Annotated in this window: 52 protein-coding genes and 2 tRNA genes; 35 read left to right on the forward strand and 19 right to left on the reverse strand. The window is 66.2% G+C overall.

The window, feature by feature from the left end:
* A partial coding sequence (locus DMB80_RS28850; protein WP_111511854.1) for a TPM domain-containing protein occupies window positions 1–1,951 on the reverse strand: 1,951 nt, incomplete at its 3' end.
* A gap of 42 nt (window positions 1,952–1,993) precedes the next feature.
* Between DMB80_RS28850 and DMB80_RS22265 the strand changes: the two genes are divergently transcribed.
* Genes DMB80_RS22265 through DMB80_RS22275 form a run of 3 tightly spaced genes read left to right on the forward strand, consistent with a single transcriptional unit; the run spans window position 1,994 to window position 5,579 of the window.
* On the forward strand, window positions 1,994–3,262 hold the full coding sequence (locus DMB80_RS22265) for a deoxyguanosinetriphosphate triphosphohydrolase (protein WP_111511855.1): 1,269 nt from the start codon (window positions 1,994–1,996) through the stop codon (window positions 3,260–3,262).
* Window positions 3,263–3,266: 4 nt separating this feature from the next.
* Complete coding sequence (gene dnaG / locus DMB80_RS22270; RefSeq protein ID WP_111511856.1) at window positions 3,267–5,231, forward strand: DNA primase; 1,965 nt, start codon at window positions 3,267–3,269, stop codon at window positions 5,229–5,231.
* Between the two features lie 60 nt (window positions 5,232–5,291).
* Window positions 5,292–5,579 (forward strand): DUF7155 family protein, encoded by a 288-nt coding sequence (locus DMB80_RS22275; RefSeq protein ID WP_111511857.1) that lies wholly within the window; start codon window positions 5,292–5,294, stop codon window positions 5,577–5,579.
* On the opposite strand, the gene DMB80_RS22280 is transcribed toward DMB80_RS22275, so the two are convergent.
* Entirely contained in the window at window positions 5,576–5,839 is a 264-nt protein-coding gene (locus DMB80_RS22280) for a hypothetical protein (protein ID WP_111511858.1), read from the reverse strand. The two genes, DMB80_RS22275 and DMB80_RS22280, sit on opposite strands and share 4 nt — an antisense overlap.
* 179 nt (window positions 5,840–6,018) lie before the next feature.
* Here DMB80_RS22280 and DMB80_RS22285 point away from each other — a divergent pair.
* The 3 genes from DMB80_RS22285 (at window position 6,019) to DMB80_RS22295 (ending at window position 7,199) form a co-directional block, all read left to right on the forward strand.
* Window positions 6,019–6,091, forward strand: a tRNA-Asn gene (locus DMB80_RS22285).
* Between the two features lie 58 nt (window positions 6,092–6,149).
* Window positions 6,150–6,710 carry a dihydrofolate reductase family protein gene (locus tag DMB80_RS22290; protein WP_111511859.1) on the forward strand — a complete coding sequence of 187 codons (561 nt, stop codon included), beginning with the start codon at window positions 6,150–6,152 and terminating at the stop codon, window positions 6,708–6,710.
* A 24-nt stretch (window positions 6,711–6,734) separates the two neighbouring features.
* Window positions 6,735–7,199, forward strand: a complete 465-nt coding sequence (locus DMB80_RS22295; protein ID WP_111511860.1) for an LppP/LprE family lipoprotein — start codon at window positions 6,735–6,737, stop codon at window positions 7,197–7,199.
* 1 nt (window position 7,200) lies between these two features.
* On the opposite strand, the gene DMB80_RS22300 is transcribed toward DMB80_RS22295, so the two are convergent.
* Complete coding sequence (locus DMB80_RS22300; RefSeq protein WP_111511861.1) at window positions 7,201–9,162, reverse strand: acyl-CoA dehydrogenase family protein; 1,962 nt, start codon at window positions 9,160–9,162, stop codon at window positions 7,201–7,203.
* A 114-nt stretch (window positions 9,163–9,276) separates the two neighbouring features.
* Here DMB80_RS22300 and DMB80_RS22305 point away from each other — a divergent pair, with 114 nt between their 5' ends.
* On the forward strand, window positions 9,277–9,999 hold the full coding sequence (locus DMB80_RS22305; protein WP_240431339.1) for a VIT1/CCC1 transporter family protein: 723 nt from the start codon (window positions 9,277–9,279) through the stop codon (window positions 9,997–9,999).
* Window positions 10,000–10,003: 4 nt separating this feature from the next.
* Here DMB80_RS22305 and DMB80_RS22310 read toward each other — a convergent pair whose 3' ends face one another.
* Entirely contained in the window at window positions 10,004–11,215 is a 1,212-nt protein-coding gene (locus DMB80_RS22310; RefSeq protein ID WP_111511863.1) for an MFS transporter, read from the reverse strand.
* 61 nt (window positions 11,216–11,276) lie between these two features.
* Window positions 11,277–11,714 carry a MarR family winged helix-turn-helix transcriptional regulator gene (locus tag DMB80_RS22315; RefSeq protein ID WP_111511864.1) on the reverse strand — a complete coding sequence of 146 codons (438 nt, stop codon included), beginning with the start codon at window positions 11,712–11,714 and terminating at the stop codon, window positions 11,277–11,279.
* Window positions 11,715–11,779: 65 nt separating this feature from the next.
* On the opposite strand from DMB80_RS22315, the gene DMB80_RS22320 reads away from it, so the two are divergent.
* The 8 genes from DMB80_RS22320 (at window position 11,780) to DMB80_RS28225 (ending at window position 19,854) form a co-directional block, all read left to right on the forward strand.
* Window positions 11,780–13,849, forward strand: a complete 2,070-nt coding sequence (locus tag DMB80_RS22320; protein WP_111511865.1) for an ATP-binding cassette domain-containing protein — start codon at window positions 11,780–11,782, stop codon at window positions 13,847–13,849.
* Window positions 13,846–14,682, forward strand: coding sequence for a CbiQ family ECF transporter T component (locus DMB80_RS22325; RefSeq protein WP_111511866.1), 837 nt, complete (start codon window positions 13,846–13,848; stop codon window positions 14,680–14,682). The genes DMB80_RS22320 and DMB80_RS22325 overlap by 4 nt, the downstream gene beginning before the upstream one ends.
* Before the next feature lie 18 nt (window positions 14,683–14,700).
* The gene (locus DMB80_RS22330) at window positions 14,701–16,218 is read left to right on the forward strand and encodes a TldD/PmbA family protein (protein WP_111511867.1); all 1,518 of its coding nucleotides are present in this window, start codon (window positions 14,701–14,703) and stop codon (window positions 16,216–16,218) included.
* A gap of 32 nt (window positions 16,219–16,250) precedes the next feature.
* On the forward strand, window positions 16,251–17,624 hold the full coding sequence (locus DMB80_RS22335) for a metallopeptidase TldD-related protein (protein WP_111511898.1): 1,374 nt from the start codon (window positions 16,251–16,253) through the stop codon (window positions 17,622–17,624).
* A 10-nt stretch (window positions 17,625–17,634) separates the two neighbouring features.
* Window positions 17,635–18,477 carry a carboxymuconolactone decarboxylase family protein gene (locus DMB80_RS22340; RefSeq protein WP_111511868.1) on the forward strand — a complete coding sequence of 281 codons (843 nt, stop codon included), beginning with the start codon at window positions 17,635–17,637 and terminating at the stop codon, window positions 18,475–18,477.
* A gap of 30 nt (window positions 18,478–18,507) precedes the next feature.
* Window positions 18,508–18,581 (forward strand) — tRNA-Ile (locus tag DMB80_RS22345).
* A 10-nt stretch (window positions 18,582–18,591) separates the two neighbouring features.
* Window positions 18,592–19,455 carry a hypothetical protein gene (locus DMB80_RS28220; RefSeq protein ID WP_162938663.1) on the forward strand — a complete coding sequence of 288 codons (864 nt, stop codon included), beginning with the start codon at window positions 18,592–18,594 and terminating at the stop codon, window positions 19,453–19,455.
* Window positions 19,456–19,491: 36 nt separating this feature from the next.
* On the forward strand, window positions 19,492–19,854 hold the full coding sequence (locus tag DMB80_RS28225; protein ID WP_162938664.1) for a hypothetical protein: 363 nt from the start codon (window positions 19,492–19,494) through the stop codon (window positions 19,852–19,854).
* Between the two features lie 10 nt (window positions 19,855–19,864).
* On the opposite strand, the gene DMB80_RS22360 is transcribed toward DMB80_RS28225, so the two are convergent.
* Window positions 19,865–20,155: a hypothetical protein gene (locus DMB80_RS22360; RefSeq protein ID WP_111511871.1), complete on the reverse strand. Its 291-nt coding sequence runs from the start codon at window positions 20,153–20,155 to the stop codon at window positions 19,865–19,867.
* A 565-nt stretch (window positions 20,156–20,720) separates the two neighbouring features.
* Window positions 20,721–21,914: a hypothetical protein gene (locus DMB80_RS22365; RefSeq protein ID WP_240431340.1), complete on the reverse strand. Its 1,194-nt coding sequence runs from the start codon at window positions 21,912–21,914 to the stop codon at window positions 20,721–20,723.
* A gap of 343 nt (window positions 21,915–22,257) precedes the next feature.
* Between DMB80_RS22365 and DMB80_RS28230 the strand changes: the two genes are divergently transcribed.
* The 8 genes from DMB80_RS28230 (at window position 22,258) to DMB80_RS22395 (ending at window position 30,271) form a co-directional block, all read left to right on the forward strand.
* Window positions 22,258–22,536, forward strand: coding sequence for a hypothetical protein (locus DMB80_RS28230; protein WP_162938665.1), 279 nt, complete (start codon window positions 22,258–22,260; stop codon window positions 22,534–22,536).
* Window positions 22,533–23,339: a hypothetical protein gene (locus tag DMB80_RS22370; RefSeq protein WP_111511873.1), complete on the forward strand. Its 807-nt coding sequence runs from the start codon at window positions 22,533–22,535 to the stop codon at window positions 23,337–23,339. Before DMB80_RS28230 ends, DMB80_RS22370 begins: the two co-directional genes overlap by 4 nt.
* Before the next feature lie 389 nt (window positions 23,340–23,728).
* On the forward strand, window positions 23,729–25,837 hold the full coding sequence (locus DMB80_RS22375) for an AAA family ATPase (RefSeq protein WP_162938666.1): 2,109 nt from the start codon (window positions 23,729–23,731) through the stop codon (window positions 25,835–25,837).
* A 286-nt stretch (window positions 25,838–26,123) separates the two neighbouring features.
* On the forward strand, window positions 26,124–26,576 hold the full coding sequence (locus tag DMB80_RS28235) for a hypothetical protein (protein ID WP_162938667.1): 453 nt from the start codon (window positions 26,124–26,126) through the stop codon (window positions 26,574–26,576).
* The gene (locus tag DMB80_RS22380; RefSeq protein WP_162938668.1) at window positions 26,569–27,447 is read left to right on the forward strand and encodes a hypothetical protein; all 879 of its coding nucleotides are present in this window, start codon (window positions 26,569–26,571) and stop codon (window positions 27,445–27,447) included. The genes DMB80_RS28235 and DMB80_RS22380 overlap by 8 nt, the downstream gene beginning before the upstream one ends.
* 145 nt (window positions 27,448–27,592) lie before the next feature.
* Complete coding sequence (locus DMB80_RS22385; RefSeq protein ID WP_111511876.1) at window positions 27,593–28,183, forward strand: recombinase family protein; 591 nt, start codon at window positions 27,593–27,595, stop codon at window positions 28,181–28,183.
* Between the two features lie 6 nt (window positions 28,184–28,189).
* Window positions 28,190–28,855 carry a uracil-DNA glycosylase family protein gene (locus DMB80_RS22390; RefSeq protein ID WP_111511877.1) on the forward strand — a complete coding sequence of 222 codons (666 nt, stop codon included), beginning with the start codon at window positions 28,190–28,192 and terminating at the stop codon, window positions 28,853–28,855.
* A 3-nt stretch (window positions 28,856–28,858) separates the two neighbouring features.
* Complete coding sequence (locus tag DMB80_RS22395; RefSeq protein ID WP_111511878.1) at window positions 28,859–30,271, forward strand: tyrosine-type recombinase/integrase; 1,413 nt, start codon at window positions 28,859–28,861, stop codon at window positions 30,269–30,271.
* Here the strand turns inward: DMB80_RS22395 and DMB80_RS28240 are convergent.
* The 3 genes from DMB80_RS28240 to DMB80_RS22405 all read right to left on the reverse strand — a co-directional run bounded on the left by DMB80_RS28240 (window position 30,222) and on the right by DMB80_RS22405 (window position 32,825).
* Window positions 30,222–31,139: a hypothetical protein gene (locus tag DMB80_RS28240; RefSeq protein WP_162938669.1), complete on the reverse strand. Its 918-nt coding sequence runs from the start codon at window positions 31,137–31,139 to the stop codon at window positions 30,222–30,224. The genes DMB80_RS22395 and DMB80_RS28240 overlap by 50 nt on opposite strands.
* Window positions 31,140–31,435: 296 nt before the next feature.
* The gene (locus tag DMB80_RS22400; protein ID WP_111511879.1) at window positions 31,436–32,182 is read right to left on the reverse strand and encodes a nucleotidyl transferase AbiEii/AbiGii toxin family protein; all 747 of its coding nucleotides are present in this window, start codon (window positions 32,180–32,182) and stop codon (window positions 31,436–31,438) included.
* Complete coding sequence (locus DMB80_RS22405; protein ID WP_111511880.1) at window positions 32,172–32,825, reverse strand: type IV toxin-antitoxin system AbiEi family antitoxin domain-containing protein; 654 nt, start codon at window positions 32,823–32,825, stop codon at window positions 32,172–32,174. The genes DMB80_RS22400 and DMB80_RS22405 overlap by 11 nt, the downstream gene beginning before the upstream one ends.
* Window positions 32,826–33,137: 312 nt before the next feature.
* Between DMB80_RS22405 and DMB80_RS22410 the strand changes: the two genes are divergently transcribed.
* Window positions 33,138–33,647: a nitroreductase/quinone reductase family protein gene (locus DMB80_RS22410; RefSeq protein ID WP_111511881.1), complete on the forward strand. Its 510-nt coding sequence runs from the start codon at window positions 33,138–33,140 to the stop codon at window positions 33,645–33,647.
* Between the two features lie 28 nt (window positions 33,648–33,675).
* Window positions 33,676–34,452 carry an SDR family NAD(P)-dependent oxidoreductase gene (locus DMB80_RS22415; protein WP_046363573.1) on the forward strand — a complete coding sequence of 259 codons (777 nt, stop codon included), beginning with the start codon at window positions 33,676–33,678 and terminating at the stop codon, window positions 34,450–34,452.
* Here the strand turns inward: DMB80_RS22415 and DMB80_RS22420 are convergent.
* From DMB80_RS22420 to DMB80_RS22445, 6 genes are all read right to left on the reverse strand, one after another.
* Window positions 34,433–35,620, reverse strand: a complete 1,188-nt coding sequence (locus tag DMB80_RS22420; protein WP_111511882.1) for an MFS transporter — start codon at window positions 35,618–35,620, stop codon at window positions 34,433–34,435. The genes DMB80_RS22415 and DMB80_RS22420 overlap by 20 nt on opposite strands.
* Window positions 35,617–36,225 (reverse strand): phosphatase PAP2 family protein, encoded by a 609-nt coding sequence (locus tag DMB80_RS22425; protein WP_111511883.1) that lies wholly within the window; start codon window positions 36,223–36,225, stop codon window positions 35,617–35,619. Before DMB80_RS22425 ends, DMB80_RS22420 begins: the two co-directional genes overlap by 4 nt.
* Window positions 36,226–36,254: 29 nt before the next feature.
* Window positions 36,255–36,800 (reverse strand): Chromate resistance protein ChrB, encoded by a 546-nt coding sequence (locus DMB80_RS22430; protein WP_111511884.1) that lies wholly within the window; start codon window positions 36,798–36,800, stop codon window positions 36,255–36,257.
* A 39-nt stretch (window positions 36,801–36,839) separates the two neighbouring features.
* Window positions 36,840–37,493: a DedA family protein gene (locus DMB80_RS22435; protein WP_111511885.1), complete on the reverse strand. Its 654-nt coding sequence runs from the start codon at window positions 37,491–37,493 to the stop codon at window positions 36,840–36,842.
* Between the two features lie 7 nt (window positions 37,494–37,500).
* Window positions 37,501–38,298, reverse strand: coding sequence for a L,D-transpeptidase (locus DMB80_RS22440; RefSeq protein WP_240431342.1), 798 nt, complete (start codon window positions 38,296–38,298; stop codon window positions 37,501–37,503).
* 112 nt (window positions 38,299–38,410) lie between these two features.
* Window positions 38,411–39,238 carry an adenylate/guanylate cyclase domain-containing protein gene (locus DMB80_RS22445; RefSeq protein WP_111511887.1) on the reverse strand — a complete coding sequence of 276 codons (828 nt, stop codon included), beginning with the start codon at window positions 39,236–39,238 and terminating at the stop codon, window positions 38,411–38,413.
* Window positions 39,239–39,463: 225 nt separating this feature from the next.
* Between DMB80_RS22445 and DMB80_RS22450 the strand changes: the two genes are divergently transcribed.
* The 6 genes from DMB80_RS22450 (at window position 39,464) to DMB80_RS22470 (ending at window position 43,888) form a co-directional block, all read left to right on the forward strand.
* Window positions 39,464–39,760: a hypothetical protein gene (locus DMB80_RS22450; protein WP_162938670.1), complete on the forward strand. Its 297-nt coding sequence runs from the start codon at window positions 39,464–39,466 to the stop codon at window positions 39,758–39,760.
* A gap of 108 nt (window positions 39,761–39,868) precedes the next feature.
* Window positions 39,869–41,404 carry a S53 family peptidase gene (locus DMB80_RS22455; protein WP_111511899.1) on the forward strand — a complete coding sequence of 512 codons (1,536 nt, stop codon included), beginning with the start codon at window positions 39,869–39,871 and terminating at the stop codon, window positions 41,402–41,404.
* Entirely contained in the window at window positions 41,401–42,594 is a 1,194-nt protein-coding gene (locus tag DMB80_RS22460) for a zinc ribbon domain-containing protein (RefSeq protein ID WP_111511888.1), read from the forward strand. The genes DMB80_RS22455 and DMB80_RS22460 overlap by 4 nt, the downstream gene beginning before the upstream one ends.
* Window positions 42,591–43,310, forward strand: coding sequence for a hypothetical protein (locus DMB80_RS22465; protein ID WP_111511889.1), 720 nt, complete (start codon window positions 42,591–42,593; stop codon window positions 43,308–43,310). The genes DMB80_RS22460 and DMB80_RS22465 overlap by 4 nt, the downstream gene beginning before the upstream one ends.
* Entirely contained in the window at window positions 43,294–43,542 is a 249-nt protein-coding gene (locus DMB80_RS28245; protein ID WP_162938671.1) for a DUF7160 family protein, read from the forward strand. Before DMB80_RS22465 ends, DMB80_RS28245 begins: the two co-directional genes overlap by 17 nt.
* A gap of 58 nt (window positions 43,543–43,600) precedes the next feature.
* Entirely contained in the window at window positions 43,601–43,888 is a 288-nt protein-coding gene (locus tag DMB80_RS22470; RefSeq protein ID WP_162938672.1) for a DUF732 domain-containing protein, read from the forward strand.
* A 24-nt stretch (window positions 43,889–43,912) separates the two neighbouring features.
* Here DMB80_RS22470 and DMB80_RS22475 read toward each other — a convergent pair whose 3' ends face one another.
* On the reverse strand, window positions 43,913–44,404 hold the full coding sequence (locus DMB80_RS22475) for a DUF427 domain-containing protein (protein WP_111511891.1): 492 nt from the start codon (window positions 44,402–44,404) through the stop codon (window positions 43,913–43,915).
* A gap of 24 nt (window positions 44,405–44,428) precedes the next feature.
* On the opposite strand from DMB80_RS22475, the gene DMB80_RS22480 reads away from it, so the two are divergent.
* The gene (locus tag DMB80_RS22480) at window positions 44,429–45,883 is read left to right on the forward strand and encodes a peptide MFS transporter (protein WP_111511892.1); all 1,455 of its coding nucleotides are present in this window, start codon (window positions 44,429–44,431) and stop codon (window positions 45,881–45,883) included.
* On the opposite strand, the gene DMB80_RS22485 is transcribed toward DMB80_RS22480, so the two are convergent.
* On the reverse strand, window positions 45,855–47,516 hold the full coding sequence (locus DMB80_RS22485; RefSeq protein ID WP_111511893.1) for an alkaline phosphatase D family protein: 1,662 nt from the start codon (window positions 47,514–47,516) through the stop codon (window positions 45,855–45,857). The genes DMB80_RS22480 and DMB80_RS22485 overlap by 29 nt on opposite strands.
* A gap of 59 nt (window positions 47,517–47,575) precedes the next feature.
* On the opposite strand from DMB80_RS22485, the gene DMB80_RS22490 reads away from it, so the two are divergent.
* Window positions 47,576–49,684, forward strand: a complete 2,109-nt coding sequence (locus DMB80_RS22490; RefSeq protein WP_240431341.1) for a M4 family metallopeptidase — start codon at window positions 47,576–47,578, stop codon at window positions 49,682–49,684.
* Here the strand turns inward: DMB80_RS22490 and DMB80_RS22495 are convergent.
* Entirely contained in the window at window positions 49,670–50,659 is a 990-nt protein-coding gene (locus DMB80_RS22495; protein ID WP_111511895.1) for an alpha/beta fold hydrolase, read from the reverse strand. The genes DMB80_RS22490 and DMB80_RS22495 overlap by 15 nt on opposite strands.
* 48 nt (window positions 50,660–50,707) lie before the next feature.
* On the opposite strand from DMB80_RS22495, the gene DMB80_RS22500 reads away from it, so the two are divergent.
* Window positions 50,708–51,367: an AzlC family ABC transporter permease gene (locus DMB80_RS22500; RefSeq protein WP_111511896.1), complete on the forward strand. Its 660-nt coding sequence runs from the start codon at window positions 50,708–50,710 to the stop codon at window positions 51,365–51,367.
* Window positions 51,360–51,689, forward strand: a complete 330-nt coding sequence (locus DMB80_RS22505; RefSeq protein ID WP_111511897.1) for a branched-chain amino acid transporter permease — start codon at window positions 51,360–51,362, stop codon at window positions 51,687–51,689. The genes DMB80_RS22500 and DMB80_RS22505 overlap by 8 nt, the downstream gene beginning before the upstream one ends.
* Window positions 51,690–51,838: the final 149 nt, after the last annotated feature.

Genomic DNA, 51,838 nt, shown 5'->3' on the forward strand with positions numbered 1-51,838 from the left:
AGCCTCCGCCGCCAAAACCGCCGCCGAACCCTCCGCCGCCGAACCCTCCGCCGCCGAAGCCGCCGCGCATCGCACCGGAGAGCACGTTGCCCAGGATGATGCCGCCGATCACCGCGCCCATCTGGCCGCCGCTACCACCGCCGCCGTAGGGCCCGTTGAAATGCTGCTGCGCGGCCAGCACGTCGTTGTTCGCCAGCTGCTGTGCCTGCGCGGCGAGCATCGCCGCCCCGTTCGCATGCGCGATCGCCTCGTTCAGGTTGCCGGCTCGCTTGTCCTGCGCCGCTTGCAGTTGCCGCACCGCCTCCGACAACCGGGTGCGCGCTTCGGGGCCGATGACGCCGCGCCGGGTGTCGATGTAGTCCGACACCGCCCGCACCCGCGACTGCGCCGTGAACAGTGCCTGATCGTAGGTGCGGGTCAAGCGCGCGATGGTTTCCCGCTCCTCGGCGACGTCGGCGAGCAACCGGTCGAGTTCGGCGTCGGCCTGGGTGAGCCGGGTGAACGTACCCAGGGGATCGCTGGCGCCATCGGCCTGCGCGTGCGCCACCGCCGCCACCGCCGCGTCGCGGGCGGCGCCGAGTTGGGTTGCGACGGCGATGTTGCCTTGCGCCAGTTGGGTTCCTGCAGCCGTGATGCCGTTCTGCGCATCGGCGATCGCGGCGGGCAGGCCCGCCACCGCCCGGTTGATGTCGGTGGCGGCGCTGTCGACCGCATCGAGCAGTGTGCGCGCCTGGCCCAGTGCGGCCTCGGCGGCGTGGATCGCATCGACGAGCCCGCCCTGGCGGTCCGCGGGCCGGGCGACCAGGGCGCGCCCCGAGTCGATGTTCTGTTCGGCGAAGGTCAGTCGCTGTCGTGCCTCGTCGATGTTGTCGGCCACCGAGACCAGCGCGCTCTCGGCGAATTGGGTTTTCAGTCGGGTCAGGGTCTGGTTCGCCGGCTCGATGCGCGCGGTCAGGTCGACCACCTGCTGGGTGAGGGTGTCGAGCCGGCTGGGGGCGTTGATCACCAGATCGCGCAGCTGTGCGAACGCCTCGCGCTGGGCTTCGAGTTCGCGGTCGGCCTTGGCGGCGGCGACGACGACGCGGGTCAGTAGATCGCGCTGCTGCTGGGGCGTCTCGGGGATGGCGTCGTCGAGGATGTGGCGCACGTTGAGTGCCTGCGCCAGCGTGGTCTTGGCCGCGGCCACCGCAGCCGTGAACGCGGCGGTGTCCTGCTCTCCGAATTCCTCCACGGCGAGCGCCAATTCGCTCTCGCTGGTGCGCACGGCGTTGTCGACCTCGACCACGATGCGGCGAGACAGGTCGTCGAGTGCCTCCAGCGAGACACCGGCGAGCGCCGCCGGATCGGACGGGTCGACACGCTGCGCGGCGGCGATCTCGGCCTCGCGACGCTTCGCCCGCCGCCTGCGCTGCCACAGCACGAGGATCACGACGCCCAGCGCGATGACGCCCAAAGCGATCACCAGGCCCAGCCAGCTGCTGCCGGAGGTGCCGCTGTTGGCGAGCCCGTTCGCGGCAGCCACCGCAGCACCGGCCCAGTCCTGTTTGCGCAGCAGCGGCTCCACGTCGTTGCGGCGCAGCGTGTCGACGTCCACGCTGCCTACCGCCTCGGTCGGGGCGAGCAGCGCGTAGGCCCGGTCTACGGTCGCCACCGCAAGAATCGCGTCGGAACTTCCCAGATCACTCTGTCGGTAGGTGGCCTGTGCCCAGCTCTGCGCGTCCTGACCCGAGAAGTTGTCGACGTAGACCACCCACAGCCGGATCTGCCGATCATTGTAGAGCCGGTCGATGGCGTTCTGCACCTGCGTCGTCTGCGCGGGATCGAGCGCGCCGGCCTGATCGGTCAGATAGGTCGGCAGACGCAGCGGTGCGGTGGCGCTCGCCGCCGGCGCCAGCAGGCCCGCCGCGATCCACAGGACGGCGAGCAGGCCGAGCGAACGAGCAATGCGCATGCCCTCAATCTAGTGCTCGCAGGGCTGGCAGACTGTGCCCCGGTGAACCGAACAGAACGCTACGACGCGGCGGACCGGGAGCGGCGGGTAGCCGAGCCCGCGAAGAGCGCCGCGCTGCCCGGAACCGACTCCGAGCACCGCTCGGATTTCGCCCGGGATCGCGCTCGCGTCCTGCACTGCGCTGCGCTGCGCCGGCTGGCCGACAAGACCCAGGTGGTGGGTCCCCGCGAGGGGGAGACGCCGCGCACCCGGCTGACCCACTCACTGGAAGTGGCGCAGATCGGCCGCGGGATGGCGATCGAACTCGGCTGTGACCCCGACCTGGTCGACCTCGCGGGGCTGGCCCACGACATCGGTCATCCGCCGTACGGGCACAACGGCGAACGCGCCCTCGACGAGATCACCAAGACGTTCGGGGGTTTCGAGGGCAACGCGCAGAACTTCCGGATCCTGACTCGGCTGGAGCCCAAAGTCCTTGACGCGCAGGGGCGCAGCGCCGGCCTCAACCTGACCCGCGCGTCGCTCGACGCGGTCACCAAGTATCCGTGGCCGCGGATCGGGGAGCGCCGCAAGTTCGGTTTCTACGGCGACGACATGGCCGCCGCGGAGTGGGTGCGGGCCGGGGCGCCTGCCGAGCGGCCCTGCCTGGAGGCCCAGGTGATGGACTGGGCCGACGATGTCGCGTACTCGGTGCACGACGTCGAGGACGGGGTGATGAGCGGGCGCATCGACCTGCGTGTGCTGGCCGACCCCGATGCCGCCGCGTCGCTGGCCCATGTGGGCGCGGGGTCCTTCCCGACGCTGACCCCGGACGACCTGATGGCCGCCGCCGAGCGGCTGTCCCGGGTCCCGGTGGTGGCGGCGGTCGGCAAGTTCGACGGCACTCTGGGCGCGTCGGTGGCGCTGAAGACCCTGACCAGCGAGTTGGTCGGCCGGTTCGCGAACGCGGCCGTCACCGCCACGACGGCGACGGCGGGGCCTGGTCCGCTGCAGCGCTTCTCCGCAGATCTCGAGGTGCCTGTCCTGGTCCGCGCCGAAGTGGTGCTGTTGAAGACCCTTGCACTTCAATTCATCATGTCGGACCACCGGCATCTGCAGATCCAGTCCGATCAGCGCATCCTGATCCAGGAGGTCGCGCTGGCGTTGTGGGGGCAGGCCCCGGGCAGCCTCGACCCGCAATTCGCCGCCGAGTTCGTCGCCGCCGAGGACGACGGTGCGCGGCTGCGGGTGGTGGTCGACCAGATCGCCTCGTACACCGAAGGACGGTTGGAACGAGTGCACGAAGCCCGGACCCCGCGCCCTCTAGACTGACCGCGTGGCGGGCGACGGTACGCGGGGACGGGGCAGGATCCCCGATCGCGACATCGCCGCCATCCGGGAGCGCGTCAACATCGACGACGTCGTCGGCGACTACGTGCAGTTGCGCCGCGCCGGTGCCGATTCGCTCAAGGGCTTGTGCCCCTTCCACGACGAGAAGTCGCCGTCGTTCCACGTCCGCCCCAATCACGGGCATTTCCACTGTTTCGGCTGTGGTGAGGGTGGCGACGTCTACGCGTTCCTGCAGAAGATCGAGCATGTCAGCTTCGTCGAGGCCGTCGAACTGCTCGCCGACCGGGTCGGCTACACGGTCACCTACACCGGCGCGTCGACCACCAACGTGCAACGCGACCGGGGGAGCCGTAGCAGGCTGCTGGCCGCCAACTCGGCCGCGCAGGAGTTCTACGCCGAGGCGCTGCAGAGCGCTGAAGCCGCACCGGCCCGCCAGTATCTGATCGACCGCAACTTCGACGCCGAGGCCGCCGCCAAATTCGGCTGTGGCTTCGCCCCGTCGGGCTGGGACACGCTGACCAAGCATCTGCTGCGCAAGGGCTTCGAGTTCAAGGAGCTCGAGGCCGCGGGTCTGTCGCGGGAGGGTCGCCGCGGCCCGATGGACCGGTTCCACCGCCGGCTGCTGTGGCCCATCCGCGCCAGCGGCGGGGAGGTGATCGGCTTCGGGGCGCGTCGGATCTTCGACGACGATCAGATGGAAGCCAAGTACGTCAACACACCCGAAACCGTGCTGTACAAGAAGTCAGGGGTGCTGTTCGGGCTCGATCTGGCCAAGCGGGACATCGCGAAGGCGCATCGCGCCGTCGTCGTCGAGGGCTACACCGATGTGATGGCCATGCATCTGGCGGGGGAGACCACCGCGGTCGCGTCGTGCGGCACGGCCTTCGGCGACGGCCATCTGGGGCTGCTGCGCCGGTTGATGATGGACGACAACTGGTATCGCGGCGAGTTGATCTTCGTCTTCGACGGGGACGCGGCGGGGCAGGCGGCCGCGCTGAAGGCCTTCGACGGGGATCAGCAGGTGTCCGGGAAGTCTTTTGTAGCAGTGGCTTCCGACGGGATGGACCCCTGCGATCTGCGGTTGAAATCCGGCGACGCGGCGCTGCGGGATCTGGTGGCTCGGCGCATCCCGATGTTCGAGTTCGCGGTCCGCAGCCTCATCCCGGCGGGGGACGTGCTCGACAACGATCCGCAGGCGCAGGTCGACGCCCTGCGCCGGTGCGTGCCGCTGGTCGCCCGCATTCGGGACTACGCGCTGCGAGACGAGTACGCGCGGCGGTTGGCGGGCTGGACGGGGTGGCTCGACGAGGCGCAGGTGCTCGGCCGGGTGCGCGAGGAAGCCGCCAAGCGGGGGATGCCGGACCGGTCGCGCCGCCGTGGGGCGACCAGGTCCGAGACGGGGCGCGATCAGATGCCCGATCAGACCACCCGGTCGCGTCCGGCCGACGGCGCCACCCGGCCCAACCCGGCCGATCCGACGCTGTGGCCGCAGCGCGAGGCCCTCAAATCCGCGCTGCAGTATCCGGCGCTGGCCGGTCCGGTGTTCGACTCGCTGGCCGCGGAGAGTTTCACCCATCCCGGGTACACCGCGGTACGGGCTGCGATCGAGGCTGCGGGCGGCACCGCGGGTGGCCTGAGCGGGGCCCAGTGGATCGAAGCGGTCCGAGAACACGCAGCCAGTCCGGCAGCGGCGAGCCTGGTCAACGAGCTCAGCGCGGAGGCGATCAACGCCGACGACGAGCGGCTGCCCCGCTACATCGGGAGCGTGCTGGCTCGACTGCAGGAAGTGTGGATCGGCCGCCAGATCGCCGAGGTCAAATCGAAACTGCAGCGGATGTCGCCGGTCGAGCAGGGCGACGAGTATCACGCGCTGTTCGGGGACCTGGTCGCGATGGAGGCCTACCGGCGCAGCCTGCTCGAACAGGCAAGTGGTAACGACCTGACTGCATGATCGGGCGCGCCGGGTTATGGTGTGTGCGTCAGCAGTCGGGGAGAAGGCGAGTTGTCTGTGATGTCCGTGCCCACCATTCGCACCCACGCAGCGCGACTGATCGTCGGCGCCGTCGCTGCCGCGGCTGTCGCCGCCCCGATGTACGCATCGCTGACCAGCCCCGAGGCCACTGCGCAGGCCGGCCCGAAGTGTCTCGCCTGGTTCGGCAATCAGGAAGACGGCCACTGCCTCGGCTACTCGAACGGCACTCCCGCGGCGATCGGCACGCCGGGCGTCGCGTTCGGCAACGGTGGTATCACCACCGGGCCGCTGCTGCCCGGGACGTCGTTCAACTCCAACTTCGGCTAGCGCTTCTCGCCTGCCGCCCGCCGCTCGACCTGCCCAGGCCCGTACACCTCGGTGCCGGGGTCGATCGGCGTGACTTCCACCATCGCCGGATCGGGTGACACCCGTTCGGCTATCTTGCGCCGTCCCGCGTCGATCACCGCGCGGGCGGCGGGGCTGCCCGTGACGGCACGGTAGGTGCCGGCGAGCTGTTCGTATCGCTGCCGTCCGGCCTTGGTGCCCAACACGTAGCCGACGGCCGCAACGGCGACATACCCGATCACAGGACTCCTCCAGAGCACTCTCGCGAGGCGGCGCACTACCGATTCCGCGCCACTCGTCTCGTGTCCATCCTGCCTCACGAACAGGGGTGCGCGCCCGGCCGGCAACGCATTGGCAACCGCGGCCCGCCGTAGGCTAGAGTGCTCTCTGGCCCGCGGCGCACAGTCTGCGGGAGGTGCAATCCCCTGTAGCTCAATTGGCAGAGCATTCGGCTGTTAACCGAAGGGTTGCTGGTTCGAGTCCAGCCGGGGGAGCAAGAGTTCTCCACACCGGGCGCCCGCGATGAGTGCGGCGCGGGGCAGTCTGACATCCATGGGAAAACTCATCTACGGCTTCACCGTCTCGGTGGACGGCTACATCGCCGACGCGAACGGCTCGATCAACTGGAGTACCCCGAGCGACGAGCTGCACCAGTACTGGAACGACTTCGAACGCGAGACCGCGTTGTCGTTCTACGGACGACGGCTCTACGAGCTGATGTCCGCGTACTGGCCGACTGCCGACGAGGCCCCGGATGCGGAGCCGCTGATCGTCGACTTCGCCCGTGTCTGGCGGGACATGCCCAAGGTGGTGTTCTCCCGAACCCTGGCATCCGTCGACTGGAATTCCCGCCTGGAACGCGGTGACCCGGTCGAGGTGGTCCGCAGGCTGAAGGCGGACACCGACGGTCAGATGGAGATCGCCGGTGCGACGCTGGCCGCGCCGGTGGTGCAGGCGGGTCTGGTCGACGAGTTCCGGATCGTCGTCGCACCCGTCGCCGTGGGCGGCGGCACGCCGTTCTTCCCGACCCTGCCGTCATGGATCTCGCTGCGGCTGCTGGAGAACCGGACATTTCCGGGCGGCACGGTCCTGTTGCGCTACGAGGCCCGCTGAGGCGGCCTGCCTATTGTTGAACCCATGCGTTTTTCGCCGGTCCTCATGGTGATGAGCACAGCGCTGCTCAGCGCGTGCGGGTGGAGCCCGCCCAGCCCGGCGCCGACGAGCACTCAGGCCTGCGGCCCCGGCCCGGACGCGCAAGCGGTCGCCACGGAGATCTCGATGTTGCCGCAGGCGTCCTGGACCGAGAGCGCCCGCGGGCACGCGGCGGACTGCCGGCTGAACTGGGTGGTGGTCAGCTCCGGCGCCGCGTCGGACAGCCCGCAGCAGGTGCTGTTCTTCGATGGCGACAAAGGCATCGGCTCCCCGACACCGGAGCCGCGGCCCTACATCAGCGTCGTCGCACAGGGCGATCACGATGCCCGCGTGCAGTATCAGTGGCGGCAGGGCGCCGATGCGGCGTGCTGCCCCACCGGAGTGGGGACAGCACGCGTCACGCTCGAAGAGGGCCGGCTGACGATTCTCGACCCCATCCCCGGGCCCTGACTCAGATCACGCCTGCGGAGGTCGCATCCTGACGGGTGTGCTCGTCGGCGTCCGGGATGTGTTCGGGGTGCAGCATCTCGGCGTACCGCAACTGCTCGGGGATGCCGAAGCCGTCGACCAACAGTTCGGCGTAGGGCCGAAGCCGCTTGCAGCGGTCGTTGATCGCGCGGGTGACGGCCTTGGCGCGTTCGGTGGACAGGTAGCGGTGCTCGACGAACCACGACTTGTCCTCTTCGATCACGGTCAGTGCGTACAGGTCGCACACCAGGCCGAGGATCTCGCGCGCGGTCCGGTCGTGGCAGGAGTCGATGCCGGCGACGAACGCTTCGAACACGATGCGGTCGATGTGGGCCTGCGCCACGTGAAGCACGTGGTCCTGCACGGAGTTGAACGCCTCGAACGCGCTCATCTCCTTGGACTTGCTCTGCAGCCGCCGCGCCACCGATGAGGTCATGTACTCCTCACGGTCCTCGAGCATCTTGGCCTGGGTGCCGCGGTTGAAGAGGCTGCCCTCTTCCTCGTTGTCCTGCCGGGAATCCAGGACTGTCTGCATGATCGTCTGTGCCGCAGTGCGTTTGAGCACCCGCTCGCCGGCGAATCGGGCCGCGAAGCCGACCCACTCGACCGGGCTCATGCCCTTGATGTCGTCGGCGTAGGCGGTCAGCAGTTCCTTGGCCACCAGCTGGAACAACACGTGGTTGTCACCTTCGAAGGTGGTGAACACGTCGGTGTCGGCCTTGAGCGCGATGAGGCGGTTCTCGGCGAGATAGCCGGCGCCACCGCATGCTTCGCGCGCCTCCTGAATGGCGCGGGTCGCGTGCCAGGTGTTGGCGGCCTTGAGGCCCGCGGCCCGGGATTCGAGTTCGCGCTGCTCTTCTGGGTCCGGGTCGTCGGCGGTCTGCAGCTCATGGCACTTGGCCACCAGCTCGTTCTGCGCGAACTGCAGCGCATACGAGCGGGCGATCAACGGGAACAGGCGCCGCTGGTGGATGAGATAGTCCATCAAAAGCACCTCGCCGCCGTCGGGGTCGGAGAACTGGCGACGCTGCAGCGCGTAGCGCGTCGCGATGTCCAGTGCGACGCGGCCGGCGGCGCCGGCGCTGCCGCCGACGGTGACCCGTCCGCGGATCAGGGTGCCGAGCATGGTGAAGAAGCGCCGGTTCGGGTTCTCGATCGGGGAGCTGTAGGTCCCGTCCGCTGCGACGTCGGCGTACTTGTTGAGCAGGTTGTCGCGGGGGATGCGCACGTTGTCGAACTGGATGCGGCCGTTGTCGACACCGGGCAGGCCGCCCTTGTAGTGGCAGTCCGACGTCGTGACACCGGGCAGGTCGTCACCGGCCTCGTCGCGAATGGGCACGACGAAGCAGTGCACGCCGTGACCTTCGCCGTCCGGGGTGATCAGCTGTGCGAAAACCGTTGCGAATCGCGCGGTTTGAGCCGCACCGCCGATGTAGTCCTTGCGCGAGGATGGCGTGGGGGAGTCGATGACGAACTCTTCGGTGGCCGGGTCGTAGGTGGCGGTCGTCTCCAGGGACTGGACGTCGCTGCCGTGGCCCGTCTCGGTCATCGCGAAGCAGCCGAGCACCTCGAGGTCGATGAGCTTCTTGACGTAGGCCTCGTGATGACGCTCGGTGCCGAGGTTTTCGATCGCACCGCCGAACAGGCCCCACTGCACGCCCGCCTTGACCATCAGCGACAGATCGCTCATCGCGAGCATCTCGATCTGTGTGACGGCGGCTCCGACGTCTCCGTTTCCGCCGTGCTCCTTCTTGAAGCCGTCCTCGGCGGCGCCGCGAGCGGCCATGATCCGCATCTGCTCGGCGACCTTGGTGCGAGCGATGACGGTGTTCGGGGTGTAGTGCGGTCGGAAGATGTCGTTGCTGAGTTCCTTGCGCAACGCGTTCTTGGTGTCTCGCCAGCGGCCGTCGAGGCAGTTCCGTAGATGCTCCGCAGTGGTGGTCATATGTCGACGGTAGCCCGCGAAACCGTCGGACAAACTGTGATGTCACAAACCCGTCCGAAGCCGGTCCGAACCCTCCGGTGACTCGAGCCCGGGCCGCGGCGTTCAATGGTCGCCATGACCGAGTCAACGGGGGAGCAGGCCGGAGTGCACGTCGAGGATCATCGGCACGCCGATGTGACCGGCGGGTGGCTACGCGCCGCCACGTTCGGAGCGATGGACGGCCTGGTGAGCAACACCGCGCTGATCGCCGGTGTGGCCGCGAGCGCCTCGGCGCACACCGTCGTGATCAGCGGCGTGGCGGGGCTGCTGGCCGGCAGCTTCTCGATGGCGCTCGGCGAGTACACGTCGGTCACGACGGCCAACGAGCAGATCGACTCCGAGGTGCATGTGGAGCGGAAATCCTTTGCGCGCCAACCCGAGGTGGAGCAGGCGGAGCTGGTGGCCAAGCTCGTGGCGCTCGGGATGTCCGCCGAGACGGCGGCCAAGGCGTCGGAGGAAATCCACCAGGACGATCACAAGGCGATCAACTTCCATCTGATCCAGGAGCTCGGGGTCGACCCGCAGGACAAGCCGTCACCGTGGCTGGCGGCCGGCTCGTCGTTCGTGATGTTCGCGATCGGCGCGATCATCCCGCTGATCCCGTATCTGCTCGGCTACGAATCGCTGTGGGCCGGCCTGGCTTTCGGCGGCGCGGGGCTGCTGCTGGCGGGAGCTGCAGCAGCCCGCATCACCCGCCGCTCACCGATCGTCGGCTCGGCGCGGCAGCTGACGTTCGGCGCGGTCGCGATCGGCGCGACCTACCTCGTCGGTCACCTGATCGGCGTCGCCGCGACCTGAACGCTCAGCTCTCGTTGCCCACGGTGACGGCCTGGGCCTCGTCGCGCAGCTCCTCGAGCTCGGTTTCCTCGTCGTCGATGTGGGTGAGATGCCGCCGCGATGCGGTCAGCACCAGCGCGCCCAGGAGGACCGCTCCCGCGCCGACCCAGAACGGCAGGTGCGCGCTCACCTGCTCGCCGAGCACGCCGGCGAGCCACGGGGCGACGGCGGCGCCGGAGAACCGCATGAAGCTGTAAGCGGCCGACGCGACTCCGCGTTCCACCGGGGCGGCCTTCATCACGGTCTCGGTGATCAGCGTGTTGTTGATGCCGATCCACAGCCCCGCCACGACGACGCAGGCAGCCAGGACGGCCTTGTGGTCGGTCCACACCGCCATCGCGGCCAGCGTGACGGTCATCAACAGCAGGTTGACCACCAGCGTGCGCACGGTGCCGAAGCGGTGCTGCAGCCGGGGGGCGACGAACACCGAGGTGAAGGCCAGGGCCAGGCCCCAGCCGAAGAAGATCAGCCCGATCTCCTGTGCGCCCATGTCGAGGGGGAACGGGGTGAACGCCAGCAGCGTGAAGAAACCGAAGTTGTAGAGCAGTGCCGTGACGGCGACGCCCAGCAGGCCGCGGTGTGCGAGTGCCCGGAAGGGGTCGGCCAGCGTGGTGGCCCGGGCTGCCGGCGGCGTGGCGGGGAGCAGGAAGGTGGTCACCACCAGCGCGATGGCCATCAACACCGAGACTCCGAAAAACGGTCCGCGCCAAGAGATCTCACCGAGGACGCCGCCCACGAGCGGGCCGACGGCGATGCCGAGACCCAGTGCCGCCTCGTACAGGATGATCGCCTGGGCCACCGATCCGCGCGCCGAGCTGACGATCGTCGCCAGTGCGGTGGCGATGAAGAGCGCGTTGCCCAAGCCCCACAGTGCCCGCCAGCCGACGATGCCCATCACGGTGTCGGAGAGTCCGGCCAGTCCCGCGCCGGCGATGATGATGACCAAACCGATCAGCAGCGTGCGCTTGGGGCCGATCCGGCTGGACACCACACCGGTGATCAGCATCGCGACGCCCATCACGGCCATGTAGCTGGTGAACAGCAGGGAGACCTGGGACGGGGAGGCGTTCAGGTTGTCGGCGATGGGCTTGAGGATCGGGTCGACGAGACCGATCCCCATGAACGCGACGACGGACGCGAACGCGACGGCCCAGACGGCCTTGGGTTGACGCCACATCTGTGTATCGGCAGACACAGCCGAATCACTCCTTTCGATCAGTGAGACGTTCAGTGCACGGTCAGTGCGATACCGCCGAGGACGTGGCCTCGTCGATGAGACGGCGCAGCACGCCGACCGCTTCGGTCAGGCAGGCGCGGTCGGCCTCGCTGAGCCGTTCGAGATAGGGGTCGACGGCCGCGCCTCGATCGGCCCTCGCCTGGAGGATGGTCTTCTTGCCGTGCTCGGTGATCCGGATCAGCACGGCGCGCGCGTCGTGCGGGTCTGTGGTTCGCGTCACCATGCCGGCGTCTTCGAGACGGCGCACCTGCGTCGTCATCGTGGGCTGCGAGCAGTGATCGAGCGCGGCCAGGTCGGAGATCCGGGCCTCGCCGCGATCGTCGATCGTGGACAGCAGCCGCGCCTGGGCGAACGGGAGGGGGATGCGAACCCGCTGGTTGGCCATCCGGTTGAGCCGTGCCACCACCGAGAGCAGGTCGGAACCGAGAGTGGAGGACATCCCTCCATGATTGCATAGAATCCCTATGCATTCCACCAGGGGGCACCGGCTGGCAGAATCGTGAAATGACCACGGCCGCCCCGCAGCGCACGCCGCGACGGTCGGGCTCTCTTCAACCGGTCGAGCTCGCGCAGGCCGCGGTGATGGCGGCCCTGTGCGCGGCCATCGCCATCATCGCAGTGGTCGTCCCGTTCGCGGCAGGTCTGTCACTGCTCGGCACCGTGCCGATGGGGCTGCTGGCCTACCGGTACCGCCTGCGGGTCGTGCTGACCGCGACGGTCGCCGGCGGGCTTGTGGCCTTCCTGATCGCCGGCATGGGCGGCTTCATGACCGTCGTGAACTGCGCCTACATCGGCGGGCTCACCGGCATCGTGAAGCGGCGCGGGCGCGGCACGCCCACCGTCGTGGCCGCCTCGCTCGTCGCAGGCGCCGTGTTCGGACTGTTCATCGTCGGCGCCCTGTCCGTGCTGAGCCGGCTGCGCACCCTCATCTTCGACTCCGTCACCGCGAACATCACCGGGGTCGCGGCGATCATGCGCCGGATCCCGCAACTCGAGGACGCCGCAGCGCGCCTCGAGCGCGATTTCGCCACCGCGCTGCACTACTGGCCGCTGCTGTTCTTCGTCATGGGTGTGTTCTCCATCACCTGGGTGAGCCTGGTCGGCTGGTGGGCACTGTCCCGAGTGATGGCGCGGCTGATGGGCGTACCGGATGTGCACAAGCTCGAGACCCCGGCGGACAACGGCCCCGTCGGGCCCATCCCGTTGCAGCTGCGCGACGTCCGGTTCCGGTACCCCGCCACCCACCGCGACGCGCTGGGGCCGGTGTCCATGGCCGTCGAACCCGGCGAGCACGTCGCCGTTACCGGGGCCAACGGATCGGGTAAGACGACGCTGATGCTCGTGCTGTCCGGTCGCGAACCCAGCGCGGGCACCATCGAGCGGCCGGGAAGCGTCGGACTGGGCAAGCGCGGCGGCACCGCGGTCGTGATGCAGCACCCCGAGAGTCAGGTACTCGGCACCCGGGTCGCCGACGACGTGGTGTGGGGTCTGCCTCCCGGTGCGACGACCGACGTCGACCGCCTGCTCGGCGAAGTGGGCCTCGACGGCTTCGGCGAACGCGACACCGGCGGGCTGTCCGGCGGCGAACTCCAGCGGTTGGCCGTGGCGGCCGCGCTGGCCCGCGAGCCCGCGCTGCTGATCGCCGACGAGGTGACCAGCATGGTGGACCAGCAGGGCCGCGACGGCTTGATGTCGGTGCTCTCAGGGCTCACCCGTGCGCACAGCACTGCTCTGGTGCACATCACCCATTACAACGACGAAGCCGAGGCCGCCGACCGCACGGTGGCGTTGACCGGCAACGGCGCCAACGCCGACAACGTCTCCGGGCCCGAGATGGTCGAGACCGCGGAGGTGCATGCACCCCGCCCCGACGCCGAGGTCGAGGCAGACCATCGGGCCGACCCGCCGGTGCTCGAGCTACGCGGCGTCAGCCATGTCTACGGTGACGGAACGCCCTGGGCCAAGCCCGCGTTGACCGGTATCGACTTCGCGGTGCACGCGGGCGACGGGGTCCTGATCCACGGGCTCAACGGATCCGGCAAGTCCACCCTGGCCTGGATCATGGCCGGGCTGACGGTGCCGAGCGACGGAGCCTGCCTGCTCGACGGCAAGCCGGTGTCCGAACAGGTTGGCGCCGTGGCGATCTCTTTCCAGGCGGCCCGACTGCAACTGATGCGCAGCCACGTCGCGCTGGAGATCGCCTCGCTGGCCGGGTTCTCCAAGTACGACCAGCGGAAGGTGAGCGAGGCACTCAACACCGTGGGTCTGGACCCGACGCTGGCCGCGCGGCGCATCGATCAGCTCAGCGGCGGCCAGATGCGGCGGGTGGTGCTCGCCGGGCTCCTGGCCCGGTCCCCGCGCGCGCTGATCCTCGACGAACCGCTGGCCGGGCTCGATGCAGCCTCCGCCCAGGGTCTGGTGCGCCTCCTCGAAGATCTGCGCCGGCGGCGACGGCTGACGGTCGTGGTGATCTCCCACGACTTCGCGGGTCTGGAGAACCTGTGTCCCCGCACGCTGCACCTGCGCGACGGGCAACTGGCGACCGCGCCCACCGCGGCGGGGGGAATGGCATGAGCGCCGCCCGCCCCCGGCGTCAGGTCGTGCTGCTGCGACCGGTGCCGGGCCGCACCGTGATCCACGACCTCTGGGCCGGCGCGAAACTCATCATCGTCGGCGCGATCGGCGTTCTGCTCACGTTCTATCCGGGCTGGTTTCCGATCGCTGCGGTTGCCGTCCTGGTCCTTCTGTCGGCCAGGCTCGCCCGCATCCCGCGCGGGGTACTGCCCTCGGTCCCGCGGTGGCTGTGGTTCCTGCTGGCGCTGGGCGGGCTGACGGCCACGTTCGCCGGCGGTAGCCCGGTGCTGTCGGTGGGTTCGATGGAGATCGGTTTCGGTGGCCTGCTGAACTTCCTGCGCATCACCGCGCTGTCGATCGTCCTGCTCGGCCTCGGCGCGATGATCTCCTGGACCACCAACGTGGCCGAGATCGCCCCCGCCGTCGCCGCGCTAGGCCGGCCGCTGCGACCGCTGCGTGTTCCCGTCGACGACTGGGCGGTGGCACTTGCGCTGTCGCTGAGGGCCTTTCCGATGTTGATCGACGAATTCAGCGTGCTCTACGCGGCACGCCGGTTGCGCCCACCGGACGTGGACGCCCACCGTCGTGGCCGGGGAAAGAGATGGGCGGCGGAACTGATCGATCTGCTCGCCGCGGCCATCACCGTCGCGCTGCGTCGCGCCGACGAAATGGGCGATGCGATCACCGCACGCGGTGGCGCGGGCCAGATCTCGGCTATGCCGTCGAAGCCCGCCCGCCGCGACTGGGTGGCCTTCGCGATCGTCGCCGTCGTGTGCGGCGCCGCGCTGGCACTCGAGCTGACGGTCCTTCCCACCAGTAGCGCCCGCAGCTGACCCATTACGGTGAAGGGCGTGAGCGCGCCCCGAACCATCGACGCCGATTTCCTGGCGCTGCCCCGGCAGACACTCGCTGACGCGGCACTGGCCGCAGCGGTGCAGGCCGGAGCCAGCTACGCCGATCTCCGCATCCACGCCATCACCACCGAGACCATCGCATTGCGTGATCACGATGTGGAGACCGCTGTGGTCGACAGCGAGATCGGGCTGGCGGTCCGGGTGATCGTCGACGGCACGTGGGGGTTCGCCTCACACGCCGAGCTGAGCCCGGAGGCGGCCGCGGACACCGCCCGCCGCGCCGTCCGCGTCGCGACGACGCTGGCCACGCTCAACGCCGAACGCATCGAGCTCGCACCCGAACCCGTGTACAAGGACATGACCTGGGTGTCGAACTACCGCATCGACCCGTTCGAGGTGCCCACCGACGAGAAGATCGCCGTGCTCGGTGACTATGTGGGCCGGCTGCTCGCCTCCGACGGCGTGGATCACGTGTCGGCGTGGCTGCACGCCGCCAAGGAGCAGACCTTCTACGCCGACACGTTCGGCTCGGCGATCACCCAGCAGCGGGTGCGGATTCTGCCCAATGTCGAGGCAGTCGCCGTCGACACCGCGGCCGGCTCGTTCGAGACCATGTCCACGCTCGCCCCGCCCACCGCACGCGGCTGGGAAGCCGTTGCCGGCGACGACATCTGGAACTGGTCCGAGGAACTCGCCCTGCTCCCGGTGTTCCTGGCCGAGAAGGTGAAGGCCCCCAGCGTGGTCGCGGGCCCCACCGATCTGGTGATCGATCCGACCAATCTGTGGCTGACCATCCACGAATCGATCGGCCACGCCACCGAATACGACCGCGCCATCGGTTACGAAGCCGCGTACGCAGGCACGTCGTTCGCGACGCCGGACAAGCTGGGCCGCATGGTCTACGGTTCGCCGGTGATGACCGTGACCGCCGATCGGACCACCGAATTCGGTTTGGCTACGGTCGGTTTCGACGACGAAGGAGTGCGCGCGCAGAGCTGGGACCTGGTGCGCGACGGCCTCTTCGTGGGCTACCAGCTCGACCGGGTGTTCGCACCCCGGCTCGGAGTGGGCCGCTCCAATGGCTGCAGCTACGCCGATTCGGCGCACCACGTGCCCATCCAGCGGATGGCCAACGTGTCGCTGCAGCCGGCCGCAGAGGACGTCAGCACCGACGACCTGATCGCGCGGGTCGAGGACGGGATCTACATCGTCGGCGACAAGAGCTGGTCGATCGACATGCAGCGCTACAACTTCCAGTTCACCGGGCAACGTTTCTTCCGGATCCGCGACGGGAAGCTCGACGGTCAGGTGCGTGACGTCGCCTACCAGGCGACCACCACGGACTTCTGGGGTGCGATGGAAGCCGTTGGCGGACAATCGACGTGGCGTCTCGGTGGTGCGTTCAATTGCGGCAAGGCCCAGCCCGGTCAGGTCGCGGCCGTCAGCCACGGCTGTCCGTCGGCGCTGTTCCGGGGCATCAATGTGCTCAACACCCGAGACGAGGCCGGCCGATGAGCGTAGCGAAGAGGCCAATGGAGACCCGGCCGATGATCAGCGCACAGCAGGTGGTGGACACCGCGCTGGCCGAAGCGAGCCGCCTCGGTGGTGCCGACGAGACCGTCGTCATCGTGACCGACCGCGTCGACGCGTCGTTGCGGTGGGCCAACAACACGATGACCACCAACGGTGAATCCACCGGCCGCACCACCACGGTGATCTCCGTCGTACGCCGCGGCGACAACGCGCACGTCGGCTCGGTGCGCTCCAGCGCCGTGGACCCGTCGGTCATCGCCGGACTCGTGGCGGCCTCGCAGCAGGCGGCCGCAGCCGCGCCCCCGGCTCGAGACAACGCCCCCGCACTGCCCGCGACCGACGTGCCGGCCGACTGGGAAGCACCCATCCCCGCCACCGGCGCCGACGTCTTCGCCGGCGTCGCGGCAGACCTGGCCCGCGGATTCCGCGGCAAGGACACCCTGTTCGGGTATGCGCGCCACGTCGTCGAGACGACGTTCGTGGCCACCTCGGGCGGGGTGCGGCGTCGCTTCACCCAGCCCACCGGCTCCGTCGAGATCAATGCCAAACGTGGCGGGGCGAGCGCATGGGCCGGCGTCGGTACCCCCGATTTCGCGGACGTGTCGACCGACGCGCTGCTGGCCGAGCTGGACACCCGCCTGTCGTGGGCGCACCGCACCGTCGACCTGCCCGCGGGTCACTATGAGACTCTGCTGCCGCCGTCGACGGTGGCGGATCTGATGATCTACCTGGCCTGGACGATGGGCGGTCGAGGCGCGCAGGAGGGCCGTTCGGCGCTGTCGGCACCCGGTGGGGGCACGCGCGTGGGGGAGAAGCTGACCGATCTCCCGCTGACGCTGTTCTCCGATCCGGACGCGCCCGGACTGGAATGTGCGCCGTATGTGGCGGTCGCGACGTCGTCGGAGCGGGCGTCAGTGTTCGACAACGGCATGGCGATCGAGCGGGTCGACTGGTTGCACGACGGCATCATCAACGCGCTGGCCTACCCGCGCGCCACCGCGGCGGAGTTCGGTGCGCCGGTCGCGGTGGGGGCGGACAACCTGCTGATGACCGGCGGGACGAGCTCCCTGCAGGAGATGATCGCCGCCACCGAGCGCGGCTTGCTGCTCACCACGCTGTGGTACATCCGCGAGGTCGACCCGTCGGTGCTGCTGCTGACCGGGCTGACCCGAGACGGGGTGTACCTGGTCGAAGACGGTGAGGTCACCGCCGCGGTGAACAACTTCAGGTTCAACGAGAGCCCGCTGGACCTCCTGCGGCGGGCCACCGAGGCCGGCGTCAGTGAGGTCACGCTGCCGCGCGAGTGGGGTGACTGGGCCACGCGGGCGCAGATGCCGTCGCTGCGAATTCCGGACTTTCACATGTCTTCGGTCAGTCAGGCGCAATAAGCTCACCAGCGTGAGCGACCGCGCCCTGCCCGAACGGTTGGCCGAGCTCGTCGCGCTGTCCTCGGGGGACAGCCGCGCCGACACCGTGATCCGGCTGACGTGCGGGCGGGCGCTGTCGCTGCCGCCGTTGCCGATCCCGGTCGATCTGACCGACGGCCGCTCGGACGAAGAGGCGGTGCTGGCGGCCTTCGCCGAGCAGTTCAGCACCGACGTCACCGGAGTCGGCGACAACCAGCGCCAGTGCTTTCTGAACGCGTTCGGAGACAAAGCTTTTCGTGTCGTCGTCGCGGTGTTCATCGCCGACTTCGTGCCCCGGGTCTGGGCGGGCTGCGACGCGCTCGGCCTCGGTAAGCCCGGGGTGGTGTCCGAGGTGGCCTGGGACGCCGACCGCGATCCGGTGGAGAAGCTGCTGGGTGGGTTCGTCCCGGCGGTGGCTCGGTTGCGTGAACTCGACCCGGTGACCACGGAGGTGGTTCGGCTGCGCGGGGCGGCTGCCCACAACTGCCGGCTGTGCAAGTCGCTGCGGGAGAGCCACGCGCTCGACGAGGGCGGCTCGGAGGATCTCTATCGCCAGATCGAGGACTTCGAGTCCTCCGAGGAACTGACCAAGGCCCACAAGGCGGCGCTGCGCTATGTCGATGCGCTGATCTGGACGCCGTCGGACATCGGCGAGTCAGTGGTGCACGGAATCCAGAAGCACTTCTCGGAGAAGCAGGCGTTCGAGTTGACGCTCGACGTGATGCGCAACGCGGCCAACAAGATAGCCGTGGCGCTGGGCGCCGACGCACCGCGGGTCACCGACGGCACCGAGCGCTACGAGGTCGACGAGGCGGGGCAGACAGTTTTCGCGTGACCCGGCGTATGCGACCATGGTGCGGCGCGAGGGGCGGTAGCTCAGTCGGTTAGAGCCGTGGACTCATAATCCATTGGTCGTGGGTTCGAGCCCCACCCGCCCCACACAGTATTTGTGCTGATCAGCGACATTTATGGCTCACGTCTGCCCCTTGCTGAAGCATCAGATTTCAAGATCATCACCGCACTTTCGCCGCACGCGTGCGATCCGGTTGCCAGCCAGCAAACGTGTGTCATGACCAGGGGTGTCGGCCTCGCTGGCTATGGTGCATTTGTGGCCAATCCTGCCGAATTGCTGTTAGCTCAGTTCCACCAGTGGGATGGTGCTGGACAAAAACCAATAAAGAGTCATAGAGGGATGGATTCTGCCAAGAGGGTCGAAAACCTACGGCGACACGAACTCGCAATGGCGCACATCAGCGCCATCCGCGAGCTGTTGAGAGTGCTTTCCACAACGAATGGCGTCGACTATTCGATATACGAAAACACCATTCCCGAGTGGACGGAAATGGTACTCAATTACGCGAATTCCTGGGACAACAGGTCCAGCGTAGGAACACCGAACTTTTCACCAACCGCCTTGGCGCATCTTCAGACATTATGTCCGCAGATTGCACCAATTGTGCCTCGCTATACGGCAGAACAGCGCGAATCGCTGACAGAAACCTTTGATAGCATTTTGACGCTGCTGGTTGATGACAACACCTTGCCGAAAGCTCTGCAATCTCACTTTGCTCTGATTCTGGGTCACATGAAGCAGACGCTTGTCGAATACAACATATCCGGTGACTTTGAGCTGTATCGGGCGAACGTCACGCTCACCACTTTAGTCGAGGCGGCGTCGAAGAAGACCAGATCGAAAGACCTACGAAACCGCTGGCGCGAGATTGGACTTCAGCTCGTTTGGCCTACCGTTGCAACTGCCGCCATCGAGGCTGGATCTATTTATGCGCAATATCAGCTAGGGATGCTGACCTAGGTAACGGTGGATCGGGAGCGCAGGTACAGTAAAAAGATGCGATATGTATCCGAAGACGACCAGCGTTTATTCATTAGTGAGATCCCAAATTTGCCGCCGAACTCGTTCGACCTCGACGCAAAGTTCGAACCTTATCTTGTCGCTGGGACTGATCGTGTTTACCTCGCAAGAATGATTTTTGCGTTCGTCAAGGCGCGGAATGAATCAATCGCTTACCGCCCAATCGCAAAACGTGACTTCTTCGAGTACCTCAATAGTTCGGACGAGCTGCAATCCGTGTGGCCGACCCTGGACCGTGACTTCCAGGTTGCCTGGGATCGCGCAACAGAAATTGAGCTCTTGACCAAGGTCGAACGCGACAGCGGCGACGAACTTGGCTACGTCATGGCCATCGAATAAGTGAGCTGTTCTATCGGCGCACCCGACGTGAGGCCTTGACCTGGCTGCGGTAACCGGCGGTGAGCGCTTCTGCTTCGCGGCGCGCGTTGTTCGCGTTGAACGCGGGCGCGTTCATCACCGATGTGGGGAACGCTGACGCGCGCAGAGAAACGAGTTTGGCGTGATCGGCGCGTGCGCGTGCAACGTGGGCGCGCTCAATGCGCCGGCGAGCCGGGGCAGTCCGCACCCGTGAAGACGGTCGAGATTGGCTGACGACCACCACCACGGCCACCGCAGTCCCCGCCAGGGCGGCGGTCTTCACCGTCGAGCGGGTGACACGGCGAGCCCGTTGACGGCGCAACGCGGCCACCCGTGCCGGATGGGGTTTAGCAGAATTCACTCCGCTGGGAGTACGTGCAAACCGTCCGTGAGCGTCGCGCACGTATCGACGGTTAGCCATGTGAGCGTCCTGTCAGCGTTTCTTGCCGGAGCGCGATTTTGCGCGTCGGCCCACTTTGGTGTTGCCCTTCGCGCGGGCCTGTTTGGTGAATTTGGCTCTCGCCGTTTTCTGCTTTTTGGTGGCCATGTCGATAAACCTCTGATCGTCGCTTTCGTGGTGCGGTGTCACCGGCACCGCCCTGGTGGTCAGTCCGCCAGATGCGGTCGCGCACGTCCGGCGTGCGGACGATTTGAGGTAATCGGCACTGGAACACGAATCGACTGCGCAGCGCGCCGGTGAGATCGATCGGCGAGCGGCGCGACCTCAGTACGGTCACGGGAGAATCCGGGTCCGTACTCAGATGCGTCTTCGCGCAGGGGTTGACGCTTTGCGTCGGCCATCGCATCGAGCAATTTTTGCGGAATCGTCGCACTCATATCTTTTGCCCCTAGGTTGCGATTGTCGGTGCGACATAGGTTGAGCCGGTGCCGATTTGGATGGCTACGGCTGCGCCGCGCTGACGCACCCCGGTGCCGAAAGTGCGAATGTAGGTGGAATCCGTAATCGGGTACGGACCGAGACCCGGTACGGCGAGCAATCCGCGATAGACCTCAATCGGGTGTTCGCGAACACCGATGCAGTTGCGTTCGTTGTTCGGTCCGAACGTTGCCACCACGGCGACGTAACCGGCTGGGATGAACGCTGACTCCACGAGCCACGCGGGGCCATAGGAGCCAAGGACTTCGATTCCGTGGAAGTCGCCACTGACCGGTTCACCAATTATATTGTCTGGCTGTAGGTAGGCGGGAGCCTTCTTCGACGGAATGAATGAATGTTTGGCGATGATGCCGCTGCTTGGGCGCGACTCCAGGCCCTGACGCCACGACTGGATGTTTTCGCTTTCTATCGAGCTAGCCAAGATGAGCAACTGTGACGACGCGTCCACGCCATAGCCTTTAGCGCGGATTGTCTTGATGGCGTCTTCGATGTCACCCGAGTCGATCTGTGCTGCACCGGATTTCCAGTAGTGCGTGCTGTCGCCAAAGGTGTTTCCGAGGTAGGGCGCGGGGATCTGGCCGTCGAGATTGAAAAGACCCTTACACGCAAACCCTTCGTCGTTGAACTTTTGCGCCGGATCGAAGAGTCGTTTGAGGATCGTTCCGGTCACCAGACGATTGTCGGAATGAAAGACCGTGTTGATGTGGGCGTACACCTGCTCGGCGGTCATCCGCCGGAGTGCCTGCCACGTGAACGCCGATCGAAGGCCGAAATCATTTATTTCAAATCCGAGGATGTAGGCCGATGCGGGAACATTGGCCGCGTTCGGTACACCGTATTCCGTCAATCGTTCCATCGGGGGCGACGAGATACCCTGCGGAACGGCTTCGCCGGGAACCGTTGTTCGGTAGGCCAGCAGATCGGAGAGTTGCGTCCGATGGCTATTCCACTCTTCGAAGCCAGCGACAACGGACTCCCAAATTTCATTGAGGTCGACATTATCAACCGTGCGACTAACGAGAACATCGCCAGTGCTTGCAATGCCCATTTGCGTCGGTTGTGTGCCGCCGAAAATGGGCAATGAATCCAGGAGCTTCGCATAATCAAAATTGCTAATAACGGGTTTCACTGCAGTTGCGTTCATTGTCGTCTCACTTTATCGGTTGGCGGCGCGGGCACGCCGTTCCTGTTGCTACCAGTGTACGGCTGTAAGTGTTCTCAATAGTGCTGCGCTGCAATGGCTTTGCGTGTCCCCCGGGCGACGTTCGGCTGTGTCCTGGCCCATGCCTAGTGTGTTGTAGGGGTCCGCCTCTCTTTGGCCTAGGCGCATACGTCGGGCCCTGAATTGGAATGGCTTAGCGCCATTCTAATTGGGTTAATTCCAGTGCTGGACAATCGCGCCCCATTGGCCATAGTATTGAGAGGGAAACGGACAACCCCACCTACGCCGGGGCCTGGCGTAGAACCAAACCCGAGAGGGCGAGAAAGTGTCTGTTTCTTCGCGTGCGCCGCGTGTGCGCAAACTACCCGAAGAAGTTGAAAACGAATTATTGAAATATTCCCCAATTGCGTCGGTTAGAACTATAGACGGTGCGGTCGATTATTTCAAGAATGATTTACATATCGAAATTTCTAAAAATGCTCTATTCGCCGCAGTGTCACATCGCGAAGTTGACCATGTCAGGCGCGCCAACGCTTTGTACTTTTCGCCTCGCGCGTTGCTGCGGTGGTTCATGGAGGGTCTTCGCACCGAGGAAAGCGCATGAGCCACCTGAGCCCTTTCGATCCGAGGTTGACCGACGACCAGCGAGCCAAAGTCGAAGCGTTCGCGCAACAGCGGGTGACCGAGATGAACGAGCGTTTCGGGCAGGTCGAAAAGCTCAACGATCGACTGATCAGCGAAAAGCTCGATTTCGACATCGATGATGAGGCGTGGCTTCGCGCAGAGTTTCCGTCGCTGACGGGCCGCGACGACGCTGCGCCGATTGCTGATCAAGAGGAAGCAAGTCTCACGGCGGCACACGATTTGGTCGACGCGTACTTTTCGGCCTACGTGCCCCAGAAATTCTGGGCGTTCCATTTGGGCGCAGACGGTCTCACCGGTCTGGGCAGATTTTCCGGCCGCAGCATCATGCGCAGGTTTCGCAGAGTGGCAGACGAGACATTCGAGGCCTACAGCAAGCCCGACGCATTCGGCGACTCGACGCGTGACCCCAACCGGTCGATGACGGGTTTTACGGTGGAGTCTGAGAATCTTCCCGCGGTCGGGACTCCTGACACGCGCGTCTATGCCGTCGTGCCGTCTTGGCCGTTTGAGCGACGACCAGTTGCCACGCTGGCTGAGTTACGGTCATTTTGCCGTGACGCGCAGAGCCACAATTTCTGCGATGTGCGGGTGGGTACCCCATTCTGCAGCGGGACAGACTGGGCGCATGCAATAGTTCTACCGATTGTGCGATTAGACGTCATTATCTGTATTTCGCTGTGCAGCTCATGCGCGAGAAAGTATCGAAAGTCCGAAGGGCTGGGAAAAGGCGAAATAGTCGATCCCGATGACGTGCTGGACTAGGTGTAACACACAACTCCACTCCTTCGTGTCATCGCCGTGCTGGTTGAAACCGACTGCTAAGCAGGGCATTACGTGCAGTGAGACGAGACAACCCCCGAGTCCGTTGACTGCCGTACTCGGGGGTTGCGCTCGACCCTCGCGGGTCGCGTCCGCTGATAAGCCTCACCAGAATAACCCGCGCCGGTCACCAATTGTGCACCGCCTGTGCCGTAAATTGATGACCATAGAGATGGCGGGCCGACCTCGTCTCGATCGACCCGCCAATAGTTCCCAACCAAGAAACTAAAATGACAATAGCAGCTTCTTCCGAAAATTGCAGCGAGCACGATCGCGCCATTCCTGTCGAATTCACACCCGCCCGCGGAGGCGGATATCACCTGCGGTTGATCATGTCCGACACCGCCGATCGCACCCCGCCCCATGTGCCCGACGTCGGCGGGCTGTCGGCCCACCGCGCGGCCCTGGCGTATGCGGACGCCGGTCTGTGGGTGCTGCCCGTGGCCAGCGGGAAACACCCCGGGTCGGTGGTGGGCAGGGGGTGGCCCGAACAGAGCACCCGCGACCCTGAACTGATCGGGGCCTACTGGGACCGCGACGACGAGCCTGGCATCGCGATCCACTTGGGTCGGTCGCGTCTGGTGGCCGTCGACCTTGACATCGCCGCAATCCCTGACGAATTCGCGTGGCTGCGCAAAGGACTCTTTCAGTCATCGCGCGGAGGGCGCGACGAACAGGGTCACTACGTTTTCGCGACCACGGAGATTTTCCGAAACGTCAAACTCGCCCTGAGTGATGGCCCCGAGATCGGTGATATCAGAACCGGTAACGCGGTCATCTTGGCCCAACCGTCGCCGCATCCCAAAGCGGGCATCGGAGGGTGTTACCTCTGGCAGCAAAGCGGCGATGTTCCCGAATTGCCCGCAGACGGCCATACCGCCCTGGCGGTGCTTTCCGCCAAGGCGGGTGGTGTTGGCGATGAGGGTGGGCCGGTCAGCGTCGAAAGAGTCAGAGCGTGGTGCGAAAGCCATACCGCCGAAACCGAGTCGTGGCGGCGAAAAGCCCTGCGCAACAAATACGCCGAACGCGTCGCAGACGGCGAGAACCGTCACGACGCGATGGTCGGGATTCTCGGTTGGGCCGCGCGTGAGGTGGCACCCGGGCTGATCTCGGCCGAGGTTTTTCCGGATCTGCGCGCCGACTGGATCGACTCGTATCGCGCAACCGGCGACACCCCCCAACGCGGTGATTTCACCCGAATGGTTCACGCGGCGATCACAGCCGTTGTGCCCGCCGACGGCGATCCGGCCATGATGGCTGATTTACGCGCTCGCGCTCATCGTGAGTTCGGCACCGATCACCGCGACGATAGGAATTCCGCACACGACATGCGGGGCTGGCTCGACCAACTCGCAAGCGATGACGCTGCCCAACAGAGCTCTCCGAGTGCGCGGACGCGTTTCGTTGGTGTCAGCGCCGCCGAGTTGGCCGCACCACTGACGCCGATGCGCTGGCTGATTCGCGATGTCTGGCCGCAACGGTCAGCCGGCGTGTTGGCCGGTGAGAAAAAGACGTTCAAAACGTGGAATTTGCAGGCAATGGCGCTGGCGGTTTCTGCTGGTGTGCCGTTTCTGGGCACGTTCGCCGTCACGCGTAGCGCTCCGGTGCTGTATCTGTGCGGTGAGGGTGGCCGCGACGGTTTCGCCAATCGTCACCAGGTCATCGCGGCCCAGTACGGCATCACAAGCGATGATCTGGGCAGTCTGCCGTTTGTTGCCGAATTCGACACCGATGAACTGACCAGTTCTGAGTTGATCGACGGAGTGAAACGCCACCTCGACCGCCTGCAACCGGAGTTGGTGATTCTTGACCCGCTGTATGCCTATCATCCCGCCAGCGTTGAAGCATCGAATCTGTATGCGCGCGGGCCGATGTTGGCCAAACTACGCGAAGGCATCGAAAGCCACGCCGCGCTGGTCATCGGGGATCACTTCAAAAAGGGCAGCGGCGACGGGTTCGACCTTGACCACATTTCAATGGCCGGTGTGGGCCAGTGGGCCGACTCCTGGGCGTTGCAGCGTCACCGCACCGAACCGGACGTGGCCAACAATGATTACCGGATCGAAGTGGAGTTTTCGACGCGACGCAGCGGTGGCCGTCGTTGGCATATCGACTGGCACCTCGACCGTGACCCCGATCCGGATGTGGTGTCATGGGCTCGTGCACGTTGGTCGGTGATTGCACCCACCGCGGCAGCGGTCAACCCCGCGCGTGATGTGGAATTGCGCATCATCGCCGAAGTGACACAGTCGCCGTGGACGCTGACCCGTTCCACACTGCTTGCCGCGATCGGTGGACGTCGAGACGCAGTGTTCAAAGCGATCACGCGTCTGATCGACGGGTGCGAGCTGGCCGAGCGCGCGCCAGCCACCGGTAAAGGCAAGGCGATGGTGTTGGGTCCGGGCAAAATCGTGGCGCCAATGCCCGGTGGTGTGCGGTGAGCACCCGAAAACTGGCCGTTCTTCGGTTCCCGCGAACCGGAACCGTGGGAACTACAGACGTGTTTTGGCTGGTAGATCGGTTCCCGAGCACGGGAACCAACGGGAACTGCGCCCGTGGGGGTTACCGGTGGCAGGAGCGCCAGCGACCTGCCCCGGTTCCCGGGTTCCCACCCTTAAGGGGAACCGGAAATCGGGAACCGTTCTACCTGCATAAATGCCGCTGCGGTTCCCGAGTGCGGGAACCACAGCGGAACTGCCCGTCAGCAAACACCTTTCAGGGGAGACGATGACAATCGAGACCGGTAATGCCTCGTCGGTGAAAGCGTCGCTTCCGCGCTCATTGCAGTGTCGGGCGTATCGGTGCACCAACGCGATCGAAGACCACGGCATGTGTAGCGCGCATCGGCGCGGCCTGGCGCTGAGCGCGACGGTAGCTGATGCGATACGGGAGTTTTTGCAACAAGCCCCGACCGTGGCCAATGGTCGAAATACCGATGTCGTCGCAGACGCCGGAAAATGCTTCGCCCACGGGTTGGCGCTTCTGGTCGGAACGCAGTTCGCACCAGAACTTGCGTGGAATTCGATACCGCTGTCCTATGTCGGTGGCAGATGGCGAGTGCGGTTCGCTTGGGCAGTTACTGACGAACAGAACCTCTGCGGCCCAATTGATTTCGCTGATTTTGAACTCTACGCCGACAACGATGAAGCCGACGAAATGAACGGAGACGACGATGAGTGAAACGGGTGAAAACAGCGAACTGAGCGAAGATGACATTGGAGCGGAATCAACCCATGGAGATGATCACCCTTCGCGACAGCCGAAGAAGTATTCCGAAGATTACTGGGATGCTCGCAACGACACCGGACGATGCAAAGCGCGGAGTAGCCGAAGCGGTGACAGGTGCAAACGACCGGCATGGATTGGTGCGGCGGGTGTGTGCGGGCATCACGGAGCGCGCGCCCCGCAGACTCGACGAAAAGCGCAACAACGACTGTCCGAGGCTGCTGATCGGATGGCGCGAGCGCTGCTCGAGATGGCCACCGACGAAAATACTCCCGAACACGTCAAACTCAAGGCGATCACCGAAGCACTTGACCGCGCAGGGGTAGGAACCAGACAATCTGTAGAAGTTGAGGTTTCAGCGAAACCCATCGATCAGGTTCTCGACGGAATCACCAATAGTCTCGAAATCACCACTCGCGCTGATTGGCGTCGCGCCAACGGAATCCCCGATGACGACAACGCACCCCCACCCGCCCTGGCGGAATTGCTCGCGGGTGACCCGAAAGAGCCGATCGACGCCGAAGTCTTCGATGTCAGCGGGCACGCCTATCCGATGACACCAACGAGCGACGAACGCCCGCCGTGGATGCACACCGACGCAGCAACGGCCGACTATGACGTGTCGATCGACTACGCGGCGCGGCTGGTGGGGCGGCAGCCACCAGTGGACACCGACCAGGCGATGACCATCGAAGACGCCAACGAGACGGTCGCCCAGATGCGTCACAGTGCCGCCCAGCGCGCCCGAGACGACTCGCACGCTGACGGGCACGCTGTGGTCCACCCCGCGCAGCGAGCGTTGCCACCAGGGCGGTCGGACAGGTGAACGTGCGTTGCAAATCTTTAGTTCTGAGACGCGGGTGGGGAGTCGCAGTGACACGCCATAATGGCCAGATCGATATGTTGCAGAAGTTGACTCAAAACATACTGTCCGTAATATCGTGTTCTGCGAAATATGAGACACTGGTGTCATGAGCGCTCCTACTTCGACTGGCACTCAGCTCGGCTACGCTCGCGTGTCGACCGGACACCAGTCCCTCGATCAGCAGATCGACGCGTTAACCTCTGAAGGTGTTGCAGCAGAACGGATTTACCGCGACAAGCTTTCGGGTACCTCATCACGCGAGAAGCGTCCCGGACTGGCCGCGCTGCTCGACTATGCCCGCCCCGGTGATGCGATCGTGGTCGTCGGTATCGACCGATTGGGCCGCAACGCTGCCGAGGTAATGGCCACAATTCGAGACCTGAGCGAGCGAGCGATTGTGCTGCGCAGCTTGCGCGAGGGTATCGACACCTCGACCGCGACCGGGCGCATGGTGGCCGGTGTGCTGGCATCGCTAGCCGAACTGGAATTGGAGCTGGGCCGCGAACGCCGATCTGCTGCGCGTGAGGCCCGCCGCGCACGCGGCCAAAACGTCGGCAGACCCAAAGCGCTCGATTCTTCGAAAGCGGCTTTAGCGCGCCGGATGCATACTGCCGGTGAGCCGGTCACCACAATCGCGTCAACTTTGGGCGTGAGCCGCGCGACGGTCTACCGCGTTCTGGCCGAAACGGGGGAATGAAGCCACATGATGGAAGCGACGCCTCAGCGCAACCGCCGCGAAGACAAAGCACGGCTGGACGACGAAATCAGATCTTGCACGCGCTGTGCTGAACTTAACGTGCCGGGAAAGACCCAAGCCGCACCAGGATGGGGAGACATCGATTCGCCCGTGGCGATCGTCGGCCAAAGTTTGTGCGATCAATGCATGGAGCCTCAAGAGCCGTTTTTCGAGGGGAGCGGCAGTCTGCTTAATCAGGCGTTCTCGGCTGCTGACCACCCGAAATCGCAGATGTTCGTCACTAACGCCGTTCACTGCCATCCGCCCGGTAATCGAAAGTCCGAATTACACGAAATTGTGAATTGCGCCCCCTACTTGTACCGGGAGCTGCAAATAGTCCAGCCGCGATTGGTGATCGGATTGGGCGAGGACGCCGAACGTGTGCTCACGTTCTTCTATCCAACCGCGCGAGTATTACCTTGGCCCTTCGCGACACCTCGCAACGTGCGTTCCAAAGTGGTTCCGTGCCTGTTTTTCGCCAAGCATCCGTCATGGATAAAACGCAAACACAACGCTGATCTAGAGACCGAGTATGTGCGAAGCCTGGCGGACGCTTTTAAGTGGGCGTTTTCGCGGGGCTCGTTACGGACCGCAGACCCGGCGACGAGCGTTCCTGCCGAAAAAGAGGAGTGAATCGTGGCCTATATCCGTACGCATGAGACCAAACGTCGTGACAGCCGGGGACGGCCAATCAAGACATACACAGTGGAATGGCGCGAGGTGATCCGCGACGATTTTGGCTTGCCGCAGCCGAAGTACCTCAATCGACCTGATGGGCCATCGGCAACACGGTTTCGTCGCGAAACCTACGCCAGCCGCCCTGACGCAGAAGCGCGCCGCGACGAAATAAATGCAGCACGTCATGTGACCGGTACTGCGAGCATGGCGGATCAGCGTAAAGCCGGCGATCTCCCGTTCGGCCACTACGCGCGGGCGTGGATCGACTCGCAAAAAGTCAAAGCGGCGACCGGAGACAAGCTGCGTGGCGAGACTGTCGACGGATACGCGAAGCGGCTGTCGACCTACGCCCTACCCGAGTTCGGGCCGATGGCAATTGGTGCAATAACCCCGGCGCACTGTGAGCAGTTCTTGGTGCGCCTCGTCAGTCGGGGTCTGAGCCCATCGACGCTCAAACACCACTGGTCGGTCACTCGCAATGTGTTCCTCTACGCGTTGCGTCACCGTGCAATATCGGCCAATCCGATAGATGCCGTGGACTTTGCTTCCGGCTCAAACAAGCGGCGGCACAAACGTCACCACCCTCTTACCTCCGAGCAAGTCGCCGCTGTTGCTGCCAGCGTCGGTACGCGGTATCCGGTCTACGAACTGATGACGTTGTTCGTCGCCTACACCGGCTTACGTTCCGAAGAAATTGCAGGTCTCGAAATTGGTGATCTCGCGTTTGTCCCTTCGGCGGAAGGTTTGCGCGCACACGTCTCTGTGCGGCGGGCGAAGAAACGCGCTCAGGGGGCTTGGATTACCGATGGGTTGAAGTCTGACCGCAGCGAGCGTGTGGTTCCGCTGCCGGGTTGGCTCGCCCAACGTATGCGCGACTACCTTGACAACGTTCATCTGCGATCGACGGAGCCAGCCGCGCCGTTATGGCCAAACCGAGTTCTGGGCGGATCGCGGCATCGGGGTCGGCTAGCCGTTGCCGAACTTGATTTCTCCGAGCCAGTTGACCCGGGTGCTTATTACAAAAATGTCCTCCAACCCGCCCTGGCGGCAGTTGACCTACCGGCGAGCACACCGGCCCAACCGGAACGGGTTTTGGCTGACGGTTCTAAAGTTCCCGCATCGCCAAAAATAGAGGGTGTTCGCCTGCACGATTTGCGCCACACGTTCGCAACGCTGCAATTATCGGCAGGCGTGCATTTCATGCAAGTGTCAAAGTGGCTCGGTCACAGCACTTTTACGCTCACCCTCGACACCTACGGCGACTGGATTCCCGAAGCTGACGGCGGAGTCGCTAACGCACTGCCCGAACCGGTAGCACCGGCTATCCCTGCGAAGGCGACGGTTCTGCCGTTCCGTCGTCAGTCGAGTTAGGGTCTCTGCCACCGGGTGTGGAGTTAGTCGCATTATCGGGATCGGTAGATTCTTTGATTTCCGGCTGATGGCCTGAGTAGCGCCTCTGCGACTCAAGTATTCTCTGATTCAACGTTTTTCGGCTGTGCAGTCTAGCTTGACGTTCATCCGCTCGGCGTTGACTCTCTGTGGCCGCATCTTCGGAGTAGACCCACAGACCTCTCTGCTCAGTGCCAAAATTTGCGAGTTGCTGGGCTATCGCTTTCAAAGCTTCTTGTTGCTTCTCAGCGTGTTTGGTCAGATCGTGGATCGTGTAGGTGGTTGTCTTCATGGTGTCCCGTAGAAAATCAGCATCAAGAGTGGAACGTGTCTGATAGGTCTTACCGTGACTGTCTTCGTACTGGACGGTGGCGGTGTGCTGGGCGATAAGCGCTTTCGCGGCCAACTCGGCCGCGTCAATCTGGCCAGCGGCATGTCCTGAGCGAAGCTTCTCATTATGGGTTTCTCTATCGACCGCAAAATCCCAGTAGGTGCGGACCTCTTGCCCAGGCACCAGTATCTGCGTCATGTCGGGGAAGCCGACCTGTTCGATTTCGGCACCTTCGTATTCGGGCGTACGCGTTGGTTTCGGCGCGATGTCAACAGTCACGTTGTAAGCCGGTGTTGTCCCGAAGTTTCTCAGCACGATGTCGAAAAACTGGAAATGTGACGGCGTTGACTCCACAAACATGACGACATTCGGTTGCGCTTGCTCTTGGCGCGTTCGGCGCGCTTCGCGTACTTGGTAGAAGCCGAAGATTGCCGCCACGACGGCGATAACGACTGTCACCCACGCGGCTGTGGCGGACCACGCCTCGGGCGACATTGCTGACCAGACTTCGGAGGACATGGCCGCATGCTAGAGCGACCGACCGACAGCCAGCCCGGCAAACGGGAGTCGTCACCGCACCATCACCGCACGCGGGGGTGAAATCAACCCGTACGACGTTTGCGTCAGGCCGAATCAGATCAAACCAAGACGGACGAAAACTTGCCATGAGCTGCGGCGATATGTGAGACGAAACTGTATCGTGGCAGGTCGATTGCTCGCCCGACTAGTTCTCATAATCCATTGGTCGCGGGTTCGAGCCCCGCCCGCCCTACGGTCCAGATGTCGGAGGCGATCGCTGAGTCGATCGTCTGGGTTCATGTGGCCCGTCGCCAAGCATCGCGGACGATGGTGAGGGCATCGGTCGCGGAGACGGTCAGACGCGTCTGCCCGGCCAACTGCGCCTGCCACTGGGCGTCCGACGGTGCACGGGCGAACATGTGTGACGCGGGATTCTTGTTGGTTGGTCCGTGGTGGCGGAACAGGGCTGCCGCGCCCGCGTCGATGGCATCGAGTCGGCTCAGCGCCCAGAGGTCCCAGAGATCGCGTGGCGCGCGCCGGTCCGCCCACGTTGCAGTCTTCGACGCGGCGAACGCGGGCAGTGTGGGCACGAGAAGTTCTGCGGCGGGAGCGTCGGCGTAGCGCTGGACCACGGTGCGACGCTCCGTCGGCCACACTGTGCGCTCACGTGCCGAGAGCAGCTGTAACCGGACGGGTCGTCCTTCCGCGGGACGTAATACGACTGCCGTGACGTCTGGTGTGGCGCTCAGAGTCGGTTCGACGGCGAGCCGGCCGTGGGTGCGCGCTACGGCACGGGGCAGCGCTGCATCAAGCTCCCGCGCGACATCGTTGCGGCTGCCGACTGCGATCAGGTCGATGTCTTCGCTGAGGCGCCCGTGCGGTAGATGAGTGCGGGCGAGGGCGGTGCCGCCGATGAAGTGGATTCGGTCACCGAAGGTCCGACTAAAGAAGGCGAGGAGGTGGGAGATCAGGTGGTCGCGCTCTACCTGCTCGGTGGAGACGCCGAATTGTTCTGCGACAGAATCACGTTCGTCAGGATCCACGGTCGATCCCGGCCCACTCTTCGGCCCGGCGCAGCGAGGCCACGCGGCGCTGTTCCCTGGCGAGATCTTCGAGTCGTTGCTTGTCGCTGCGTCGGTAGAGGGCCGCGACGGCGGTCGGAACATCAGCCTCGCTGTGGCCGAGGGTGGGGCGGTGTGCCAGGTCGAGGACCGTCTGTTCCGGCGTGGTCGCCAACACCGGCCCGAGTTCTGTGCGGATGCGTTCGGCATCCAAGCCGCTCGTGTCGCGCTGGACGAATCGCACGACGGCGGGGCGGTCGGTCAACGCGATGGGGCGGTGTTGGCGCGGTACCGCCACGATCGCGGTTGCCAACGCACGGGGGATCGCGCCATACAGACGCGCGGCGCTGAGTCCCATGACGACGATGTCGTCATGGCCGTAGATCGTGGTGGCGATTCCGGCCGCGGCGGCTTCCAGATCGGGCATCCATCTGCGCTCCAACAGTTCTTGGGGGATGACGACGTAGTAACCGTGTGCGAGGCGATGAAGGAGGCCCTGCTCGTGGAGCCGTGCGATTTCGGGACCCGGGTACGCGTAGGTGTCGTCGGCTTGCCCGGTGCGAAGAGTTCGGAGAGGACGCGCGGCGAGGCTGGCGGGGACCGCCGTGGTGTGCTGCCTTGCCATAATTCATCCTCCAGTATGCGAATTATAGGCTATTGACCTATGAAATGCATACTCAGTGTGGCCTTATCGACGTCCCCGGCTCCCATAGTGATCAAGAATCGGCCGGAATCCCTCGGTTCGGCCAGGTTCCTTGGAGCCGGAAAGCTTGTGTGCCGCTGGGAAGTACCCGGCCTGTTTGCGTACACCGAGAACGGCCACATCTGATCCGTTAATCGCGGGTTCGAGCCCCCTCCGCTGTACGTACGAAGATCGGTGATGAGGTCGGTTGGTTGTCCCGAAACCAGGATTGACGTGCACGATCCTGGGAGTACGGTGAGGTGTGTGCCACTGCGCTACGTGGACCCGCACAGGAAGCACACCCGCCGGTACGACGCCTGGGTGGCGTTCGCCCGTTCGGGGCCGGGACAGTTTCTTGCGCATCATCTTTGGCCACGCATCGACCCCTGGTTGTTCCACGCGACCGGTGGGCGTTATCCAGCCGTCTTCGGCGGGCCGTCCACAGCCCCGTTGATGACAACAGGTGCGAAATCGGGATTGCCGCGGGAGCATCAGATCACGTATTTCCACGACGGCACTAACCCCATCGTGACCGCATCGAACTATGGTGGACCCAAGCACCCCCAGTGGTACTACAACCTCAAGGCACATCCTGAGTGCACACTCGGCGATGAAAGTTTTCTGGCGAACGAGATAACCGACCCCGACGAGTACGAACGGATGTACGCACTCGCCGAGCAGGTCTACGCCGGTTGGAGTGACTATCGCCTGAAGGTGGACCCGATCGGCCGCCGAATCCCTGTGTTTCGGCTCCACCCTCGGTAGCCGATGACCCCTGTCCTACACTCCGGCTGTGGACGTCAACGGAACCAGCGCAATTGTCACCGGCGGAGCCTCAGGCATCGGCGCCGCCACCTCCCGCCTCCTCGCATCGAAAGGTGCTCGGGTCGTCATCGCCGACCTGCAGGCCGAACGCGGGCAGGAACTGGCCCACGAGATCGGTGGCGCGTACGTCAGCGTCGACGTCACCGACACCTCCCAGATCGAAGACGCGGTGAACACCGCCGTCGATCTCGGCCCGCTGCGGACGCTGGTCAACTCGGCCGGAATCGGTTGGGCGCAAAGGACGATCGGCAAGGACGGCGAGTTCGCCTCGGCCCACAATCTCGACGCCTACAAGAAGGTGCTCGCGATCAACCTGGTCGGCACCTTCGACTGCATCCGGCTCGCGGCGACGGCGATGAGCCGCCTGGACCTCACCGACTCCGGTGAGCGCGGCGCGATCGTCAACATGACCAGCGTCGCCGCGTTCGACGGCCAGATCGGCCAGGCGGCCTATTCCTCGTCGAAGGGTGGTGTCGTCGGGTTGACCCTGCCGGTGGCCCGCGATCTGGCCGCGGTCGGGATTCGCGTCAACACCGTCGCACCCGGCCTGATCGACACGCCGATCTACGGCGAAGGTCCCGAATCGGAGGCGTTCAAGGCCAAGCTCGGCGAATCCGTCCTCTACCCGCACCGCCTCGGCAAGCCCGAGGAGCTCGCGTCGATGGTGGTCGAACTGCTCACCAACTCCTACATGAACGCCGAGGTCGTCCGCGTCGACGGTGGCATCAGGATGCCCCCGAAGTAGGCGAATCGCCGGCCTGCACGGCCCCCGTCGAGACAACGGCCACCGCGGCCATGAGTGCCGCCGCTGCGACGCATCCCATGCCGAGCGTCGCGGCGGCGGCCACCGCGCCGACGAGTATCGGGCCCCCGGCATCTCCGAGCTCGCGGCCGACCTCCGCTGATCCCATCGTCTCGCCGAGTCGTTCCGGTGGCGCCGAGGCGGCCAGGGCCGCGAAACCCAGTGGTGTCAGCACACCGGCGCCCAGCCCGATGGCGATTGCGCCGACGATCAGTCCAGCCGGTCCGGCGAGCAGCCCGGCCACCAGGAAACCCGAGGCGCACAACGTCAATCCCGCCAGGGCGCCCGCTCGGTAGGTGATGCGGCGGGCGTCCAGCGCGCGGCCCGCCCACGGTTGTGACAGTGCCGCGCAGGCGGACAGGGCCGATACCAGAGCGCCGCTGAGCAGGGCGTTGGCCCCGGCCGACGCCGCGAGGATGGGGAAGAAGCCCACGCCGATGGACAATGCGGCGGTCGACGCGGCGAGTATCACTGTGGGAACGACGAATGCGCGTCGAGTCAGGCGACGCGCCAGGTCGACCACGGTCGACCGTCGGCGCGGCAACGGTTCCATCCGGGGCACCACCCATGCGACCCACGCCGCGACGACCAGGGCGAGCACACCCAGAGAGGCGAACAGCGTGCCGTACCCGCCGATGGTCACCAGCGCGCCGCCCAGGAGCGGCCCTACGGTGTAGCCCAACCCTTTCCACGCTCCGTAGCTTCCGAAGCGTCGCGCGTGACCGCCCGGCGACTGCATTCGGGCGACCAGTGTGGACGCCGCGGGTGAGAACGCCGCGGCGGCCGCCCCCTGCCCGAAGCGGGCGACGCCGAGCAGTCCGGGATCTCCAGCGGCGACGAATGCCGCTGATGCGCAGGCGAATCCGATCAGACCGCCGAGCAGAACGGGCCGTGGACCGACTCGATCGACCAGCGTGCCGAAGACGGGCTTGAGGACGACTTCGGCGGCGTCGTAGACGGCGAGCAGCAGTCCGATCGTGAGCAGGCTGACGTGCTGCTGCTGTCCGTACGTACCCAGGTTGGCGGCAATGGAATGCGCGCCGAACGCGGTGACGAAGCCCGCGCCGTAGAGCGGCCAGTATCGGTGAGGTGGATGCTCGAGCTCTGTCATCGTCGCTTCGCGGCGACGGCGTTGTGTCCAATTGTCAGGGTGTGCAGACGTGAATTGGCAACCCGCTCAACCGCTGTGGTGAGCGGGCGGCGGGCGATGAGCCAACCGACGAGCGCCACGGAGATTCCCAACCCGAGTCCGGCAAGCACGTCGACCGGGTAGTGCGCAGCGATGTAGACGCGGGCGAACGCCATCAGCACGGCGGCGACCGCGGCGAGGTAGCCGAGCAGCAGATCGACGCCGAAGAGCGCCGCTGTCGCGGCTCCCGCCGCGACAGCGTGGTCGCTGGGAAACGACGGGTCGGTGCTGCGGTGTGCGAGAACGAGGATGCCGGCCAGGGACGTGTAGGGGCGGGGTTCGGCGACCAGGGCGGCGATGGGCTGATTGATGGTCACTGCGAGAACGGTGGCCACGGGTGCCCACAGTGCGGCGGCCATGACGGCGGGATCGGTGCGACGGCGTGCCCGCCACCATCCCAGCAGCATCAGGACCGCGAAGACCGCGATGCCGTAGGTCGCCCAGGCGCTGACCACAGGCTGAAGCCAGCCAGTGGAGCGGGCGAAATCGTTGATGTGCAGGAACAGTTGCCGATCAAGGGTGTTCACGGTCCGGGGTCCTCACGTGCGGGGCGTTTTCAGTTGGTGTGCAGAGCGGCGAAGACTCGCTCGGTGTAGTCGGCCAGCCGCTCCTGGCAGTGCTTCAGCATGTGGTCGGCGTGCGCCGAGGACGGGGCGCCGAAGATATCGCGCGACTTGATCGTGCGATGCCAGCGCCGTAACCGTTCGAGGCTCTGTTCTTCCTCTTCGAGTTCGGCCATCGTGAACTTCGACTGTTCGATCTCGCGGTCGATCTCGGCGTCGAATTTGCCGCAGTCCGCGATGAACTCAGACCATTCCTCCTCGCGTTCCCCGGTGAAAAGGGCGACGAGTCGTTCGTCATCACGATCGGAGCGCGCCACCGCCGACAACACGACGACCTCACCGTCGCCGCGTTCGGCCATCTCGACGGCACGGTCGATTCCGTCGGTGAACGCGGAGACCTCGGGCACCGCCCATGACCCCTGTCCCAAAGGCATGGCGCCGGTCCGCCGCAACTCGCGCCACACCGCCACGCGATGCCGCGATGGTTCTGAGGGGAGCCGCACGAACAGCACGAGCCACCGCACGTCCTTGATTGCCACATTCGGGACTGTAACAGCTGTTACATCCGTGCGGCGACGCTACTGGTGGCGCAGCGTCTCCCAGTCGTTCTCGGCCTCCAGCTGGGCGATGAGACGCGAAGTCTGTTCGCGCATCAGCAGTGTCGCGCCGATGCCGATCAGGACCGCTGCGACCAGTGCGATCCACGAGAACCGGGACAGCCAGCGCTCGGCCGCCATGCCCGCGTAGTAGATGACGGCGACCGTGCCGCCGGCCCACACGATCGCGCCGCTGGCGTTGGCGGCGAGGAAGCGCGGGTAGCGCATCCGCATGGCACCGGCGAGCGGCCCCGCGAAGATCCGCAGCAGCGCGATGAACCGGCCGAAGAACACCGCCCAGACGCCCCACCGCTGGAAGAGTTGCTTCGCCAGTGCGACATGCCCGGGGCCGAAGTGTTTCGGGAAACGCTTACCGAGCCGTTCGAACAACCCCATCCCGTAGCGCCGCCCGATCGAGTAGCCGATCGTGTCGCCGATGATGGCGCCGAGCGCGGCCGCTCCCGCGACACCGATCGGGCTGATGTCGAGGCTGTGGCGTGACGACAGCAGCGCCGCGCTGACGAGCGCGATCTCGCCGGGCAGGGGGATGCCGAGACTCTCGATGCCGATGACCGCGCCCACCAGGATGTAGACCGCGATCGGTGGGATCGTCTGCAGGATGGCTTCGACGTTCATGCCGGCCTTACAGCTGCCAGTCGTTGGAGCCGTCGTGCCGTGAATAGGTGCCGCCGCCGGAGTTCTTCACGACGATGGGGTCCCCGGCGCCGAAGTTGTCGTAGAACCACTGCGCGTTGGCAGGGCTGATGTTGATGCATCCGTGGCTGACGTCGCGCTTGCCCTGATCGGCGACCGACCACGGCGCGCTGTGCACGAAGTCGCCGCTGTCGTCGAAGCGGACGGCCAGCTCCACCGTGGTCTTGTACCCGTACGTCGAATCCACCGGGACGCCGTAGGTCGAGGAGTCCATCACCACCGACGGCATCTTCTCCTGCACGTAGTAGGTGCCATTCGGTGTCTGGTGGCCACCGGCGGCCATCCCCATCGACATCGGAATGGTCTTCTCCACCACCCCGTTGCGGGTGACGGTCAACTGGTGGGTCGTGTCGTCCGCGGTGGCGATGAGGGTGTCACCTGTCTGAAAACTGGACACCGCGCCGCCGGCGTCGACGGTCACCGTGGTGTGCGCGGGCCAGAAATCCAGTGGGCGCCAGCGCAGCTGGGTCGGTGTCATCCAGTAGAACTTGCCGGGTACCGGCGGGACCGAAGAGACGTGCACGGCGTTCTCGGCGGCGACGGAATTGTCGACGAGGCCGGGGAAGTCAATGATGATCGGCTGCCCGACGCCGACGGTGGCACCGTTCACCGGAGCCACTTTCGGCGGACCGAACGGTGCCACCCCGACGAACGGCGTCGGGTCCTGTCCGGCGACCGGCTGGGCGAGTGCGGGTGGTGAACCCGTCATCACGACCAGGCCCACCATCGCGGCAACACCGACTGCCCTGAGTGTTCTGAACGTCCAGTACGACATACGCATCCTTCCGTCGCGGTGACAGTGTTGCACTACGACCTGGGTTCCACGGGGACCTGGGATGTCAGGGCACAAGGCTGACCGAAGACACCGACTGGGTGCCGCGCAGCCCCTTGAGTTCGACCTCGACGGGATCGTCGAACGCGATGCCGTCGGCCCCGCCCGCCGACTCCCGCACCTCGTCGCTGACGAGGATCTCGCCTCCCGCTGCGAGATCTGCGATGCGCGCCGCCATCGCGACGTTGCGCCCGAACAGATCGTCGCCCCGGCGCACCGACGTACCGACGTGGATGCCGATCCGTACCCGAATGGCGTCGTACCGCTCGGAATCGGACTGCAGGGCCTGCTGGATCGCCACACCGCACCGGATCGCGTCGACGGGCTCGGCGAAGGCGATCATGAAACCGTCCCCCTGGTTCTTGACCACGACGCCATGGTGCTGGGCAACTTTGCGCTCCACGAGTCGGTTGTGCCGCTCGAGCAGCGACACCCAGGCCTGGTCTCCGAGCGTCTCGTTGCGCTCCGTGGACCCCTCGATGTCGGAGAACATCAGCACGACCCGTCCGTCGGAGGTGAGGCGCGCCAGATCCGGCCGTTCCACCCGCGCCCAGGCCGCGAGGTCGTCGACCGAGCTGCGCACGGTGCCCACGGTGCCGGCAAGGCCGTGCCGGATCAGCGCGTCGGCGCTCTTGACGGTGTGCGCGACGGTCCTGACCGCCAGGGGCGCCACCCCTGGCCGTCGTCTGCGCGCCCCGCCGGGAAGGCGCTCGCGCTGACGTCGCAGCTCTTTTCGGGCGGTCGTGAGCTGGCGGCGCGACACGGTGAGCAGCACACCGAGGGTGATCACCGCCGCCGACAGGATCAGGGTCACGATCAGCAGCGCGGTGTCCACGCAGCCAGTATGGCCAGCACCAGCCCGGTGTAACGCTGCACGGCTTCGCCGACACTACGCACCGTGCGGTTGTCACCGGGGCCGGCTCGCGCGTCGGACCGATTGACAGCGGCTACACAGGAAAACGCTCCTGCGCTGGTCGAGACGACGGCAAAATGTGAAGATCTAGTCGCTACCCAGGAATCTGGGAAGGCATGCGGCTCGACGAACAGATGGGAACGAAGTATGAGATCAAAGACCAGTCGCTTCTCGCTGGTTGCCGGCGGTGTCGCCCTCTCGGCGATGACGTGGCTGGCTGTGGGGTGTAGCTCCAACGAGGGCAACGCCCCGGAGACCTCCACCACCACGACGACGACCACGACGACGACCACGACGCCGCCGGCCACCACCCCGGCTACGCCGCCTCCGGCGTCGCCGACGGAGAACGCGCCCCGCACTGCCGGTGGCAACCCGTTCACCTCGATTCCGCCCAACGCCAATGACAACGGCAGGAACCCGGGGGCGCCCCGCGCGCCTCAGTGACAGTGGTGAGCCATCGTCACTGATGTTCGTGCGCCTGCATTCCGCGTCGCGGGCTTTACGGCACTGGTGGTGGGGGTCCTCGTACTCCTCACCACCAGTGTCGCCCCGATGCGGCCGACGCCCGCCGGTGGGCCGGGGCAGCTGATCGGCGGGCCGTACGCCGCCCTGCTGGCCCACTCGGTCGATCTCGGTCCCTCGCACGACCGCTCCGCCCAACTCGTCGTCGAGCTGCGCGATGCCGCCGCGCCCACCGCCCTGACCCAATGGGCCGACAGCCAGGCGCTTTCGGTGCATTGGCAACCGGGGCAGCGCTGGGCGGTCGTCGAGGGCGGCGCCCAAGCCGTTGCCCGTGCGTTCCGCGTCGACGTGCACGACTACCGCGAGCGCCACGGCACGGTCTTCTATGCCTCCCGCCGCCAGCCTGCCGTCCCGGACGCGGTGACCGAGGACGTCGGGGCCGTGGGTCGCATCCTCGGCTACACCCCCTTCCGGGACAACCAGCCTCGGCAACTGCCTCTGGACGTGCCCGAATTCGGGCTCACCCCCGCGGCCCTGCGCACCACCTACGAATCCGATCGGCTCGTCGCCGACGGCTACACCGGCAAGGGTCAGACCGTCGCCATCTTCGCCTTCGGTGGATTCCGGCAGTCCGACCTCGACGCGTTCAGCACGAGCAACGACCTTCCGGCTTTCACGCCGACCGTGTTCGGCGAAGCGTTCGACGAACCGAGCGCCGAGACCACCATGGATCTGTCTGTCGTGCACGCCATCGCCCCCGACGCGCGCACGATCGTGGTGAACGCGCGGCCCACCGTGGAGGGTGACGGCGCCTACGTCAAAATCGGGCAGCTGATGGCCGATGTCGATCAGCAGTTCCCCGGCGCAAGTTGGAGTTTCTCGATCAGCTGGGGGTGCGACAAGCTGCTCACCGCAACAGATCTCGCGCCCGCACAGTCGGCTTTGGTGGCGGCGGCGGGCCGCGGCACCACCGCGTTCATGGCGAACGGCGATCTCGCCGGTCTGGAGTGCAAGAGTGGTGACGACTGGTCGTCGGCGCCCGAGCAGGACAGCATCGGGCTGAATTCCGTTGCCTCTCTTCCCGAGATGGTCAACGTCGGCGGCACCACGCTGTCGACCACCGCGACCGGCGCCTGGTTGGGGGAGCAGTCCTGGTATGACGTGCCGCTGTCGCTCGGCACCAGTGGCGGCGTCTCGGAGCTGTTCGACCTGCCGCCGTGGCAGCGCGGGGTGCAGGGTGCCGTCCCGTCGGGCCGCGCCACCGGGAGGCGGCTGACACCCGATGTGTCCGCGGTGGCTGACCCTTTCACCGGGGTGAGCTTCATCCTCGACGGCCAGCCGACGATCGGCGGCGGCACCTCGCAGGCTGCGCCCATTTGGGCGGGCCTGGCCGCAGTGATGAACGACTATCTGCGCTCCACCGGCGGGCGCCCGCTCGGAGACCTCAACCCATTGCTGTATCGGATCGCCGCCGGGGCGCGGCTGCCGGCGTTCCGTGATGTGACGCTGGGCGGCAACGCCGTCGACGACGCCGCGCCCGGGTACGACCTCGTCACCGGCCTCGGCACCCCGCGGGTCGACAACCTCGTGCGCGACGTCGCGGATGTGCAACAGGAGAACTCATGAGCGACGAGAGTCCTTTTCCGACCACCGAATGCCGGATCTGTCGGATCGACGTGCCCGACGGCGAATTCTGCGGCCTCTGCGGATGTCATCTGACGCCCCGCAAGTGGGAGGGCCCGGACTGGTTGCGCTTCCGCAACTTCGGTGCCGCGCCGGGGGAGAACGTACTGGCCCCCTCGTTGCTGAGTTCGCTGTTCCCGCACCTACCCCACCGCGGCGCGTTCCGGGTGGCGTTGGGGGTCATGCTGGTCGCTCTGGTGGCCTTCGCGCTGCTGCGGATGCCTGCGGCCTTGATCTCGGTGGGCGTGCTGGGGCTGCCCGCGCTGTTCCTCGTGTACCTGCGCGAGGCCGACGCACTGCGCGATCTGCCGGCGCGCATCCTCGCGCTGACGATCGGGCTCGGCGTGCTGCTCGGGGTCGGGTTCGTCCTGGTGGCCGGCGTCGCGTTCGACCGGGCCTCCGGTGCCGCCGTCGGGGTGGGCATGAGTGGCGGGCAGATGATCCAGGAGGGTGCCGCTCTTCCGCTCGCCGGCGCGATCCTGATGCTGGTGCCCGTGATCGTGGTTCGGCTGATGGGTCCGCCGACGCGGGAGTCCCTGGAAGGGTTCATGATCGGTGCACTCGGTGCGCTGAGTTTCACCGCCGCGGCGATGATGACGCGGCTGGTGCCGCAGCTGGACACCGGCCTGGTCAGTGACGCCCCACTGACGTTCTATCTGGTCGAGGCCGGCATCCGGGGCGTCGCGGCACCGCTGATCGCCGCGGCCACCGGTGGTCTGGTGGGCGTCGCGCTGTGGTTCACCCGCCCCGAGAGCAAGAAGGATCAACGGCCCGGCGTGGTCCGATTCGTGATGGTGGCGTTCGCGGTCGCCGTACTCGCGTTGTCGATCGCGCTGGGAATGGTCGACATCTCCCGCTCGCGGCAGTTGCTGATGCTGGCCCTGTACGCGGTGGTGGCCGCGGCGGCGCTGTTCCTGCTGCGCATCAGCCTGCACTTGGCGCTGCTGCACGAGGCGCACGACGAGACGGTCGGCGACGAACCCGTCGTCTGCCAACACTGCGGCCACGTGGTGCCCGACATGGCCTTCTGCCCGGTGTGCGGAGTCGCCGCCCGTGCGTCCTCGCGGTCGTCGCGCGCGCAGCGCCGCAGTGCTCGGCCTCAGCGCATCGACACCGACGGCGAACAGTCTTGACCACCACGACGTTCTTCCCCGGCTACTCCGTCAGTGGCGGACACGCCCCGGCGGTGGGCCGGCCCTCGCACCGAATGGTGTTGCTGCTGTGGCTCATTCCGGTGATTCTGGTGGGCGCTGTGCTCGCGGTGATCTCCTCCCGGGTGACCACGCCGCCGGTGCGCTTCGTCTGTCCCCCCGACTGCGGACGCGCACCGATCGGCACCCCGGTGGCGATCAACCCGCGGTTCACCGCGCCGGACGGCTCCTTCTCGGTGTCGTATCCGGCGGCCGGTTCGTCCTACCGCATCACCACCGGCGACGACGGTGTCGTCGCCGAGTTCACCGGTGGGGAGGGCGGCACGCTGCGGCTCTCCAGCCAACCCGCCGCGGGCAGGGCGGCCCGTCAGATCGTCGACGACCTGAAGGCGCAGCATGTCCCCGACGGACGTGTCGTCTACGAGATCCCCAACGCCATGGTCGGGTACCAACCCGGCTTCGGCGAGACCATCGACTACTACCCACAGGGCTCCACGAGCAGCTACACCCGCATGCGGGTGCTGGTTCTTGCCGCGGTGAAAAACGATCTCGCGCTGATCGCCTCAGTGGTCGGCCCGTACCACCAGTTCGGGCCGGATTTCGGGCCAGGCAAACCCTCGGGAGCCAATGTGCAGCTTGCACTCGATATGGGCAAATATGTCAACAGTTTTGCGTGGCGCGGTGATCCGCCGCGCTGAGTTCGAAGGCTCGTCGAAGGCTCGTCAAAAGCTGGTCAACGGCGTTACCAGCGGTTACGTTCGACGGGTGAACGTCCCGATCGAAGCGATGTGCGGCAAATGCGGTCACAGCGCTCCGGTCGTCTCGTCTCAGCCCACCTGGTCTGCCGGCTCCGACCGCGTCACGCGCTGGTTCCTCGATGTCGACTGTGCCGACTGCGGACGGCAGTACGGCTGGCTCTCCGACAAATGACCCCCCGCGCGGTACTTCCCGCGGCATAGGATGTGCTCGACGACAGGGGGCTGACAAGGTGAACCGATCACGCGTGGGTCTGGGTGTGGCCGCCTCGGTGGTGGCGATGATGACGCTGGCAGCGCCCGCTACGGCGGACACGGCCGGCTATCTCGAGGGTCTGGAGCCGGTGTACACGTCGCTGACCCGCGACCAGTTGCTCACCGCGGGCTCGATGGCCTGCGCGATTCTCGGCAGCGGACAGCCGGCGCCGGTCGCGGTCAATGCGCTCTACAAGCAGATGGGCATTTCGCTGGCCGCCGGCAACAGCATCGTCACCGGAGCCGTCATCGACCTCGGCTGCTGAGGAACTGGCTGCTGAGCCCGCCCCTCACCACCCCATCGAGCCGGGCACACCCTTGAAGGGGCCGGCGATCCAGCTGGTGATCCAGCCGCCGTAGAACCCCCCGGGTTGTGGGACGACCTGTTCACCGTTGACGGTGCAGCGATCCACGGCCGCGGCCATCACGGCCACCGCGCCGGCGATGGCGGCGAACCCCGGGGTGGGTCGCGGGTAGGTCCACGCCGCACGCGGAGCCACCGCCGACGGCGTCACCAGGTCGAAATAGCTTGCCTGGCCTTTCCATTCGCACCACGAGGCGCCCTCGGCCTTCCGCAGCACCCCGTCGGCGAAACTGCTCGCCGGGAGGTAGTACGTCGGGGGGTGGCTGGTCTCGAGCACCCGCCACGCGCGCTCGGTGGAGGCGATCACCTGCCCGCCCAGTTCGACAGTGATGGACCCGGCGAAGTCTTCGAGTCGGGGCGGGCGAGGGTAGTCCCACACCGATTCCTGGCCACGTTTCGGGGTCTCGGGTACCGGCATGCAGCCGAGTGTAAGGGTGGTCCCATGACAATCCGAGAAGACAACAGTGCGCGGACATTCTTCGGGCACCCGATCGGGCTGACCAACCTGTTCGGAGTGGAGCTGTGGGAACGGTTCTCCTTCTACGGGATGCTCACGATCCTGGCCTACTACCTGTACTACTCGGTCACCGACGGCGGGCTGGGCCTGCCGCAGAGCACGGCCACCGGAATCGTCGGCGCCTACGGCGGTCTGGTGTACCTGTCGACGGTGCTGGGCGGATGGATCGCCGACCGGGTACTCGGCATGGAGCGCACCGTGTTCTACGGCGGCGTGGTGGTGATGATCGGCCACATCGCCCTGGCGATCCTGCCGGGGCTGGCCGGAGTCGGCGTCGGCCTCGTGTGCGTGGCCCTCGGCTCCGGCGCGCTGAAAGCGAACGCCTCGTCGCTGCTGGGCACGCTCTACGACAAGGGCGACGCGCGCGCCGACGGTGGCTTCACGCTGTTCTATCTGGGCATCAACCTCGGCGCGTTCATCGGGCCGCTGATCACCGGGCTGCTGCAGACCCACGTCGGCTTCCACTACGGCTTCGGGGCGGCCGCGATAGGCATGGCGCTCGGTCTGGCGCAGTACGTGGCGTTCCGTCGCAACCTCGGCGGGCACGGGCGTGAGGTCCCGAACCCGTTGCCGCGCAGCGCTGTCGGCAAGACCGCAGCCGTCATGATCGGTGCCGTGGTGGTGATCGGCGTGGCCATCGCGCTGCGGCTGGTCACCCTGGCCAACCTCTCCCAGGTGACCACCGGCGTCATCGTCGTCGCATCCGTGGCCTACTTCGCGATCATGCTGCGCAGCCCGAAGGTGGACGGGGAGGAGCGGGTCCGGGTGCGGGCATTCATCCCGCTGTTCGTCGCGAACGCGGTGTTCTGGTCCCTGTTCCAGCAGATCTTCACGGTCCTCGCCGTGTACTCCGACGAACGCATGAACTGGTCGATCTTCGGTTGGACGGCGCCGTCGAGCTGGATCGGTTCGATCGAGCCGGTGTGGATCATCCTGCTCTCCCCGCTGTTCGCGCTGCTGTGGACGCGCCTCGGTAACCGCGCGCCCACCACCCCGCGCAAATTCGCCTACGGCGTGGTCGGCATGGGCCTGGCGTTCCTGTGCTTCGTACCGCTGGCCGGCGGTACCGGCCGCAGCACCCCGGCGCTGCTGGTGATGGCGATCATGGCCGTGTTCGCGGTCTCCGAACTGCTGCTGTCGCCGATCGGCCTGTCGGTGACCACCAAGCTGGCGCCGGAGGCATTCCGCGCGCAGATGATGGCGCTGTACTTCTTCTCGGTCGGTCTGGGTACGGCGATGTCCGGAGTGCTCGCGGGCTACTACGACACGTCCAACGAGGCCGCGTACTTCGGCATCCTCGGTGCGGTGGCCGTGGCGGCGGGTGTCGTGGTGTTCGTGATCTCGCCGTGGATCAGCCGCCAGATGGAAGGGGTGCACTGAGTGCACTGAGCACGATGGTTGCCGCCTCGGCCAGGGTGCCGTCGTCACGGGGTTGCTCGAACACCACGTCGGCCCCGCGGCCTACGGCGATCAACGAGGCGATCGTGTTGCCGAACAGCGGCCCGCTGAGGTTGCGCCACGACACCGGCAGCTCCGGCGAACCCGCCCTGCGCGCCCAGCGGCGCGCGAGGCGGGCCGCCGGTGCCGACCAGCCGAGCTTGAACGCGGGTTTGACGTAGGCGGGCACGTAGTTGTGCACCGGCGAGCAGACCAGTTGGTGCACCTGCGCACCGCTGGGCTCGCCGAAATCGGCGCGGGCGGCGTAGCTGTGGTGCACGTCGCCGGAGAGCACCGAGATGGTCGCCGGGCCGTCAGGGCGCGGGCGTGCGGCGTCGGCGATCATCGTGCTCAGCCGAACAAACGAGGCGAAGAACGCCGGCCAGTGCTCGAGATCGGCGCCCTGCCTGATCTTCTCGCCGAGTCGCCCACGCAGTCCCTGGCGGCCCGCGGCGATCTCGTTGACGATCTGCACATCGCCGAGGGCCGGCGGCAACAGCCACGGCAACGACGACCCGATGATCAGGTGATCGACGCCCGACAGATCGCTGATTTGCTGCTCGACCCAGGCGAACTCGCGGTCGCCCAACATCTTTCGCTCCCCGCCGTCGAGAATGCGGGCATTGCGGGAGTCGACCATGACGAGCCGGCTGCGGCCCAGATCCCACCGGAAGCTGAACCGCAGGCCCTTGTCGCCGTCGACCTCGCTGTCGGCCCGGTCGGCGAGTTCGGCCAGCATCGGCCAGCAGTCGCCGTCGGCGGCGAGCACCTTCTGGTAGTCGTCGTCGCTGTCCAGCTCGGTCGGGCTGAGATTGCCCAGATGCTGATACACCCAGTACGAGGCCAGCCCGGCGCGGATCCGGTCCCGCCACCACGGCTGGGCGTTGATCTCGGCGCGCCATGTCGCCGACGTGTTCCAGTCGTCGCGGATGTCGTGGTCGTCGAAGATCATCGCCGTCGGCAGCGTCGAGAGAATCCAGCGGATCTCGGGGTCACCCCAGGTGTGCCGGTAGAGGCCGACGTACTCGGAGAACGACACCACCTCTTCGGGCGGCCGGCGGTTGGCCGAGCGCTTGCCCGCCGAGCGGCGGCCGGACAGGTTGCGGCGCGCCTCGGGGGTCAACTCGTCGGCGTACACCTGATCGCCGAGAAGGAGCAGGGCATCCGGCCATTCCGACACGGGTAGGTCGGTGAGCCGGGTCGAATAGCAGTCCAGGGCGTCGAGCCCGAGCTTGCGATCGAGCTTCTCCTCACCGGTCTTGGGGTAGCGGCACGAGCCGAAGATGACCCGCAGCCGGTCGGCGGTCTCCGGTCCTCGCGTCCTGATGACGCTGGGTGGGAACGACGAATCCGGCTCCGGCCAGCACGTCGCACCGTCGACACGCACAGCGTAGGGAGTGACGGTGTCGGGGGTCAGCCCGCTGACCGGGACGAGCGCGTAGTGGCAGCCCTGCACCTCGAATGTGGGGGTCCGGCAACCGAGCACCTCCACCTCGGCCGGCGCGTCGGTCTGCACCCAGACCGTCGCGGTCGTCTCACCGACATGGCGCAGCACCGGACCGAGCAGAAGACTCACCGTGTCAGCCTAGTGCGCGCGTCGGCTTGTGGTCAGTGCCGTCAGATATGAGGGCGTCGGTGGTAAGTTCCGGCACGAGCACCGTCGCCGAGGGGGTCACCGTGGTCAGTTGTCATCGAGCGCCCACGGGTGTGTGGACCGGGGTGGCGGTCCTGGGATTCGGTGTCGGTGTGCTGATGGCGCCGGGCGTCGCATCGGCCGCGCCCTCGGACGGGTCCGACGCCACAGCGACGCAGTCCACCGCCCGCAGTGCGAACACGGCGACGCCGCGGGAGCGGCGTGCCGCGCGGATCGAAGCGCGCCGAGAAGCGGCCCAGCAGCGCCGGTACACCCTGCACAACCGGCGGCCGACGGCAGATCCCGATACGGCTGAGCCGACGGAGGACGGTGCCGTCCGCGGCAACCTGAATGCCTCCGACCGTGACGACACCGACCTCACCTACACCGTCAGCTCGGGTGCGGCCTGGGGGTCGGTGGCCATCGATGCCGACGGCGGGTTCGTCTACACGCCGGCCGCCGGAAAGGCAGGTCGGGCAGACAGTTTCACGATTGCCGTCGACGACGCGCCGGGCAATCCCTTCCACCTGCACGGGCTGCTGGGTGGACGCCGACCCACCGAGGTGACCATCGCCGTGCCGGCGGGCGACGCTGCCGAAGACCCTGCCGCGGATCCGGTGCGCACCATCGACGGCAGGTTCGACGATCGGGCAGTGACCGGTGTGGCCGATGCTGCGGCGGTGATGAACGGTGTCGCGCAGACGTTGGGCATCCGTGAGGGGTTCGCCGATGCGCGCGGCATCACCGTGTCCACCGCCGGAAGCGGGGACGACGCCGAAACCTACTATCGCTTCGCCGAGACCATCGACGGTGTGCCCGTGCTCGGCAGTGACGTCATCCTGGTGACCGACGCGACCGGTGCGGTGACCGGACTGGTCAACCACTACCGCGGGCTGTCCGATTCGTTCGACGTCACGCCCGACGCTGCGCCACCGCGGTTGCGGCGGATGGCCGACCAGCAGTTGGTGGTGTACGCCCCCGACAACAAGACAGCGCCGATCCTGGCCTGGCAGGTCGTCGGCGCGGTGCCGGGGATCCGCTTCTCCCGCCCGGGCAGCACTGTGTTGATCGGTGCGGACGGTGCTGCTGTCGGCGACGTCGTCGTCGCGCGTGCCACGGCGGACCCGGTCTCGGCCAGAGACGTCGCCAAAGACTGGCTCGGCCAGCGGCGGACCATCATCATCGACGTTCGCACGTCGCCGTGGTCCACGGTCTCCCGGTTGATCGACGCCGGCCGCGACATCACGACCTACAAGACGTCTTTCCCGTACTTGGGCCTGCTGGGTGGTTTCCTGCCGGGCACGGTGGTCAAGCGGGGGTGGCTCGGATGGAGCAACGACGCGGTGTCCGCGCATGCCAACATCGCGGAGGTCTACGACTACTACCGCGACGTGCTGGGGCGGACATCGTTCGACGGCAGCGGGGCGCCGGTACTGGTGAGCATTCGCTACAACCCGGGCCGACCGAACGGCGGATATCAGAACGCGTTCTGGGATCCCAGCATCGGCCAGTTCGCGTTCGGCGACGGCGGTCACCTCGAGGCGGCGGTCGATGTCATCGGCCACGAGTACACCCACGCCGTGGTCACCTACGTGGTCGGTGGCCCGACGGGTGCCGTCTCGGTGCTGGATTACGGTGAATCCGGTGCGCTCAACGAAGCGCTCGCTGACATCATGGGGACGCTGATCGAGAACGATTCCGGAAGTGACCGTTGGCTTCTCGGTGAGGACTCCGACCTCGGCGCCATCCGCGATCTCGCGGACCCGGCGTCGATCAGCACGTCGCTCGGGCCCCACCGAGTCACCTACGCGACTCGTTACCAAGGCAGCCTCGACGACGGCGGCGAACACGTCAACAGCACGATCTTCAGCCATGCCGCCTATCTGATGATGACCGACCCGGCGACTGCGGGAATCTCCAACGACACCTGGGCCGAGGTCTTCTACCGCGCACTGTTCCGGCTGAGTGCGGGGTCGGTTTTCAGCGACGGACGCGCCGCGGTGCAGAGCGCGGCGCAGTCGGTCGGGCTGACCGCCGCCCAGCAGGCGGCGATTGCCAAGGCATTCGATGCTGCCGGAATCTCCAGTGCTGCAACGCTAACGGTGGTCTGACTGGTCGATGAGCACCGCCCCGTCGGGGCGGTCGCCGAGCGTCTGCAGGGCGATGGAGTCCCCGGCCGAGGTCAGTCGGATGATCTGCGCGAGCTGCGCCGGTGCGTCGCACTGCACATAGTGGTCTGCGGTGGGCACCACCCAGAAGCGGTTGCGGCCCGGCTTCGACCTCAGGTGGGCCTGCCAGACGTGGGTGGCCACCCGCAGCGGCGCGACACTGTCGTGCAGGCCCCAGATCAGCGTGGTGTCGACGTCGATCGTGGAGAGGCGCTGGAGCCAGCTCTCTTCGTCGGCGGTGCGCTCGTGCAGGTATCGGATGGTGTCGGGGAGCACCGCGATGCCATCGTTGTGGGCGAAACACTGGGCCAGTGCGGCGATCTCAGGGTCCGCCAGATCGCGACGCGGCATGAACGTGGTGGCGCCGAGTCCGGCCGCGAGCATTTGCGGTGTCGTCGCCGCCGCGGTGGCACGGCCGGTCGCGTCGTCGAGCAGCGCCACCTGGAACGCGGTCAGGTTGGCCAGGGGCAGGAAAATGTTGGCATTGGTCAGGAACACCTCCTGCGGCATGGGGGCGTCGGTGTCGGCGAGCATCGCCAGCGCGATCATGCCGATGCTGCTCCCTCGGTCATGGGTGATCATCCGGTAGTCGCCGAGCCCCCACACCTCGGTGATCGCGTGCACCAGTAGTCGCGCGTCGTCGTAGAGGGAATAGGCGTAGGGTGCCGATGGCTTCTCCGAGAGCCCGTAACCCGGGAAGTCGAGCGTGAAGATCTCGACGTCTTCGGACAGTTCCCCGGCGAGGGCGCGGAAGTCGATGCTCGCCGTCGGAAAGCCGTGCACGCAGATCAGCGCCGGTGCACCCGGTGTGCCGGCCCGGCGCGCGAACACCTCGACCTGCCGGCCGGCGTTGGCGGGCGTGGTCGATGCCCAGGTGAAAGTCGTTCCGCCGCGTCGCCATTCATCGAAGACATCCACGCATGACAAGCTAGCGTCTCGAAGACGGGTCGGAGGAGGTGTTCGGCGATGCGGCGGGTGCTGACGTTGGTCGCGCCGCTCGGTCTGGCGTTCATCCCGCTGGGCATGGCGCTGGGCTTCCTGGTGGTGCACGCCGGGTTGGCGTGGTGGTGGGCGCCGGTGTTCGCCGGGGTGATCTACGCGGGGTCGCTCGAATTCCTGATGGTGGCACTGGTGGCGGGCGGCGCGCCGGTCGCGACCGTCGCGCTGACCACGCTGGTGGTCAATTCGCGGCACATCTTCTACGCGCTGTCGTTCCCCCTGCACCGGGTGCGCGGTGTCGCGGCGAAGCTCTACAGCACGTACACGCTGTCCGACGAGGCGTATGCGGTCGGGGTCAGCCCGCAGGCGCAGGGGTGGACCACCCGCCCGATCCTGTTCATGCAGTTGATGTTTCACCTGCTGTGGGTGACCGGTGCAGCTCTGGGCGGCGTGCTGGGCGAGGTGCTGCCGATCGACCGGCTCGTCGGCCTGGACTTCGCGCTGACCGCGCTGTTCATCGTGCTGGGCATCGAGGCGTACCGGCAGCGGCCCGATCCGCTGACGGCGGTGCTGGCGGTGCTGTGCGCCGTCGGGGCGTGGCTGCTGGTGCCGGGTCAGATGCTGGTGTGCGCATTCGCTGCCTTCACCGCGATGTTGCTGCTGCGGCGACGGACCCGGCATGCCTGACACCGGGTACATGGCGCTCCTCGTCGGCGTGAGCGCCGCAGTGACGTGGGCGCTGCGCGCGTTGCCGTTCGCGGTGCTGGCGCCGATGCGCGACAGCGCCGTGGTGCGCTACCTGAGCGTGCACATGCCGGTGGGCGTGATGGCCATGCTGGCGCTGTACTCGGTGAAGACGGTTGTGGGGGACACCGCGCTACAGCTCTTGTGGCTGGCGGTGGCCGTCGCGGTGACGACGGGTCTGCAGCTGTGGCGCGGTCGGGCGCTGCTGAGCATCCTCGTCGGGACGGCGTGCTACGTGACGCTGATGACGGTGTGGGGCGGCTGAATTCGAGCGGAGGTTCTGTCGGCCTGTTGCCTCACGTCAAGATGCGCGCGTAGGGGTGGTCGTTGCCTCACGTGAGCGTGCGCGCTTGGTGATGGCCGGTTGGCCGTCGTTAGTGGGTTTGCTGGTAGCGAGGGTGAAAAGTTGGACGG

Origin of the sequence: Mycobacterium kyogaense (genome assembly GCF_003254575.1) — a bacterium.
Lineage (GTDB): Bacteria > Actinomycetota > Actinomycetes > Mycobacteriales > Mycobacteriaceae > Mycobacterium > Mycobacterium kyogaense.

Coding starts and splice junctions, on each gene's coding strand:
- DMB80_RS22405 (WP_111511880.1), bottom strand. CDS start 32,825: ATGGCAAGGCAGCACACCACGGCGGTCCCCGCCAGCCTCGCCGCGCGT.
- DMB80_RS22480 (WP_111511892.1), top strand. CDS start 44,429: ATGACAATCCGAGAAGACAACAGTGCGCGGACATTCTTCGGGCACCCG.
- DMB80_RS28240 (WP_162938669.1), bottom strand. CDS start 31,139: ATGTCCTCCGAAGTCTGGTCAGCAATGTCGCCCGAGGCGTGGTCCGCC.
- DMB80_RS22365 (WP_240431340.1), bottom strand. CDS start 21,914: ATGAACGCAACTGCAGTGAAACCCGTTATTAGCAATTTTGATTATGCG.
- DMB80_RS22375 (WP_162938666.1), top strand. CDS start 23,729: ATGTCCGACACCGCCGATCGCACCCCGCCCCATGTGCCCGACGTCGGC.
- DMB80_RS22420 (WP_111511882.1), bottom strand. CDS start 35,620: ATGACAGAGCTCGAGCATCCACCTCACCGATACTGGCCGCTCTACGGC.
- DMB80_RS22370 (WP_111511873.1), top strand. CDS start 22,533: ATGAGCCACCTGAGCCCTTTCGATCCGAGGTTGACCGACGACCAGCGA.
- DMB80_RS22435 (WP_111511885.1), bottom strand. CDS start 37,493: ATGAACGTCGAAGCCATCCTGCAGACGATCCCACCGATCGCGGTCTAC.
- DMB80_RS22500 (WP_111511896.1), top strand. CDS start 50,708: ATGCGGCGGGTGCTGACGTTGGTCGCGCCGCTCGGTCTGGCGTTCATC.
- DMB80_RS22455 (WP_111511899.1), top strand. CDS start 39,869: ATGCGGCCGACGCCCGCCGGTGGGCCGGGGCAGCTGATCGGCGGGCCG.
- DMB80_RS22275 (WP_111511857.1), top strand. CDS start 5,292: ATGTCCGTGCCCACCATTCGCACCCACGCAGCGCGACTGATCGTCGGC.
- DMB80_RS22380 (WP_162938668.1), top strand. CDS start 26,569: ATGAGTGAAACGGGTGAAAACAGCGAACTGAGCGAAGATGACATTGGA.
- DMB80_RS22335 (WP_111511898.1), top strand. CDS start 16,251: ATGATCAGCGCACAGCAGGTGGTGGACACCGCGCTGGCCGAAGCGAGC.
- DMB80_RS22310 (WP_111511863.1), bottom strand. CDS start 11,215: ATGTGGCGTCAACCCAAGGCCGTCTGGGCCGTCGCGTTCGCGTCCGTC.
- DMB80_RS22325 (WP_111511866.1), top strand. CDS start 13,846: ATGAGCGCCGCCCGCCCCCGGCGTCAGGTCGTGCTGCTGCGACCGGTG.
- DMB80_RS28225 (WP_162938664.1), top strand. CDS start 19,492: ATGCGATATGTATCCGAAGACGACCAGCGTTTATTCATTAGTGAGATC.
- DMB80_RS22320 (WP_111511865.1), top strand. CDS start 11,780: ATGACCACGGCCGCCCCGCAGCGCACGCCGCGACGGTCGGGCTCTCTT.
- DMB80_RS22475 (WP_111511891.1), bottom strand. CDS start 44,404: ATGCCGGTACCCGAGACCCCGAAACGTGGCCAGGAATCGGTGTGGGAC.
- DMB80_RS22450 (WP_162938670.1), top strand. CDS start 39,464: ATGAGATCAAAGACCAGTCGCTTCTCGCTGGTTGCCGGCGGTGTCGCC.
- DMB80_RS22315 (WP_111511864.1), bottom strand. CDS start 11,714: ATGTCCTCCACTCTCGGTTCCGACCTGCTCTCGGTGGTGGCACGGCTC.
- DMB80_RS22390 (WP_111511877.1), top strand. CDS start 28,190: ATGATGGAAGCGACGCCTCAGCGCAACCGCCGCGAAGACAAAGCACGG.
- DMB80_RS22300 (WP_111511861.1), bottom strand. CDS start 9,162: ATGACCACCACTGCGGAGCATCTACGGAACTGCCTCGACGGCCGCTGG.
- DMB80_RS28235 (WP_162938667.1), top strand. CDS start 26,124: ATGACAATCGAGACCGGTAATGCCTCGTCGGTGAAAGCGTCGCTTCCG.
- DMB80_RS22290 (WP_111511859.1), top strand. CDS start 6,150: ATGGGAAAACTCATCTACGGCTTCACCGTCTCGGTGGACGGCTACATC.
- DMB80_RS22460 (WP_111511888.1), top strand. CDS start 41,401: ATGAGCGACGAGAGTCCTTTTCCGACCACCGAATGCCGGATCTGTCGG.
- DMB80_RS22295 (WP_111511860.1), top strand. CDS start 6,735: ATGCGTTTTTCGCCGGTCCTCATGGTGATGAGCACAGCGCTGCTCAGC.
- DMB80_RS22305 (WP_240431339.1), top strand. CDS start 9,277: ATGACCGAGTCAACGGGGGAGCAGGCCGGAGTGCACGTCGAGGATCAT.
- DMB80_RS22440 (WP_240431342.1), bottom strand. CDS start 38,298: ATGGTGGGCCTGGTCGTGATGACGGGTTCACCACCCGCACTCGCCCAG.
- DMB80_RS22505 (WP_111511897.1), top strand. CDS start 51,360: ATGCCTGACACCGGGTACATGGCGCTCCTCGTCGGCGTGAGCGCCGCA.
- DMB80_RS22385 (WP_111511876.1), top strand. CDS start 27,593: ATGAGCGCTCCTACTTCGACTGGCACTCAGCTCGGCTACGCTCGCGTG.